This window comes from Pseudomonas sp. SDO524_S393, from assembly GCF_054071875.1.
In genome coordinates this window covers 1-57,543 of record NZ_JBSVVZ010000040.1, presented here as the reverse complement: position 1 = coordinate 57,543, position 57,543 = coordinate 1, and the positions used below count along the sequence as shown (strand labels likewise).

General features: G+C 61.3%; 48 protein-coding genes and 1 tRNA gene. 28 read left to right on the top strand and 21 right to left on the bottom strand.

What is annotated here, in order from left to right; all coding sequences use genetic code 11:
• Positions 1-107: 107 nt before the first annotated feature.
• The 4 genes from ACW9IB_RS18290 to ACW9IB_RS18275 form a co-directional block, all read right to left on the bottom strand.
• Complete coding sequence (locus ACW9IB_RS18290; protein ID WP_457366742.1) at positions 108-1,148, bottom strand: ABC transporter substrate-binding protein; 1,041 nt, start codon at positions 1,146-1,148, stop codon at positions 108-110.
• Between the two features lie 44 nt (positions 1,149-1,192).
• Entirely contained in the window at positions 1,193-2,305 is a 1,113-nt protein-coding gene (locus ACW9IB_RS18285) for an ABC transporter ATP-binding protein (RefSeq protein ID WP_457414800.1), read from the bottom strand.
• Positions 2,306-2,530: 225 nt separating this feature from the next.
• Positions 2,531-3,160, bottom strand: a complete 630-nt coding sequence (locus ACW9IB_RS18280; protein WP_457366740.1) for a response regulator — start codon at positions 3,158-3,160, stop codon at positions 2,531-2,533.
• 18 nt (positions 3,161-3,178) lie between these two features.
• On the bottom strand, positions 3,179-5,173 hold the full coding sequence (locus ACW9IB_RS18275) for a histidine kinase (protein WP_457366739.1): 1,995 nt from the start codon (positions 5,171-5,173) through the stop codon (positions 3,179-3,181).
• Between the two features lie 77 nt (positions 5,174-5,250).
• On the opposite strand from ACW9IB_RS18275, the gene ACW9IB_RS18270 reads away from it, so the two are divergent.
• Positions 5,251-6,225, top strand: a complete 975-nt coding sequence (locus ACW9IB_RS18270; RefSeq protein WP_457414799.1) for an alpha/beta hydrolase family protein — start codon at positions 5,251-5,253, stop codon at positions 6,223-6,225.
• Between the two features lie 7 nt (positions 6,226-6,232).
• Here ACW9IB_RS18270 and ACW9IB_RS18265 read toward each other — a convergent pair whose 3' ends face one another.
• From ACW9IB_RS18265 to ACW9IB_RS18255, 3 genes are read right to left on the bottom strand one after another with little or no spacing between them, the layout of a single operon-like run.
• Positions 6,233-7,000 (bottom strand): TerB family tellurite resistance protein, encoded by a 768-nt coding sequence (locus tag ACW9IB_RS18265; RefSeq protein WP_457414797.1) that lies wholly within the window; start codon positions 6,998-7,000, stop codon positions 6,233-6,235.
• Position 7,001: 1 nt separating this feature from the next.
• Positions 7,002-7,676 (bottom strand): N-acetylmuramate alpha-1-phosphate uridylyltransferase MurU, encoded by a 675-nt coding sequence (gene murU, locus ACW9IB_RS18260; protein ID WP_457414795.1) that lies wholly within the window; start codon positions 7,674-7,676, stop codon positions 7,002-7,004.
• Positions 7,673-8,698, bottom strand: coding sequence for an aminoglycoside phosphotransferase family protein (locus ACW9IB_RS18255; protein WP_457414794.1), 1,026 nt, complete (start codon positions 8,696-8,698; stop codon positions 7,673-7,675). Before ACW9IB_RS18255 ends, murU begins: the two co-directional genes overlap by 4 nt.
• Before the next feature lie 130 nt (positions 8,699-8,828).
• Between ACW9IB_RS18255 and ACW9IB_RS18250 the strand changes: the two genes are divergently transcribed.
• From ACW9IB_RS18250 to ACW9IB_RS18200, 11 genes are all read left to right on the top strand, one after another.
• Positions 8,829-11,639, top strand: a complete 2,811-nt coding sequence (locus ACW9IB_RS18250; RefSeq protein WP_457414792.1) for an LPS-assembly protein LptD — start codon at positions 8,829-8,831, stop codon at positions 11,637-11,639.
• Positions 11,614-12,954 (top strand): peptidylprolyl isomerase, encoded by a 1,341-nt coding sequence (locus tag ACW9IB_RS18245; RefSeq protein WP_457366733.1) that lies wholly within the window; start codon positions 11,614-11,616, stop codon positions 12,952-12,954. Before ACW9IB_RS18250 ends, ACW9IB_RS18245 begins: the two co-directional genes overlap by 26 nt.
• A complete protein-coding gene (gene pdxA / locus ACW9IB_RS18240; RefSeq protein WP_457366732.1) occupies positions 12,951-13,940 on the top strand; it encodes a 4-hydroxythreonine-4-phosphate dehydrogenase PdxA in 990 nt (329 codons plus the stop codon). The genes ACW9IB_RS18245 and pdxA overlap by 4 nt, the downstream gene beginning before the upstream one ends.
• Complete coding sequence (gene rsmA / locus ACW9IB_RS18235) at positions 13,937-14,749, top strand: 16S rRNA (adenine(1518)-N(6)/adenine(1519)-N(6))-dimethyltransferase RsmA (protein ID WP_457366731.1); 813 nt, start codon at positions 13,937-13,939, stop codon at positions 14,747-14,749. Before pdxA ends, rsmA begins: the two co-directional genes overlap by 4 nt.
• A 169-nt stretch (positions 14,750-14,918) precedes the next feature.
• Entirely contained in the window at positions 14,919-15,299 is a 381-nt protein-coding gene (apaG, locus tag ACW9IB_RS18230) for a Co2+/Mg2+ efflux protein ApaG (RefSeq protein WP_061434361.1), read from the top strand.
• Complete coding sequence (locus ACW9IB_RS18225) at positions 15,299-16,150, top strand: symmetrical bis(5'-nucleosyl)-tetraphosphatase (RefSeq protein ID WP_457414790.1); 852 nt, start codon at positions 15,299-15,301, stop codon at positions 16,148-16,150. Before apaG ends, ACW9IB_RS18225 begins: the two co-directional genes overlap by 1 nt.
• 9 nt (positions 16,151-16,159) lie before the next feature.
• Positions 16,160-16,489, top strand: a complete 330-nt coding sequence (glpE, locus tag ACW9IB_RS18220; RefSeq protein ID WP_457366729.1) for a thiosulfate sulfurtransferase GlpE — start codon at positions 16,160-16,162, stop codon at positions 16,487-16,489.
• A gap of 285 nt (positions 16,490-16,774) precedes the next feature.
• Positions 16,775-18,697, top strand: a complete 1,923-nt coding sequence (locus ACW9IB_RS18215) for a PrkA family serine protein kinase (protein ID WP_457366728.1) — start codon at positions 16,775-16,777, stop codon at positions 18,695-18,697.
• Positions 18,698-18,810: 113 nt separating this feature from the next.
• Complete coding sequence (locus ACW9IB_RS18210) at positions 18,811-20,082, top strand: YeaH/YhbH family protein (protein ID WP_016977872.1); 1,272 nt, start codon at positions 18,811-18,813, stop codon at positions 20,080-20,082.
• Positions 20,079-21,644, top strand: a complete 1,566-nt coding sequence (locus tag ACW9IB_RS18205; protein ID WP_457366727.1) for a SpoVR family protein — start codon at positions 20,079-20,081, stop codon at positions 21,642-21,644. Before ACW9IB_RS18210 ends, ACW9IB_RS18205 begins: the two co-directional genes overlap by 4 nt.
• A gap of 63 nt (positions 21,645-21,707) precedes the next feature.
• On the top strand, positions 21,708-22,937 hold the full coding sequence (locus ACW9IB_RS18200) for a multifunctional CCA addition/repair protein (RefSeq protein WP_457414788.1): 1,230 nt from the start codon (positions 21,708-21,710) through the stop codon (positions 22,935-22,937).
• Between the two features lie 58 nt (positions 22,938-22,995).
• On the opposite strand, the gene folK is transcribed toward ACW9IB_RS18200, so the two are convergent.
• A complete protein-coding gene (gene folK / locus ACW9IB_RS18195) occupies positions 22,996-23,514 on the bottom strand; it encodes a 2-amino-4-hydroxy-6-hydroxymethyldihydropteridine diphosphokinase (RefSeq protein WP_457414786.1) in 519 nt (172 codons plus the stop codon).
• Positions 23,505-23,858: a dihydroneopterin aldolase gene (folB, locus tag ACW9IB_RS18190; RefSeq protein ID WP_457414784.1), complete on the bottom strand. Its 354-nt coding sequence runs from the start codon at positions 23,856-23,858 to the stop codon at positions 23,505-23,507. Before folB ends, folK begins: the two co-directional genes overlap by 10 nt.
• A 74-nt stretch (positions 23,859-23,932) precedes the next feature.
• On the opposite strand from folB, the gene plsY reads away from it, so the two are divergent.
• Complete coding sequence (plsY, locus tag ACW9IB_RS18185; protein ID WP_457414782.1) at positions 23,933-24,502, top strand: glycerol-3-phosphate 1-O-acyltransferase PlsY; 570 nt, start codon at positions 23,933-23,935, stop codon at positions 24,500-24,502.
• A gap of 32 nt (positions 24,503-24,534) precedes the next feature.
• On the opposite strand, the gene tsaD is transcribed toward plsY, so the two are convergent.
• Complete coding sequence (gene tsaD, locus ACW9IB_RS18180; RefSeq protein ID WP_457366722.1) at positions 24,535-25,560, bottom strand: tRNA (adenosine(37)-N6)-threonylcarbamoyltransferase complex transferase subunit TsaD; 1,026 nt, start codon at positions 25,558-25,560, stop codon at positions 24,535-24,537.
• A gap of 202 nt (positions 25,561-25,762) precedes the next feature.
• Between tsaD and rpsU the strand changes: the two genes are divergently transcribed.
• From rpsU to pqqE, 14 genes are all read left to right on the top strand, one after another.
• A complete protein-coding gene (gene rpsU, locus ACW9IB_RS18175; protein WP_002551877.1) occupies positions 25,763-25,978 on the top strand; it encodes a 30S ribosomal protein S21 in 216 nt (71 codons plus the stop codon).
• 445 nt (positions 25,979-26,423) lie between these two features.
• Positions 26,424-28,394, top strand: coding sequence for a DNA primase (dnaG, locus tag ACW9IB_RS18170; RefSeq protein WP_457414801.1), 1,971 nt, complete (start codon positions 26,424-26,426; stop codon positions 28,392-28,394).
• A 67-nt stretch (positions 28,395-28,461) separates the two neighbouring features.
• Positions 28,462-30,312 carry an RNA polymerase sigma factor RpoD gene (rpoD, locus tag ACW9IB_RS18165; RefSeq protein ID WP_457366721.1) on the top strand — a complete coding sequence of 617 codons (1,851 nt, stop codon included), beginning with the start codon at positions 28,462-28,464 and terminating at the stop codon, positions 30,310-30,312.
• A 134-nt stretch (positions 30,313-30,446) separates the two neighbouring features.
• Complete coding sequence (locus tag ACW9IB_RS18160; RefSeq protein ID WP_457414781.1) at positions 30,447-34,190, top strand: EAL domain-containing protein; 3,744 nt, start codon at positions 30,447-30,449, stop codon at positions 34,188-34,190.
• A 16-nt stretch (positions 34,191-34,206) separates the two neighbouring features.
• A tRNA-Ile gene (locus tag ACW9IB_RS18155) sits at positions 34,207-34,283 on the top strand.
• An 88-nt stretch (positions 34,284-34,371) separates the two neighbouring features.
• Entirely contained in the window at positions 34,372-34,818 is a 447-nt protein-coding gene (locus ACW9IB_RS18150; protein WP_457414779.1) for an Lrp/AsnC family transcriptional regulator, read from the top strand.
• A gap of 146 nt (positions 34,819-34,964) precedes the next feature.
• Positions 34,965-36,656 carry a flavin monoamine oxidase family protein gene (locus ACW9IB_RS18145; protein WP_457414778.1) on the top strand — a complete coding sequence of 564 codons (1,692 nt, stop codon included), beginning with the start codon at positions 34,965-34,967 and terminating at the stop codon, positions 36,654-36,656.
• 10 nt (positions 36,657-36,666) lie between these two features.
• On the top strand, positions 36,667-37,461 hold the full coding sequence (locus ACW9IB_RS18140) for a carbon-nitrogen hydrolase family protein (protein ID WP_457414776.1): 795 nt from the start codon (positions 36,667-36,669) through the stop codon (positions 37,459-37,461).
• A gap of 48 nt (positions 37,462-37,509) precedes the next feature.
• Positions 37,510-39,858, top strand: coding sequence for a pyrroloquinoline quinone biosynthesis protein PqqF (gene pqqF, locus ACW9IB_RS18135; RefSeq protein ID WP_457414775.1), 2,349 nt, complete (start codon positions 37,510-37,512; stop codon positions 39,856-39,858).
• A 159-nt stretch (positions 39,859-40,017) separates the two neighbouring features.
• Complete coding sequence (pqqA, locus tag ACW9IB_RS18130) at positions 40,018-40,092, top strand: pyrroloquinoline quinone precursor peptide PqqA (protein WP_003194766.1); 75 nt, start codon at positions 40,018-40,020, stop codon at positions 40,090-40,092.
• 66 nt (positions 40,093-40,158) lie between these two features.
• The gene (gene pqqB, locus ACW9IB_RS18125; RefSeq protein ID WP_457414774.1) at positions 40,159-41,070 is read left to right on the top strand and encodes a pyrroloquinoline quinone biosynthesis protein PqqB; all 912 of its coding nucleotides are present in this window, start codon (positions 40,159-40,161) and stop codon (positions 41,068-41,070) included.
• 11 nt (positions 41,071-41,081) lie between these two features.
• On the top strand, positions 41,082-41,834 hold the full coding sequence (pqqC, locus tag ACW9IB_RS18120; protein WP_457414772.1) for a pyrroloquinoline-quinone synthase PqqC: 753 nt from the start codon (positions 41,082-41,084) through the stop codon (positions 41,832-41,834).
• A complete protein-coding gene (gene pqqD, locus ACW9IB_RS18115; protein WP_457366707.1) occupies positions 41,831-42,106 on the top strand; it encodes a pyrroloquinoline quinone biosynthesis peptide chaperone PqqD in 276 nt (91 codons plus the stop codon). The genes pqqC and pqqD overlap by 4 nt, the downstream gene beginning before the upstream one ends.
• Entirely contained in the window at positions 42,099-43,229 is a 1,131-nt protein-coding gene (gene pqqE, locus ACW9IB_RS18110) for a pyrroloquinoline quinone biosynthesis protein PqqE (RefSeq protein ID WP_457366706.1), read from the top strand. The genes pqqD and pqqE overlap by 8 nt, the downstream gene beginning before the upstream one ends.
• 5 nt (positions 43,230-43,234) lie before the next feature.
• On the opposite strand, the gene ACW9IB_RS18105 is transcribed toward pqqE, so the two are convergent.
• Positions 43,235-43,393 (bottom strand): YqaE/Pmp3 family membrane protein, encoded by a 159-nt coding sequence (locus tag ACW9IB_RS18105; protein WP_003228885.1) that lies wholly within the window; start codon positions 43,391-43,393, stop codon positions 43,235-43,237.
• 183 nt (positions 43,394-43,576) lie between these two features.
• Positions 43,577-44,845 carry an aspartate aminotransferase family protein gene (locus tag ACW9IB_RS18100; protein ID WP_457414770.1) on the bottom strand — a complete coding sequence of 423 codons (1,269 nt, stop codon included), beginning with the start codon at positions 44,843-44,845 and terminating at the stop codon, positions 43,577-43,579.
• 209 nt (positions 44,846-45,054) lie between these two features.
• Here ACW9IB_RS18100 and ACW9IB_RS18095 point away from each other — a divergent pair, with 209 nt between their 5' ends.
• Entirely contained in the window at positions 45,055-45,954 is a 900-nt protein-coding gene (locus ACW9IB_RS18095; RefSeq protein WP_457414768.1) for a LysR family transcriptional regulator, read from the top strand.
• A 238-nt stretch (positions 45,955-46,192) separates the two neighbouring features.
• Here the strand turns inward: ACW9IB_RS18095 and ACW9IB_RS18090 are convergent, their stop codons facing one another.
• From ACW9IB_RS18090 to bioF, 9 genes are all read right to left on the bottom strand, one after another.
• Positions 46,193-47,971, bottom strand: coding sequence for an acyl-CoA dehydrogenase C-terminal domain-containing protein (locus ACW9IB_RS18090; RefSeq protein ID WP_457414767.1), 1,779 nt, complete (start codon positions 47,969-47,971; stop codon positions 46,193-46,195).
• 119 nt (positions 47,972-48,090) lie between these two features.
• Positions 48,091-49,863 carry an acyl-CoA dehydrogenase C-terminal domain-containing protein gene (locus ACW9IB_RS18085; protein ID WP_457414765.1) on the bottom strand — a complete coding sequence of 591 codons (1,773 nt, stop codon included), beginning with the start codon at positions 49,861-49,863 and terminating at the stop codon, positions 48,091-48,093.
• A 90-nt stretch (positions 49,864-49,953) separates the two neighbouring features.
• On the bottom strand, positions 49,954-51,246 hold the full coding sequence (locus ACW9IB_RS18080) for a diguanylate cyclase (protein ID WP_457366701.1): 1,293 nt from the start codon (positions 51,244-51,246) through the stop codon (positions 49,954-49,956).
• A gap of 271 nt (positions 51,247-51,517) precedes the next feature.
• On the bottom strand, positions 51,518-53,323 hold the full coding sequence (locus tag ACW9IB_RS18075) for a phenylacyl-CoA dehydrogenase (RefSeq protein ID WP_457414764.1): 1,806 nt from the start codon (positions 53,321-53,323) through the stop codon (positions 51,518-51,520).
• A 316-nt stretch (positions 53,324-53,639) separates the two neighbouring features.
• The gene (locus ACW9IB_RS18070; RefSeq protein ID WP_457366699.1) at positions 53,640-53,921 is read right to left on the bottom strand and encodes a pyrroloquinoline quinone biosynthesis protein PqqE; all 282 of its coding nucleotides are present in this window, start codon (positions 53,919-53,921) and stop codon (positions 53,640-53,642) included.
• 120 nt (positions 53,922-54,041) lie between these two features.
• Positions 54,042-54,722, bottom strand: a complete 681-nt coding sequence (gene bioD, locus ACW9IB_RS18065) for a dethiobiotin synthase (protein ID WP_457366698.1) — start codon at positions 54,720-54,722, stop codon at positions 54,042-54,044.
• On the bottom strand, positions 54,719-55,531 hold the full coding sequence (bioC, locus tag ACW9IB_RS18060; protein ID WP_457414762.1) for a malonyl-ACP O-methyltransferase BioC: 813 nt from the start codon (positions 55,529-55,531) through the stop codon (positions 54,719-54,721). Before bioC ends, bioD begins: the two co-directional genes overlap by 4 nt.
• Positions 55,524-56,255: an alpha/beta fold hydrolase gene (locus ACW9IB_RS18055; protein WP_457414760.1), complete on the bottom strand. Its 732-nt coding sequence runs from the start codon at positions 56,253-56,255 to the stop codon at positions 55,524-55,526. The genes bioC and ACW9IB_RS18055 overlap by 8 nt, the downstream gene beginning before the upstream one ends.
• On the bottom strand, positions 56,248-57,429 hold the full coding sequence (gene bioF, locus ACW9IB_RS18050; RefSeq protein ID WP_457414758.1) for an 8-amino-7-oxononanoate synthase: 1,182 nt from the start codon (positions 57,427-57,429) through the stop codon (positions 56,248-56,250). The genes ACW9IB_RS18055 and bioF overlap by 8 nt, the downstream gene beginning before the upstream one ends.
• Between the last annotated feature and the right edge of the window lie 114 nt (positions 57,430-57,543).

Genomic DNA, 57,543 nt, shown 5'->3' with positions numbered 1-57,543 from the left:
GGGGGTGGTGGGTCGTTCCCCAAGTTTTTGGACTGACACACGGCATTCGCGAGCAAGCCCGCTCCCACACTGACCGGTTCCCACAAAAGGGTTGGCGGTGTTGTTGCTTACTTGGCTGCCCAGGCGTTGAAGCGCTGCTCCAGTTGCTCGCCGTTATCCGCCCAGAAGCTCACGTCGATCTGCACCTGGTCGGCGATGTTTTCCGGCGTGGTCGGCATATCTTTCAGGATGCCTTTATCCAGCAACGGTACGGCTTGGCTATTGGCCGGGCCGTAGGCGATGTTTTCCGAATAGGTCTTCTGCTGCTGCGGTTGCACCGAGAAAGCGATGAATTTTTTCGCCGCATCCGCACGGTCCTTGGCCAGGCCTTTGGGAATGGCCCATGCATCGAAGTCGTAGATGCCGCCGTTCCACACCACCTTCAGATTGCTTTCTTTCTGCACGGCGGCGATACGGCCGTTGTAGGCCGAACTCATCACCACGTCACCCGAGGCGAGGTATTGCGGCGGCTGGGCGCCCGCTTCCCACCATTGGATGTAAGGCTTGAGTTCATCGAGCTTCTTGAACGCGCGGTCCTGGCCATCTTTGCCGGCCAGCACTTTGTAGACGTCCTTCGGTGCCACGCCGTCGGCCATCAAGGCAAATTCCAGGGTGTACTTGGCGCCTTTGCGCAAGCCGCGCTTGCCCGGGAATTGCTTCACGTCCCAGAAATCTTTCCAGCCGCCTGGCGGTGCCTTCAGCTTGTCGGCGTTGTACGCCAGCACGGTCGACCATACAAAGAAGCCCACGCCGCACGGCTGGATAGCGCCTTTCACGTAGTCCGCGCCATTGCCGAACAGTTTCGGGTCCAGCTGTTCGAACATGTCTTCGTCACAGCCACGGGACAATTCCGGCGACTCGACTTCCACCAGGTCCCAGGACACGCTCTTGGTGTCAACCATGGCTTTCACCTTGGCCATTTCGCCGTTGTACTCGCCGGCGACGATCTTGCCGTTGCCCGCGCTTTCCCACGGTGCATAGAACGCCTTGACCTGGGCCGCCTTGTTCGCGCCACCGAAGGACACGACTGTCAGGTCCGGGCCTGCCATGGCCTGGGTCGCGCCGATCAGGCCCATGGCCAGGGCGGAATACTTAAGGGATCTCAACATTGTTGTTCTCTCCACGTGCAGGGTTGGTGAAGCCAGGAGGGCGATCAATTCGCCTCTAGAAGTGGATCGAGCGCGCGAACGTGCTCGACTTGCCAGCCAATCGGTACCACGTCGCCAACGGCCAGGGCTGGGTCCAGCTCGGCAATGGGTTGTTTCACAAAAAAATCGGTCTTGCCGCAGACCTCCAGACGCACCCGAACGTGGTCGCCCAGGTAGATGAACTCCGCCACCCGTCCCGAAAAACGGTTGACGCAGCTTTCGCTGGAACCGTTGAGACTCACGCGCTCCGGCCGCACCGACAAGGTCACCGGGCCGCCGACCTGGCCCACGTTCACCGCCAGTGCCTCGACCTTCTCGCCCCGCGCCAGCTCCACCACGCAACGCTCGCCGGCGTGGCTGTGCAGACGACCATTGAGGCGGTTGTTCTCGCCGATGAAGTTGGCGACAAAGGTATTTTTCGGCTCTTCATACAACGTGCGCGGTGCGGCGATCTGCTGGATCTCGCCCTGGTGGAACACCGCCACGCGGTCAGACATGGTCAGCGCTTCGCCCTGGTCGTGGGTCACGTACACCACGGTCACGCCAAGGCGCTGGTGCAGGTGCTTGATCTCCATCTGCATGTGTTCACGCAGTTGCTTGTCGAGAGCGCCGAGGGGTTCGTCCATCAGTACCAGCTGGGGTTCGAATACCAGCGCCCGGGCCAGGGCCACGCGCTGTTGCTGGCCACCGGAGAGTTGGGCCGGGTAGCGCTGGGCGAAGGCGTCAAGCTGGACCATGCTCAGCACGCGCTTGACCCGCTCGCTGATGTCGGTCTTGCTCAAACCCCGCACCGACAGCGGAAACGCCAGGTTCTCGGCGACTGTCATGTGCGGGAACAATGCGTAGTTCTGGAACACCATGCCGATATCGCGCTTGTGCGGTGGCACGTTGTTGATGGAGCGCCCGGCCAGCAGGATCTCACCCGCGGTCGGCGTCTCGAAACCGGCAAGCATCATCAGGCTGGTGGTCTTGCCTGAACCCGAAGGCCCGAGCAAGGTGAGGAACTCGCCCTTGCGAATCTCCAGGTTGAGGTCTTTGACGATCAGGTTCTCGCCGTCGTAGCTCTTCTGCACGCCACGAAAGCTGACCAGCACATCATTTGAATCCACCTCGCTCATACCCGCACCTTTTTGTTTTGGACTGCTGTGGAACAAGCGTAGTCCAGGCGCAAGGCCCCGGAAATCGGGGGCCGGGAGAGAATCGCATCAGTCGGATGGAAGGTTGGGGGTAGGGATCGCCCTACACAGATGACGCGCACGGAACGGTGCAGCGACAAGTGGCGAGCTGCAAGCGGCAGGAGTGGGCTCGGCGGGGTTTTCGCGGTGTCGTTATCAGGTATGTGGCTATAGCAGCTTGTGCTCCATGGCGTACTTCACCAGTTCGGCCAGCGAGGTGATATTGAGTTTTTGCATCAGCCGCGCCTTGTGAGTACTGATGGTCTTGCTGCTCAGCGCCAGTTGCTGGGCGATGTCATTGACGTTGGCGCCCTGGGCCAGGCGCTCGAACACCGAAAACTCCCGCTCCGACAACAACGAATGCAAGGGCCGCGTATCGGTGAGGCCGACTTCGAACACCATGCGGTCGGCCAGGTCCGGGTCGATGTAACGCCCGCCAGCCGCCACTTTGCGGATCGCCGTGAGCAGCAGCGCCGGGTCGCTGTCCTTGGTCGCATACCCCGCCGCCCCCACCTTCAAGGCCCGGGCCGCCATCTGCGCTTCATCATGCATGGACAGCACCAGGATCGCCGGCGGGTGGTTCAGCGCCCGAATCCGCGCGATGGCTTCAAGACCATTGACGCCGGGCATCGAGATATCCAGCAACACCACCTCACAAGGGGTGTGGCGCAGGGTCTCCAGTAACTGCTCACCATTGCTCGCCTCCCCGACAACCTGAAGGTCTTTGGCCAGGCCGATCAATTGCTTGATGCCTTCCCGAACGATGGTGTGGTCTTCGGCTACCAGTACACGAATCACAGAAACTTCCTCTTGGTCCTAGGCATCCAGCGGCACCGTCACACTTAGCGTGGTGCCCTCCCCCAACGCGCTTTCCAGGTGCAGTTGCCCGCCCATGATAAGCACCCTCTCGCGCATGCCCACCAAGCCGAACGACAACGGACGGCCTTGCGCCTGGACGAACCCCACACCGTCGTCGCTGATGGTCAGCCGCAGCGCGGCACCTTCACGGGCAAGCGTCAGCTCGACAGTATGCGCCTGGGCATGGCGCATCACATTGGTCAGCGCTTCTTGCAGGATCCTAAACAGGCCGATGGCCTTGGCATCGCTGAGGATCGGCAGATTGTCCGGCACCTGAACCAGGCAAGGGATTTGTGTGCGCGCTTCAAAACGCCGTGCCTGCCATTCGATGGCCGAGGCAATGCCTGCATCGAGAATCGGCGGACGCAACGCAGTGGCCACGTCACGCACCAGCTGGAACAACTGGGCGATCAGACGTTTCATGCTGTTCAAGCGCTCGTGCAGGCCCGGGTCGAGTTGCGCATAGGCCAATTCGCACATGGAGGTTTCCAGCTTGAGCACCGTGAGCATCTGCCCGAGTTCATCGTGCACTTCCCGGGCGATACGCGCCTTTTCTTCTTCGCGTACGGTTTCCAGGTGGGCGGACAGCTCGCGCAATTGCGCTTCGCTTTGCTGCAGCGCCGCCAGCGTGCGGCGCAGCTCGGTGACGTCATTGAGGTAAACCACCAGGTACTCGGCATCGGCAAAGCGTAGAAAACTCAAGGACACCGTAGCGGGCAAGCGACTGCCATCGGCGCGCAGGCAGTCGGCGGAAAAGTTCTGCGGCCCCTCCTCATGGGCCCGGGCGCGCTTCCACAGGTTCAGCCAGCGGTCCATGTCCAGAGTGGGGTCAAAATCGCTCAACGGTCGCTCGATCAACGCCCCTGGGCCATAACCCAGCATGGTTTCAGCGGCGCGGTTGGCGTAGCGCACATGGCTGTCCCAATTGACCCACAGGATGCCGACGGTGCTTTGGTCGATGGAAAATTGCGTCAACCGCAACGCTTCGGCACCGGCGGCCCGGGCCGCGCTTTCTTCACGCGCGGCCAGCAGGCTGTGCTCCAGCAACCGTTGCTGGCGACGCAGCCAGAACACTACCGTGAGGCTGGCGAGCAGGAACAGGCCCAACAACAGGGTCAGGTTCTGCCACAGCCCCGGCGACTCCGACAGCCGTGGGTATTTGGGCTGCAACCAGCGGCTGTGCAACTGGTCCAGGTCGCGGGCCGGTATTGCGCGCAACGCGCTTTCCATGATGCCGGCCAGTTCCGGCCACTCGCGGCGCGTCGCCACCCGCAGCAGTTGCGGCAGTCCGATATCCCCCACCACCGCCAGCCCGGCGAACTCCGGTTCGGCCGACAGCCGGCTCAGTTGCGCTTCATCCACCACCGCATAACGTGCCTGCTGGCTCACCAGCAACTGCAAGGCCTGACGCTCCATGGGCACGCCTTGCAGGTTCAAGCCGGGGTAAGTACTGCGCAAGTAATCGGCCACTGCGCTGGGCATGCGCACGGCGACACGGGACTGTTCGTCGAGCTTTTCCAGCTCCACCGCGCCACCGCCTTCGCGCACGCCGACAATATGTTGAGGCACCCGCATGTAGGGGTCGGTGAACAGCCAGAGACGCAGGCCGGCCGGGGTCTGTTGCAGGCCGGGCGCGATATCGACCTCGCCCTCGCGCACCGCGTCCTCCAGTTGCTCCTGGGTGGGAAAGTTACGCCAGGTCAGTTCGATGTTCAGCGCCTTGGCCAACCACTGCATCACCTCGACATTGGCCCCCGACAAACGCTGCAAGCGACGATCGTATTGCGCATAGGGTGCCTGCAAGACCACGCCGACCCGCAGTTCCGGGTGCTGGGCCAGCCATTCACGCTGCTGGGCATTGAGGGGCGCCTGCGCGATGACAGGCGCGGGCGCAGCCGTTGCCATCAAGGCAACACACAAGCCGCCGATAACCAGCAGATAGCGAAAACCCATGATCCACGCCTCACATCACTGACAAATACTGACCAACCCTTTAGGCTGCTGGAATCACTTCTGGCCGGGAATCCACGATGCCCCATCGAAACCGTACAGCACTGCCGGCATTGTGCCTGTCTCTGCTACTGACCAGCGCGTTTTCTGCCCAGGCCGCCGACGCCCCTGCGCCTGCCGCCGAAAAACCGGTCGAGCGCCAACCCCTCCCCGAGCGCAGCCAGGAAGAAGCCAGCGCGCTGCAACGCAACATTCCGCAACAAGAGCAGCAGCAATTGCAGGCCGGCAGCGACTCATTCCTGGCCTTGTGGAAACCGGCAAACAGCGCCGAACCCGAAGGTGTGGCCATTATCGTGCCCGGCGCCGGTGAAAATGCTGACTGGCCGCAAGCAATCGGCCCGTTGCGCCGCAAATTGCCGAACGCCAACTGGGGCACCCTCAGTCTGTCGCTGCCGGATGTGAGCGTGGACACCTTGCCACCCCGCGTGATGGAGGCGCCCAAGGCCACCGTCGATACCAGCAGCAAAGAGGCGAGCACCACCGACAAACCCATCGAACAAGCCGCCAGCGCCGAAGCCGAAGGCACCGACCCGTCCGTGGTGCCGGGCACCGACGAGCAGGACAAGACCGACGCCTCGCGCATCTTCGCCCGCATCGATGCCGCCGTGGCCTTCGCCCAGACCCAGGGTGCGCGCAGCGTAGTGCTGATGGGACATGGCACCGGTGCCTGGTGGGCCGCGCGTTACTTGAGCGAAAAACAACCGTCCCAGGTGCAGAAGCTGGTCATGGTCGCGGCGAAGACGCCCGCTGGCCGTCAGCCGGATGTGCAACAACTGGCCCCCGTCCTGAAGCTACCCACGGCCGACCTGTTCTACCAGGACAGCCCCGCGTCACGCAAAGCGGCGCAGGAGCGTGCCCAGGCGGCCAAACGTGCAAAAAACGAGGGCTATAAACAGGTCACGCTCAAGGCCCTGCCCGGCAACACCGCCGCCGAGCAAGAGCAGTTGTATCGGCGGATTCGCGGCTGGTTGAGCCCCCAGGCCAGCGCCGACTGACCGTCGCTCAGCGAAAGTCGCGCCGCTCGCGAATCAATGCATAAGCATTGTGCAATTCGCGGGTGCGCTCAGTCGCCTCGCGCACTTGCGCAGGGCTGGCGCCACTGCCGGCGATCTTGTCCGGGTGATGGCGACTGAGCAACCGGCGATAAGCGCGCTTGATCACCGAAGGTTCGGTGGTGGCCGTCACCCCGAGGATGCGCAGCGCTTCCTGATAAGCCCCGCCCCGATTGGCCAATGGCTTGCGTTCCGGCGTGTAGTCGGCGGCCAGCGCCTGCAATTGCAGCGGCGTCCAACCCAGCCACTTGCCCCACAGCCCGATCAGGTCGCGCTCGGCATGGTCGACCTTGCCGTCGGCCCACGCCATCCGCCAGCACGCACGCAGCACGCCTTCCGCCGCATGGGGCTGGGCCTTGAGCACACGCAGATAGCGCCGAACCCGATCAGTGCCGGTTTTGCCACGGTTGAACGCCGCGATCGCGCGGCGCTGCGCCGACTCATTCATGTCCAATGAGCGCATTTCCTGACGGGCTTGCTGGATATGTCCGTCTGCGACCCGGCCATTGCTTTTGGCCAGGCGTCCGAGCAACACAAACAGCAATTCGTCGTTGCGCAACGCTGGACGCCCGCCCAGGCGCTCACGCAACTGCGCCCAGCTGTGCAGCTGCAAGCGGCGGTCGAGCGCCTGCCCCAGCAATGCACCCAGCATGGCCCCGGGGATACTGGCAATGGCAAACCCAGCTCCCGCGCCGATCAGCGTCCCTGGCCACAACATCCTAGTGCCCCGCTGTCAGCAGGGTTTCGACTTGCGCCAGACGCTCCAGCGTACCGACATCGATCCAGCGTCCCGTCATGTGTTCCCCCGTTACCAGACCTTTGGCCATGGCCGCCCGCAACAGCGGTGCCAGCTTGAAGGCACCTGCGCTGCAACCCGCGAACAGCTTGGGGTCGAGCACGGAAATGCCACTGAAGGTCAGGTTATCGGCACCGACGACGGCATCCTGAAGCAAACCTTGCGCAAGATAGAAATCGCCTCCCGAGGGGTGATGCGCCGGGTTATCAACCATCACCAGGTGCGCCAGTCCCTCGATAGGTTGTCGCAGACGGGCGAAGTCATAGTCGGTCCAGATATCGCCATTGACCACCAGGAAGGGCTCATCTCCCAATAGTGGCAGTGCCTGGAAAATCCCGCCGCCGGTCTCCAGCGGCTCGCCTTCCGGCGAGTAACGGATACGCAGGCCAAACTGTGCACCGTCACCCAGGTAGCTTTCAATCTGGTGGCCGAGCCACGCATGGTTGATCACGATCTCGGTAAAACCCGCCTTGGCCAGCGCCTCCAGGTGATACTCGATCAAGCGCTTGCCGCCGGCCTGCACCAACGGCTTGGGCGTGTGCAAGGTGAGCGGACGCATCCGCTCACCTTTACCAGCGGCCAGAATCATCGCCTTCATAGGCTCGCCTCGGCGGGCAGGCGCAGGCTGGCCAGCAACTCACCCAGCTCGCTCAACTCCGGACGGTCTTCCAGCACCGCTTCTATATAAGCAAAGAAGCGCGGTACGTCGGCCAGGTAACGCGGCTTGCCGTCGCGATGGCAGATACGCGCAAAAATGCCGATGACCTTGAGGTGACGCTGCACGCCCATCAGATCGCTGGCGCGCAGAAAGTCTTCGAAGTCCGCCTGCACCGGGATTCCCGCTTGCCCCGCACGCGCCCAGTAGCCGCGTTGCCATTCCCGCACACGGGCCTTCGGCCAACTGAGGAACGCATCCTTGAACAGGCAGGTGATGTCGTAGGTCACCGGGCCGTAGACTGCGTCCTGGAAATCCAGCACGCCCGGGTTCGGCTCGCTGATCATCAGGTTGCGTGGCATATAGTCGCGGTGCACCAGAACTTTCGGCTGGGCCAGGGCGCTGTCGATCAGTTGCGTGCTCACGCGTTGCCAGAGCGCCTGTTGCCGGGTATCGAACTCGATGCCCAGGTGCCGGCGCACGTACCACTCGGGAAACAATTCCAGCTCACGGCGCAACAGCGCAACGTCGTAACTGGGCAGCGGCGCGTCCATCGGCAACTGCTGGAACGCCAGCAACGCATCGATGGCATCGGCAAACAATGGATCGGCGTTTTGCTCGTCAATCACGTCCAGGTAGGTTTTCGTGCCCAGATCGTTGAGCAAAAGAAAGCCTCGCGGCAAATCTTCTGCATAAATTTGTGGAACATTTATTCCTGACTTCGCCAGCAAATGAGCGATATCGACGAAAGGTTTGCAGTTTTCCTGGGGCGGTGGCGCGTCCATCACGACGAAAGTCCGATCGCCGCCCTCCCAGCGGAAGTAACGCCTGAAACTCGCGTCACTGCTGGCCGCGGTCAATGTGGCCGGGGGTACCGCACCCCAGCCTTGAGCGTTGAAAAGGATCGGAAGTTGCTCATCCAGCCAGACTTTCAGCTGTTGTAAACGCAGATCTTGCTCGGGCATTACAAGGGTCTCCGACGGCGCTAGCCGTCAAGCGGGTCATGCTTTATTATCACGCATCTTTTTCAGACCATCGAGAGGCGTGCGGCCCACACCGCGGGCAGATGGCACGCAGGAAGCCCGGACTAATAAGATGGCATTGAAATCCCCCGCGTTTCGTAGAAAATTTCCGTTGCTGGTAACCGGCAGTCTGCTGGCCATGCAACCCTTCGCCACCTCATTCGTGGTCGCCGCGGAACAGTATGACTGCTCAGTCTCTGCTTCGGGTGCCTGGGATTGCGCGCCGAAAACCGCGGCTGCCCCGTTGCCACCGCGTCCGGTGCATGACGGTGCAGCCGTCAGCTCGACCTCCGGCACGCCATCCGGCGAGACCGGCGGCAAAGCCGAGGCCGTGCCGCAGAACACGCTGGTCACCGAATCCAAGGGCCGCGGCCTGCGTTCGCGCAGCGCCGACTACAGCCACCTGGACTGGGTACCGCGCGAGAAGCTGACCGCGGCCCAACTGGCTGAAACCGGTCCGTACTGCGGCGGTGCGTATATCGAGCCGACTCGTCCCGGCATGAACGACAAGACGAGCAAGAGCGATGCACCGACCTTTATCGGCGCCAAGGCTTCGCGCTACGAGCAGGAGCAACAGGTTGCAACCCTGGCCGGTGACGTCGTCATGCGCCAGGGCAGCATGCAGCTCGAAGCCCAGGAAGCCAGCCTGTATCAGGCCGAGAGCCGTGGCGAACTGGACGGCAACGTCCGTCTGCGCGACAACGGCGCCCTGATCGTCGGCGACCACGCCCAGGTCCAGCTGGACACCGGTGCGGCACAGATCGACAACGCCGAATACGTGCTGCACAAATCGCGCATTCGCGGTAACGCGCTGTACGCCAAGCGCGCCGAAAACGCCATCATCCGTCTCAAGGACGGTACGTACACCACGTGCGAGCCAGACAGCAACGCCTGGCAGCTCAAGGGCAACAACATCACGTTGAACCCGGCCACCGGCTTCGGTACGGCGACCAACGCGACGTTGCGGGTCAAGAACATCCCGATCCTCTACACCCCTTACATCTACTTCCCGATCGACGATCGTCGTCAATCCGGCTTCCTGCCGCCTAGCTTCAGCACCGGCGGCGAGACCGGCTTTACCTTGGTGACGCCGTACTACTTCAACCTGGCGCCGAACTACGACGCCACGTTGTACCCGCAATACATGACCAAGCGCGGCCTGTTGATGGAAGGCGAATTCCGCTACCTCACCAAGTCCAGCGAAGGCCAGGTCGGCGGCGCTTACCTGAACGACGACAACGACGAGCGCAAGCGTCAGACCGATTACGAAAAAACCCGCTACATGCTCAACTGGCAACACAAGGGCGGGCTGGATTCGCGTGTACTGACCGAGGTCGACTACACCAACATCAGCGATCCTTACTACTTCCAGGACCTCAAGTCTTTCCAGGAAGGCGTGAAGAGCAACGACTTCGTCAACCAGCAGGGTTCCGTCACCTATCGTGGCGACTCCTACCAGGCGCGACTGAACCTGCAGGCGTACCAGCTGGCGACGATTTCCCAGATCACCCCGTATGACCGGCTGCCGCAGATCACCTTCAATGGCACCCTGCCGTACCATCCGGGTGGGTTCAACTTCTCGTACGAAACCGAAGCCGTACGCTTCGAGCGCGATCTGGAGAACGGCACCTTCACCGACGAAAACGGCCTGGTATCGCCGCGCCTGGACACCTACGTGACCGGCCTGACCCGTGCCAACGGTACGCGCCTGAACGTTGCCCCGGCTGTTGAATATCCGATGAACTGGACCTACGGCTTCGTGACGCCGAAGCTCAAGTACGTCTACACCAAGTACGACCTGGACCTGGACAGCATCGGCAAGAACCAGATCATCGCGGCGCAGGCGGCTTCGACCGCCGCCAACCCGTATGCCGGTGGCAGCTTCAGCAGCTCCCAGGACCGTGCAGTTCCCGTCGCCAGCATCGACAGCGGCCTGTATTTCGACCGCGATACCAACTGGTTCGGCACCAACTATCGCCAGACCCTCGAGCCTCGCGCGTTCTACCTGTACGTGCCGAACAAGGACCAGAGCGACATTCCGGTGTTCGACACCAGCGAATACTCGTTCAGCTACGCGTCGCTGTTCCGCGACAACCGCTTCAGCGGCAACGACCGTATCGGTGACGAGAACAAGCTGTCCCTGGGCTTGACCAGCCGCTGGATCGAAGACAACGGCTTCGAACGTCAGCGGGCGTCGATAGGCCAGGCGTTGTACTTCAAGGACCGCCAGGTGCAGTTGCCGGGCATCCTCGCCGCCGACCGCGCCGACGCCAACACCGACGTTTCGCCGGTGGCCCTGGACTACGAGTTCCGTTTCAACCGCGACTGGCGCGCCACCGCCGACTACAACTGGGACACCGAGAACCACAGTCCTCGTTCCGGCAGCGCGATGCTTCACTATCAGCCGGAAGACAACCCGAACAAGATCATCAACGTCGGTTACCGCTATCGTAACGACCAGGTGGTCTACAACCAGCTGACCGGCAAATGGCAGTTCGGTGGTGACTACGGCAAGCCAGGCGACGAGAACTTCGTGAAGGATTACTACAAAATCCAGCAACACGACTTCTCGATGATGTGGCCGATCATTCCACAATGGAACCTGATCACCCGCTGGCAGTATGACTACGCACGCAACCGTACACTGGAGGCCTTCGGTGGCTTCGAGTACGACAACTGCTGCTGGAAACTTCGCGTGATCAACCGTTATTGGGTTTCCAACGACGAATACACTCAGATCGCCCCGTTGAACGAAAAGGGTGACCACGGGCTCTTCTTCCAGATCGTCCTCAAAGGACTCGGCGGCCTGACCGGCGCCAAGGTAGAGAGCTTCCTCGACAAAGGCATTGAAGGTTATCGTGAACGTGAAGACCAAGCTTTCTGATTGTCTGCGCCCGCTCGTACTGGGCGCGCTGTTCCTGGGGACCGCATCGGCACACGCTGCGGTTCAACAGCTGGATAAAGTAGTGGCCATCGTCGACAACGACGTGATCATGCAAAGCCAGCTGGACCAACGGGTCAAGGAAGTTCAGCAAACCATCGCCAAACGTGGCGGCGGCGTACCTCCGACCAGCGTCCTGGACCAACAGGTGCTGGAGCGTCTGATCGTCGAGAACCTGCAACTGCAGATCGGTGATCGCTCCGGTATCCGTATCTCGGATGAAGAGCTCAACCAGGCGGTCGGCACCATCGCCCAGCGCAACAACATGAGCATCGACCAGTTCCGTGCGGCCTTGGCCCATGACGGTTTGTCCTATGAGGACGCCCGTGACCAGATCCGCCGTGAAATGATCATCAGCCGTGTGCGTCAGCGCCGCGTGGCAGAGCGGGTTCAGGTTTCAGAGCAGGAAGTGAAGAACTTCCTGGCGTCGGACCTGGGCAAGATGCAGCTTTCCGAAGAACTGCACCTGGCCAATATCCTGATCCCGACCCCGGACAGCGCCAACTCCGAGCAGCTCAACGCAGCCGCCGCCAAAACCCAGGCTGTCTATGACCGCCTGAAGGCGGGTGCCGACTTTGCCCAGACGGCCATTGCCGTGTCCGGCAGTGACAACGCCCTCGAAGGCGGTGACATGGGCTGGCGTAAAGCCGCTCAACTGCCACCTCCGTTCGACCGTGAACTGAGCGCGATGGAAGTCGGCGGCATCACTCAACCAGCGCGTACGCCAGGCGGCTTCATCATTCTGAAGTTGCTGGAGCGTCGTGGCGGCGAGACCTCGCTGAAAGACGAAGTGCACGTCCGTCATATCCTGGTCAAACCGAGCGAAATCCGCACTGAAGCGCAAACCAAGGAACTGGCCCAGAAGATCTACGACCGCATCGAAAGCGGTGAAGACTTCGCCACCCTGGCCAAGAGTTTCTCGGAAGACCCGGGTTCGGCGCTCAATGGCGGCGACCTGAACTGGATCGATCCGAAAGCCTTGGTGCCAGAATTCCAACAAGTGATGGCCTCCACGCCACAGGGCGTGCTGTCCAAGCCGTTCAAGACCCAATATGGCTGGCACGTGCTGGAAGTCCTTGGCCGTCGCGCCACCGACAACACCGCTCAGGCTCGTGAGCAGCAAGCCCTGAACGTACTGCGTAACCGCAAGTACGATGAAGAGCTGCAAACCTGGTTGCGTCAGATCCGTGACGAAGCCTATGTAGAGAACAAGCTGCCAGGCGCCGAGCAAACAGGCACCGACCAGGCAGCCCAGTGAAACCCCAGCGTTTCGCGGTGACACCCGGCGAGCCGGCCGGCATTGGTCCAGACCTGTGCCTGCTGCTCGCCTCACAGCCCCAGCCACACCCCCTGATTGCCATTACCAGCCGCGACCTGCTCATCGAGCGGGCCGCGCAGTTGGGTGTGGTCGTCGATCTACTGGAGGTGGCGCCTGGCAACTGGCCCGACCTGCCGGCACCGGCGGGCAGCCTGTATGTGTGGGATACCCCGCTCGCGACCCACGTGGTTGCCGGGCAACTGGACAAGGCCAACGCCGCATTTGTGCTGGAAACCCTGACCCGTGCCGGTCAAGGCTGCATCGACGGCGACTTCGCCGGGATGATCACCGCCCCGGTGCACAAGGGCGTGATCAACGAATCCGGCATCGCCTTCTCCGGCCACACCGAATTCCTCGCCGAGCTGACCCACACCGCCCAAGTGGTGATGATGCTGGCGACGCGCGGCTTGCGCGTCGCGCTGGTCACTACGCACCTGCCATTACGCGATATTGCAGATGCGATCACCGTCGAGCGCCTGGAGCGCGTAACGCGCATCCTGCACGCGGATCTGCAACAGAAGTTCGGCATCGCCCACCCGCGCATCCTGGTTTGTGGGCTCAACCCCCATGCCGGCGAAGGCGGCCACCTGGGCCATGAAGAAATCGACATCATCGAACCTACCCTGGAGCGTCTGCGCCAGGAGGGCATGGACCTGCGCGGCCCATTGCCTGCAGACACTCTGTTTACCCCCAAATATCTGGAGCACTGCGACGCAGTGCTGGCTATGTACCATGACCAGGGGCTGCCGGTGCTTAAATACAAAGGCTTTGGCGCCGCCGTCAACGTGACACTGGGCCTGCCGATCATCCGCACCTCCGTCGACCATGGCACCGCCCTGGATCTGGCGGGCAGCGGCAAGATCGATACCGGCAGCCTGCACGTGGCCCTGGAAACCGCCTATCAGATGGCCGAGACCCGTATATGACCGAGCATTACCAACACCGGGCGCGCAAGCGCTTCGGACAGAATTTCCTGCACGACGCTGGCGTGATCGACCGCATCCTGCGCTCCATCCATGCCAAACCCGAAGACCGTCTGCTGGAAATCGGTCCAGGCCAGGGCGCGCTGACCCAGGGCCTGCTGGCCAGCGGTGCCCAGCTGGACGTGGTTGAGCTGGACAAGGACCTGGTCCCGATCCTCAATCAGCAGTTCGCCGGCCAATCCAATTTCAACCTGCACCAGGGCGACGCGCTGAAGTTCGACTTCAACACGCTCAATGCCGCGCCCAACAGCCTGCGGGTCGTCGGCAACCTGCCGTACAACATCTCCACACCGTTGATCTTCCACCTGCTGAACAACGCCGGGATCATCCGCGACATGCACTTCATGCTGCAAAAAGAAGTGGTGGAGCGCTTGGCGGCTGGGCCTGGCGGTGGCGATTGGGGCCGTCTGTCGATCATGGTTCAGTACCATTGCCGCGTCGAACACCTGTTCAACGTTGGCCCCGGTGCTTTCAACCCGCCGCCGAAAGTCGATTCGGCCATCGTGCGCCTGGTGCCTCACGCCGTGCTGCCACACCCGGCCAAGGACCATCGCCTGCTGGAGCGAGTGGTGCGTGAAGCCTTCAACCAACGCCGCAAGACCCTGCGCAATACGCTCAAGGCCTTGCTGACCAATGCCGAAATCGAAGCCGCCGGCGTGGATGGCAGCCTGCGCCCCGAGCAATTGGACCTGGCCGCGTTCGTGCGCCTGGCTGACCAGCTTGCCATCAAGCCTGCGCCAGCCGCCGAGTGAATGTGTCGGAGCCGGCTGGCCGGCGATGCATGCGCCGCGGAACATCCGTCAGCGCGCGTTGATGCAATCGCAGGCAAGCCAGCTCCCACATGTCTGGCCTAGTGCCCGGCTGATGGCCTAGACTGACTCGCATCTGCTGTCCTTCGCTTTTGCTTTTAAGGCCCCTTGCATGTCCGATCCTCGCTACCAGATCGACGTCAGCGTCGTCACCCGCTTCCTGGCGGACCAGTCCCAACCCGAACACAACCGTTTCGCCTTTGCCTACACCATCACGGTGAAAAACAACGGGCTGGTGCCGGCCAAGCTGCTGTCGCGCCACTGGGTGATCACCGATGGTGACGGTCAGGTCGAAGAAGTCCGTGGCGCAGGCGTCGTCGGCCAACAGCCGTTGATAGACAGCGGCGCCAGCCACACCTACAGCAGCGGCACGGTCATGACCTCCAAGGTCGGCACCATGCAGGGCTCCTACCAGATGAAAGCCACCGACGGCCAACTGTTCGACGCGATCATCGCGCCCTTCCGCCTCGCCGTGCCGGGAGCCCTGCACTGATGGCGACCTATGCGGTCGGCGACCTGCAAGGCTGCCTGGCGCCACTCAAGTGCCTGCTCGAGCGTGTCGCCTTCGACCCGGCAAAGGATCGCTTGTGGTTAGTGGGCGACCTGGTCAACCGCGGCCCCGAATCCCTCGAGACCTTGCGCTACTTATATAGCCTGCGTGATTCCCTGGTGTGCGTTCTGGGCAACCATGATCTGCACCTGCTGGCCACCGGCAACAAGATCGAGCGCCTGAAAAAGGGTGACACCCTGCGGGAAATCCTCGAGGCGCCAGACCGTGCCGAGCTGCTCGACTGGTTGCGCCGTCAAAAACTCATGCACTACGACGAAGCTCGCAATATGGCACTGGTCCACGCCGGCATCCCGCCGCAGTGGACGCTGAAGAAAGCCCTCAAGTGCGCCGCCGAAGTCGAAAGTGCCCTGGCCGATGACAATCTGTACACCGCTTACCTCGACGGCATGTACGGTAACGAACCGGTGAAGTGGGACAACGACCTCAGCGGCGTCGCGCGCCTGCGTGTGATCACCAACTATTTCACGCGCATGCGTTTCTGCACGGCCGAAGGCAAGCTGGACCTCAAGAGCAAGGAAGGCGCCGAAACCGCGCTGCCCGGCTACAAACCCTGGTTTGCCCACAAGGAACGCAAGACCCGCGACACGAAGATCGTCTTCGGCCACTGGGCAGCGCTTGAAGGCAAATGCGACGAGCCCGGGGTGTTCGCCCTCGACACAGGCTGCGTGTGGGGCGGCGCCATGACCCTGATGAACATCGACACCGGCGAGCGTCACAGCTGCCAGTGTGAATCGACCCTTCCCGTTACACTGCCGGCCACTGCCAAGTCCTAGGAGCCCGCCATGAGCGAATTCAAACGTATCCCCCCCGAACAAGCCCAGGCCCTGCGCGAGCAAGGCGCGGTGGTGGTTGATATCCGCGACCAGCCGACCTATGCCGCTGCGCACATCACCGGCGCCAAGCACCTGGATAACGTCAACATCGCCGATTTCATCCGTGCCGCCGACCTTGACGCGCCGCTGATCGTGGCCTGCTACCACGGCAACTCCAGCCAGAACGCGGCAGCCTATCTGGTCAGCCAGGGTTTCTCCGACGTCTATAGCCTGGACGGTGGCTTCGAACTGTGGCGTACGACCTATCCGACAGAAATTGCCTCCGGCGATTCGCAATAATTTTTTTCACACCCCGCTATCCCGCATGACGCTTGGCCTAGCGCCGTTTCTGACGAACGGCGCAGCCAAACTAATTGCGTATCGCGCCTTGACCTCCCGGATTCCGAACTATCCTTAAGTGCAGGCCATCCGAATCAGGGGAGAGCCGGTACACCGGCGTACGGGTCATCGGTAGCGTTTCAGGATGTTCTGGGGGGAAAACGGCCATTGGCGATCGTCAATGACTGCCAGCATCGACTGATTGATCCGGCGTCGGCTCCACGTATCGAGCGAGGTGACGACGTCATGAGCATTTTTAGCCACTTCCAACAACGCTTCGAGTCCACACGGCAGGAAGAACTCACACTTCAAGAGTATCTCGAGCTGTGCAAACAGGACCGCAGCGCCTACGCGTCCGCCGCCGAACGCCTGCTGCTGGCCATCGGTGAACCGGAACTGGTGGACACCTCCAACAATTCGCGCCTGTCGCGAATCTTCTCCAACAAGGTGATCCGCCGCTACCCGGCCTTTGAAGACTTCCACGGCATGGAAGAGTGCATCGACCAGATCGTGTCCTACTTCCGGCATGCCGCCCAGGGCCTGGAAGAGAAGAAACAGATCCTCTACCTGCTCGGCCCCGTCGGCGGCGGTAAATCGTCCCTGGCCGAAAAGCTCAAACAACTGATCGAGAAGGTGCCCTTTTACGCCATCAAGGGCTCTCCGGTCTTCGAATCACCTTTGGGGCTGTTCAACGCCACGGAAGATGGCGCGATCCTCGAGGAAGACTTCGGCATCCCGCGGCGTTACCTCAACACCATCATGTCGCCCTGGGCCACCAAGCGCCTGGCCGAGTTCGGTGGGGACATCAGCCAGTTCCGCGTGGTGAAGCTCTACCCATCGATCCTCAACCAGATCGGTGTGGCCAAGACCGAACCGGGCGACGAGAACAACCAGGACATTTCGGCACTGGTGGGCAAGGTCGATATCCGCAAGCTCGAGGAGTTCCCACAGAACGACGCCGACGCCTACAGCTACTCGGGCGCGCTGTGCCGCGCCAACCAGGGCCTGATGGAATTCGTGGAGATGTTCAAGGCCCCGATCAAGGTACTGCACCCACTGCTCACGGCCACCCAGGAAGGTAACTACAACAGCACCGAAGGCCTGGGCGCGATTCCGTTCACGGGGATCCTGCTGGCCCACTCCAACGAATCGGAATGGCACACCTTCCGCAACAACAAGAACAACGAGGCCTTCATCGACCGCATCTACATCGTCAAGGTGCCGTACTGCCTGCGGGTCAGCGACGAAATCAAGATTTACGACAAACTGCTGTTCAACAGCTCGCTGGCCAAGGCCCACTGCGCCCCCGACACCCTGAAGATGCTGGCCCAGTTCACCGTGCTGTCGCGACTCAAGGAACCGGAAAACTCGAATATCTATTCGAAAATGCGTGTGTATGACGGCGAAAACCTCAAGGACACCGACCCCAAGGCCAAGTCGATCCAGGAATACCGCGACACCGCCGGTGTGGATGAGGGTATGAACGGCCTGTCGACACGCTTTGCGTTCAAGATCCTGTCCAAGGTTTTCAACTTCGACCCCCACGAGGTCGCCGCCAACCCCGTGCACCTGCTCTACGTGCTGGAACAGCAGATCGAGCAGGAACAATTCCAGGCCGAAACCCGTGAGCGCTACCTGCGCTTCCTCAAGGAGTACCTGGCGCCGCGCTACATCGAGTTCATCGGCAAGGAAATCCAGACCGCGTACCTGGAGTCCTACAGCGAGTACGGCCAGAACATCTTCGACCGCTACGTGCTGTATGCGGACTTCTGGATTCAGGACCAGGAGTACCGCGACCCGGAAACCGGCGAAATCCTCAACCGCGTCGCCCTCAACGAGGAACTGGAAAAGATCGAAAAACCCGCCGGCATCAGCAATCCGAAGGATTTCCGCAACGAAATCGTCAACTTCGTACTGCGCGCCCGCGCCAACAACAACGGCAAGAACCCTACCTGGCTCAGCTACGAGAAGCTGCGGGTGGTCATCGAGAAGAAAATGTTCTCCAACACCGAGGATCTGCTGCCCGTCATCAGCTTCAATGCCAAGGCCAGCAAGGAGGACCAGCAAAAACACAACGATTTCGTTACACGGATGGTCGAGCGCGGCTACACCGACAAACAGGTACGACTGCTTTCCGAGTGGTACCTACGGGTGCGCAAATCGCAGTAAGGCAGCGACGGGCGTGAACTGCCAGGCCACTGGCCTGGCAGCTGACCGCTTGTCTCTAAGCTTCCAGCTCGCGGCTTGAAGCTTGTAACGTGAAGCTGCCCGGAGGGCTCCCCATGAGCTATGTGATCGACCGACGCCTCAATGGCAAGAACAAGAGCACGGTGAACCGCCAGCGGTTCCTGCGGCGTTACCGTGACCACATCAAAAAGGCCGTCGAAGAGGCCGTCAGCCGCCGGTCCATCACCGACATGGAACACGGCGAACAAATCAGCATTCCCGGACGGGACATCGACGAACCGGTGCTGCACCACGGGCGCGGCGGCAAGCAAACCGTCGTGCATCCGGGCAACAAGGAATTCACCACCGGCGAACATATCCAGCGCCCACAGGGCGGTGGCGGCGGCAAAGGCCCGGGCAAGGCCGGCAATTCCGGCGAGGGTATGGACGAATTCGTGTTCCAGATCACCCAGGAGGAATTCCTGGAGTTCATGTTCGAAGACCTGGAACTGCCCAACCTGGTCAAGCGCAACCTGACCGGAACCGACACCTTCAAGACGGTGCGCGCGGGGATCAGCAACGAGGGCAACCCCTCCCGCATCAACATCATCCGCACCCTGCGTTCGGCTCACGCTCGGCGTATCGCCCTGTCGGGCAGCAGCCGCGCCAAACTGAAGGAGGCCAAGGAAGAACTTGCTCGCCTGAAGCGCGAAGAACCGGACAACTTCGGCGATATTCAGGAAATCGAAGCTGAAATCGAGAAGCTCAGCGCGCGCATACATCGCGTACCGTTCCTCGACACCTTCGACTTGAAGTACAACCTGCTGGTCAAGCAACCCAACCCCAGCTCCAAGGCCGTAATGTTCTGCCTGATGGACGTGTCCGGTTCGATGACCCAGGCCACCAAGGACATAGCCAAGCGCTTCTTTATCCTGTTGTATCTGTTCCTGAAGCGAAACTACGACAAGATCGACGTGGTGTTCATCCGCCATCACACCAGCGCCCGGGAAGTGGACGAAGAAGAGTTCTTCTATTCAAGGGAAACCGGCGGCACCATCGTATCCAGCGCCCTGAAGCTGATGCAGGAGATCATGGCCGAGCGCTACCCGGCCAACGAGTGGAACATCTACGCCGCCCAGGCTTCGGACGGTGACAACTGGAACGACGATTCGCCGATTTGCCGCGACATCCTGATCAACCAGATCATGCCGTTCGTGCAGTACTACACTTACGTCGAAATCACCCCCCGTGAGCATCAGGCCCTGTGGTTCGAATACGAACGCATCGGCGAAGCCTTTGCCGACACATTCGCCCAGCAGCAACTGGTCTCGGCCGGCGATATCTACCCGGTCTTCCGTGAACTCTTCCAGCGCAGGTTAGTGACATGACCGCCAAAAAAGAGAACAAGCGCCAACCCATTTCAACGGGTTCCGAGTGGACCTTTGAATTGATCCAGGCCTATGACCGCGAAATCAGCCGCATTGCGGCGGGTTATGCCCTGGACACCTACCCCAACCAGATCGAAGTGATCACCGCCGAACAGATGATGGACGCCTATGCCTCGGTGGGCATGCCCCTGGGCTACCACCACTGGTCCTACGGCAAACACTTTCTCAGCACCGAGAAATCCTACACCCGGGGCCAAATGGGCCTGGCCTACGAAATCGTCATCAACTCCGACCCGTGCATCGCCTACCTGATGGAAGAAAACACCATCTGCATGCAGGCCCTGGTAGTGGCCCATGCCTGCTATGGGCATAACAGCTTCTTCAAGGGCAACTACCTGTTTCGCACCTGGACCGATGCCAGTTCGATCATCGATTACCTGGTATTCGCCAAGCAGTACATCATGCAGTGCGAGGAGCGCCACGGCATCGACGCGGTGGAGGACCTGCTCGACTCCTGCCATGCCCTGATGAACTACGGCGTCGACCGCTACAAGCGCCCTTATCCGATTTCCGCCGAGGAAGAACGCCTGCGCCAGAAGGAGCGTGAGGAACACCTGCAAAAGCAGATCAACGACCTGTGGCGCACCATTCCCAAACGCGCCGGCAAAAACAACGACAAGGACAATGCACGCTTCCCCGCCGAACCCCAGGAAAACATCCTGTACTTCCTGGAAAAGCACGCCCCTCTGCTGGAGCCATGGCAACGGGAAATCGTGCGCATCGTGCGCAAGATCGCGCAGTACTTTTATCCACAGCGCCAGACCCAGGTCATGAACGAAGGCTGGGCGACGTTCTGGCACTACACGCTGATGAACGACCTGTATGACGAAGGGCTGGTCACCGACGGCTTCATGATGGAGTTCCTGACCTCCCACACCAGCGTGGTGTTCCAGCCCGGCTTCGACAGCCCGTACTACAACGGCATCAATCCCTACGCACTGGGTTTTGCCATGTACCGCGACATCCGGCGCATGTGCGAACACCCCACCGAAGAGGATCGCCGCTGGTTTCCGGAAATCGCCGGCAGCGACTGGCTGTCCACCATCAAATTCGCCATGAGCAGCTTCAAGGACGAGAGTTTTATCCTGCAGTACCTGTCGCCGCAGGTCATCCGCGACCTCAAGTTGTTCAGCATTCTGGATGACGACTTGAAAGATGACCTGGTGGTACCGGCCATCCATGATGAACCGGGCTATCGCACCATCCGCGAAACCCTGGCAGCCCAATACAACCTGGGCAACCGCGAACCCAACATCCAGATCTACAGCATCGATGTGCGTGGGGACCGCTCACTGACCCTGCGTCACCAGCAGCACGATCGCAAACCGTTGGGCGAATCCACCGAAGAAGTACTCAAACACCTGCATCGGCTATGGGGCTTCGACATCCATCTGGAAACCCTGCAGGGCGAACAGGTGATGAAAACCCATCACGTACCGCCGCGCAGCGATCACAACGACAACGACTACGGCCGCCTGGACCTGGCCGTCGTTCATCTCTGAAACAGCAAAGCCTCCATTGGCCAGGCTCAGGCGGTATCCTGTGCCGCTAATGGAGGCTTTTTCATGAAAATCTACAAAGTCGGCGGTGCGGTACGGGATCGTCTTTTGGGCATTCCGGTCACCGATATCGACCGCGTGGTGGTCGGCGCGACGGCTGACGAGATGCTGACCAAGGGTTACAAACCGGTTGGCGCTGACTTCCCGGTGTTTCTGGACCCCAAAAACGGCGATGAATATGCCCTCGCCCGCACTGAACGCAAGAGTGGCCGGGGTTATGGCGGCTTTGTGTTCCATGCCAGTCCCGAGGTCACGCTGGAGGAAGACCTGATTCGCCGTGATCTGACCATCAATGCGATGGCGGAGGACGATGACGGCAACCTGACCGATCCTTATCAAGGTCAGCATGATCTTGAAGCTCGTATTTTGCGCCACGTTTCACCGGCATTTGCCGAAGATCCGCTGCGAGTACTGCGCGTTGCACGTTTCGCTGCGCGTTACGCTTCCCTGGGTTTCAGGGTCGCGCCGGAAACGCTGGCGTTGATGCGCCAGCTCAGTGAGTCCGGCGAACTTGAAGCCCTGACACCTGAACGCAGTTGGAAGGAAATTTCCCGCGCTCTGATGGAAGATCAGCCACAGGTATTCATCCAGGTACTGCGCGACTGCGGCGCACTGAAAACCTTGATGCCGGAAGTGGACGCCCTGTTCGGTGTACCGCAGCCCGAGGCCCATCACCCTGAAATCGACACCGGCATACACACCTTGAGCGTGCTGGAACAGGCGGCCTTGTACCAACAACCACTGAGCGTACGCTGGGCCTGCCTGTTGCACGACTTGGGCAAAGGCCTGACGCCTGTGGATAAGTTGCCCCGGCACATTGCCCACGAGTTCAAGGGCCTCAAACTGATCAAGGCGGTCAACGAACGTTTCAAGGTGCCGAAAGACTGCCAGGAATTAGCGTTGCTGGTGGGCGAATATCACACTCACGGCCATCGTGCCCTGGAGCTGAAAGCCTCGACATTGCTGGAGTTGTTGCAGAGTTTCGATGTGTACCGTCGCCCGCAGCGCTTTGAAGAATTTGTGGTGGCGTGCGAGATGGACGCCCGGGGCCGCAAAGGTCTGGAGCAAAGAAGTTATCCACAAGCGGATTACTTGCGCGGCGCGGCGAAGGCGGCGCGCGAAGTCGCCGTAGCACCGCTGCTGGAGAAAGGCTTCAAAGGCCCGGAGCTAGGCGAGGCGCTCAAGCGCGAACGGCTCAAGGCACTGAAAACCTACAAAGAACACCACGCACTGTAGGAGCCCGGCTTGCCTGCGATAGCAACCTCAGGTACGCCATCGCTGGCAAGCCGAGCGTCTAAAGGAACGTGTTCGGCGTGAGCGGCTGCCCCTGCCATTCAAATGCGACAGGCGCCAGCACCTGGTCAATCTGCGCATCGCGCCACAGTTCGGCCAGCGTCTTACCGACTTCAGGATGCACGCGCTCGGGCGCCATCAGCGACAGCGGCCAGAGCACAAACGCGTTCTTGAGGATTTCTGCACGGGGCAGAATCAGTCCGTCGAAATTACCCACCAGATCGCCATACAGCAGCACATCGATATCCAGCGGCAACCCTTTACGGTCCGGCGCGTAGCGGCCATTGTCGGCCTCGATGAATTTCAGCCGACGATCCAGCTCCCTCAGTGGCAAGTCGGTGTAGGCCGACACCACCAGATTGAAGAACGGGCCACTCTTGATGCCAACCGGCTGGCTTTCGAACACCGCCGAACAGCGCATATCCGTCAAGAAACCGGCCAGCGCATCCAGGCCGGCACGCAGATGCGCCTCGCGCTCGATGTTGCTGCCAAGGCCGAGGTAAACCTGAGTTAGCGGCATCCGCGCTCGATCTCCACGCCCACGCCCTTGGCAGCCGGCACGGCTCCAGGCTTGGTCAATTTGAGGTGCAGCCAGGGGATCTGGAACTCGCTCATCAGCACTTCGGCCAAACGCTCGGCGAAGGTTTCCACCAACTGGAACCGGGACTGCTCGGCAAAGGCCTGGATGCGCGCGGATACGCTGGCGTAATCCAGCGCCAGGCTCAGGTCATCGCCGGCCGCCGCCGGACGGTTATCCCAGGCGAAGCTCAGGTCCAGACGCAAGCATTGCCGGATCCCGCGCTCCCAGTCGTAGGCTCCGATCACGGTGTCGACTTCCAGGCCCTCGATAAACACTCTGTCCAAGCACTCTTCTCCGCTGCACGACAAGGGCGCGATGCCCCGTTAGAATCAGGGCACCCTCGCCCGGAATAGTTAGCATGTTTTGGTCACTGGCGATTTTCGCCTACCTGCTTGGCTCGCTCTCCTTCGCCATCGTGCTCAGCCGCCTCACGGGAAATCCCGACCCGCGAATGAGTGGCTCAGGCAATGCCGGCGCCACCAATATGTTGCGCCTGGCGGGCAAAAAGCTCGCCGTACTGACGTTGCTCGGCGATGTTTGCAAAGGCCTTTTGCCCGTGCTGATCGCCAGCCTCGCCGGTCTGCCCCTGCAACAACAGGCCTGGGTGGGCGTGTGCGCCGTCCTGGGCCATCTGTTTCCGCTGTATTTCCGCTTTCGCGGCGGTAAAGGTGTCGCCACGGCAGCTGGCATGCTGCTGGGAATCTACCCACCGGCAGCGTTGCTGGCCGTGCTTGCCTGGCTGCTGACGTTCTACCTGACCCGCACCAGCTCACTGGCTGCACTGATCGCCACGCCGCTGACCCTGCCGCTGCTCGCCTGGCAGGAACCGGCAGCACTGTTGCCGATGAGCGTACTGACACTGCTGATCGTGTGGCGCCACCGCGGCAATTTACGCGACCTGTTTGCCGGGCGCGAACGGCATTTTTAAATACCGTCGATGAGCCCGGCTCACCCTGAAACCTACAGCGGCGACAACTGTTCCATCGGCCAACGTGCCTGAACGCTGATCGCCAGGCTTTCGTGCTGGCCGGCCTGCAAGCGCTGGCAGCCCGCATAGGCGATCATCGCGCCGTTATCGGTGCAAAATTCTGGCCGCGCGTAGAACACATCGCCCTTCATGTCGCCGAGCATTTTTTCCAGCGAACTGCGCAAGGCTTTGTTGGCGCTGACGCCACCGGCAATCACCAGGCGCTTCATGCCGGCCTGTTTCAGGGCGCGCTTGCACTTGATGGTCAAAGTCTCCACCACGGCCTGCTGGAACGCCAGCGCGATGTCGCAACGGGCTTGATCACTGTCGTCTCCGGCGCTGACGCTCTGTTGCCAGGTGTTGAGCGCAGAGGTCTTCAGGCCGCTGAAACTGAACATCAGGCCCGGGCGATCGCACATCGGACGCGGGAATGTGTAGCGGCCCGGCACACCTTTTTCGGCAAGACGGGCGATTTCCGGGCCGCCGGGGTAATTGAGCCCCATCATCTTGGCGGTTTTGTCGAACGCTTCACCGGCAGCATCGTCCAGGGACTCGCCCAACAGGGTGTATTGGCCAATGCCATCCACCTGAACCAGCTGCGTATGACCGCCCGAAACCAACAAAGCGACGAACGGGAACTGCGGCGGAGTTTTTTCCAGCATCGGAGCCAGCAGATGCCCCTCCATGTGGTGCACACCCAACGCCGGAATATCCCAGGCAAACGCCAGGGCCTGGGCGCAGGAAGCCCCGACCAGCAGGGCACCGACCAGTCCCGGGCCAGCGGTATACGCAACCGCGTCGATCTCGGTCGGCGCGCAGCCGGCCTGGTCCAGCACCTGGCGAATCAACGGCAGCATGCGCTTGACGTGATCCCGGCTGGCCAGCTCGGGCACCACGCCGCCGTAGGCGCGGTGCAAATCGATCTGACTGAACAGCGCATCGCCCAACAGCCCGCGTTCACTGTCGTAAAGTGCGACGCCGGTTTCGTCGCAGGAAGTTTCAAGTCCCAGTACTAGCATGGGTTTGCGCCTTGTAGAGGCTGAATTCGAAGGCGCGCATAATAGTCGCCGCTCCCCCTTCCGACCAGCGGTTTTCGATCAGAGGCTTTGCATTCCGGGCAATGAGGGGTTAACATCCGCAACCCTTAAAAACCGACGACCTCAGCCGCGAGTTTTTCGCGACGAGAACGTTGATCCCGGTAATGAAAGAAGGTAGCTCTGGATGCCAGCCGTCAAAGTTAAAGAGAACGAACCCTTCGACGTAGCTCTGCGTCGTTTCAAGCGCTCCTGCGAAAAAGCCGGTGTACTGGCCGAAGTTCGTAGCCGCGAATTTTACGAGAAGCCAACTTCTGAGCGTAAGCGCAAAGCAGCAGCCGCTGTTAAGCGTCACGCCAAGAAAGTTCAGCGCGAACAGCGCCGCGCCGTTCGTCTGTACTAATACACAGACGTTCGTAGCAAGCTTCTGCCAAGCCCGGCCCTCAGCCGGGCTATTGGCATTTGCGGATATCGCTTGATGCTTCACTGTTGACGCCGCACATGCGACCGATACAACCGCTTCACACGTCAGGACTGGCTCTTTTGCCAGCGGTGCACGTCTCTTCTGACGAGCCTAACAAGGCTACTGACGAGCACACCCCCTTTTTACAAACAGCCGACCACGTGGTCGACTGCGCCCATCGAATGAGCTTCCGAGGCCCGCCATTGGCCACGACCGGACGCCAGGGCAACCTTTCTGCACCGAAGGCTGATAGAGACTAACGTCAGTGAATGTTCGGCAGATACACTTCCTGACAGCCCAAGCAGACGATTGATGATCGAGCACTCGACCTGTGCGCTTGAGCACTTCACGAGCCTCATTGACACGCAGTGATGACGAGAACGCCATGGCCGGGCTGATTCCCCAGAGCTTTATTGACGACCTTCTGAACCGCACCGACATCGTCGATGTGGTCAGCTCGCGCCTGCAAATGAAGAAGGCGGGCAAGAACTACACGGCCTGCTGCCCGTTTCACAAGGAAAAGACCCCGTCTTTCAGCGTCAGCCCTGACAAGCAGTTCTACTATTGCTTTGGCTGTGGCGCTGGCGGTAATGCCCTTGGCTTCATCATGGACCACGACAACCTGGACTTCCCCCAGGCGGTCGAGGAACTGGCCAAAGCCGCCGGCATGGAAATCCCCCGCGAAGAAAGCGGCCGTTCGCACAAACCGCGACAGCCCACCGACTCGCCGCTGTACCCGCTACTGACGGCCGCCGCCGAATTTTATCGTCAGGCACTCAAAAGCCACCCGCAGCGCAGGGCCGCCGTCGACTACCTGAAAGGTCGCGGCCTCACCGGCGAAATCGCCCGTGACTTCGGCCTCGGCTTCGCCCCGCCGGGCTGGGACAACCTGTACAAACACCTGAGCAGCGACACCCTGCAACAAAAAGCCATGATTGACGCCGGACTGCTGGTGGAAAACGCTGAGACCGGCAAACGCTATGACCGTTTTCGCGACCGGGTGATGTTCCCGATTCGTGACACGCGTGGCCGCATCATCGCCTTTGGCGGCCGGGTGCTGGGCGACGATAAGCCCAAGTACCTGAACTCGCCGGAAACCGCCGTGTTTCACAAAGGCCAGGAACTCTACGGGCTGTTCGAAGCCCGCAAGAACAACCGCAACCTCGATGAAATCATCGTGGTTGAAGGCTATATGGACGTGATCGCTCTCGCCCAGCAGGGCTTGCGCAACGCCGTGGCCACGCTGGGCACCGCCACCAGCGAAGAGCATATGAAACGCCTGTTTCGCGTCGTGCCCAGCGTGCTGTTCTGCTTTGACGGGGACCAGGCCGGCCGCAATGCCGCCTGGCGCGCACTCGAAGCCACGCTGTCGAGCCTGCAGGATGGGCGCCGGGCGCGCTTCCTGTTCCTGCCCGAAGGCGAAGACCCGGACACCCTGGTGCGCGCCGAAGGCACCGATGCGTTCCGCGCCCGTATCAACCAGCATGCGCAGCCGCTGGCGGATTATTTCTTTCAGCAACTGACCGAAGAAGCCGATCCGCGCTCCCTCGAAGGCAAGGCCCATATGGCTACTCTCGCCGCCCCGCTGATCGACAAGGTACCCGGCGCCAACCTGCGCACCCTGATGCGCCAGCGCTTGCTGGAAATCACCGGGTTGAGTGGCGAAGCCGTCAGCCAACTGGTACACAACGCGCCGCAAGAGGCGCCACCGGCCTACGACCCCGGCATGGACTACGACGCCATGCCGGACTATTCGGATTTCCATCAACCGCAGGAGGCCTACGTGCCCCAGCAGGAATGGACACCGAAAAAACCCGGCGCCGGCGGCAAGAAGTGGGACAAGAAGCCCTGGAGCAAGAACGGCAAGCGCGGCGATCGTGACGAGGCCTACGCCCCGCGCACACCGGTTGCCGTGGAGGCGCCGATGCTGATCGCCCTGCGCACGCTCATCCATCACCCGCAGCTGGCGGGCAAGGTCGAGAGCGCCGACCACTTTGCCAACGAGAGCAATACCTATGCCCAGGTGCTGATCGCCCTGATCGAGGCCGTGCAGAAAAATCCTGGGCTAAACTCAATTCAGCTGATGGCCCGCTGGCACGGCACGGAGCAAGGTCGCTTGCTGAAAGCGCTCGCGGAAAAGGAGTGGCTAATTGACGGCGACAACCTTGAACAACAGTTTTTAGACACCATTACTAGGTTATCCGAGGGCCAGCATACGCAGACTCTCGAAGAACTCATCAAGAGAGCCAGGCAGCCGGGATTGACGGCTGAAGAGCAAATTCAGATAGCAAAGCAGATGCGGGACCTCTTAAAACAGAATGTTTCCGCATCAAACCCGACCTCAGCTGGCGTGTGAGGTCATAGCTCGGGTATAATCCTCGGCTTGTTTTTTGCCCGCCAAGACCTTCAGTGGATAGGGTGTTATGTCCGGAAAAGCGCAACAGCAGTCTCGTATCAAAGAGTTGATCACCCTGGGCCGTGAGCAGAAGTATCTGACTTACGCCGAGGTCAACGATCACCTGCCTGAGGATATTTCAGATCCAGAGCAGGTGGAAGACATCATCCGCATGATTAACGACATGGGGATCCCCGTACACGAGAGTGCTCCGGATGCGGACGCCCTTATGTTGGCCGACGCCGATACCGACGAGGCAGCCGCTGAAGAAGCCGCTGCAGCGCTGGCCGCGGTGGAGACCGACATCGGTCGCACGACTGACCCTGTGCGCATGTATATGCGTGAAATGGGTACCGTCGAGCTGCTGACACGTGAAGGCGAAATCGAAATCGCCAAGCGTATCGAAGAGGGTATCCGTGAAGTGATGGGCGCAATCGCGCACTTCCCTGGCACGGTTGACCACATTCTCTCCGAGTACAACCGCGTAACCACCGAAGGTGGCCGCCTGTCCGACGTCCTGAGCGGTTACATCGACCCGGACGACGGCATTGCACCGCCTGCTGCGGAAGTACCGCCGCCGGTCGATGCCAAGGTCGCGAAAGCAGACGACGATTCCGACGACGACGACGCTGAAAGCAGCGGCGATGACGAGGAAGAAGTTGAAAGCGGTCCGGACCCGATCATTGCAGCCCAGCGTTTCGGTGCGGTTTCCGATCAGATGGAAATCACCCGCAAGGCTCTGAAGAAGCACGGTCGCACCAACAAGCAGGCGATTGCCGAGCTGTTGGCCCTGGCCGAGTTGTTCATGCCGATCAAGCTGGTACCGAAGCAGTTCGAAGGCCTGGTTGAACGTGTTCGCAGCGCCCTTGATCGCCTGCGCGCACAAGAGCGTGCGATCATGCAGCTCTGCGTTCGTGATGCACGCATGCCGCGTGCCGACTTCCTGCGCCAGTTCCCGGGCAACGAAGTGGACGAAAGCTGGACCGACGCACTGGCCAAAGGCAAGGCGAAATACGCCGAAGCCATTGGTCGCCTGCAGCCGGACATCATCCGTTGCCAGCAGAAGCTGACCGCACTCGAGGCCGAAACCGGCCTGACGATCATCGAGATCAAGGACATCAACCGTCGCATGTCGATCGGTGAGGCCAAGGCCCGCCGTGCGAAGAAAGAGATGGTCGAAGCGAACTTGCGTCTGGTGATCTCCATCGCCAAGAAGTACACCAACCGTGGCCTGCAATTCCTTGACCTGATCCAGGAAGGCAACATCGGCTTGATGAAAGCGGTGGACAAGTTCGAATACCGTCGCGGCTACAAGTTCTCGACCTATGCCACCTGGTGGATCCGTCAGGCGATCACTCGCTCGATCGCCGACCAGGCCCGCACCATCCGTATTCCGGTGCACATGATCGAGACCATCAACAAGCTCAACCGTATTTCCCGGCAGATGCTGCAGGAAATGGGCCGTGAACCGACCCCGGAAGAGCTGGGCGAACGCATGGAAATGCCTGAGGACAAGATCCGCAAGGTACTGAAGATCGCCAAAGAGCCGATCTCCATGGAAACCCCGATCGGTGATGACGAAGACTCCCATCTGGGTGACTTCATCGAAGACTCGACCATGCAGTCGCCAATCGATGTCGCCACCGTTGAGAGCCTGAAAGAAGCGACTCGCGACGTACTGTCCGGCCTCACCGCCCGTGAAGCCAAGGTACTGCGCATGCGTTTCGGCATCGACATGAATACCGACCACACTCTCGAGGAAGTCGGTAAGCAGTTTGACGTGACCCGCGAGCGGATCCGTCAGATCGAAGCCAAGGCGCTGCGCAAGTTGCGCCACCCGACGCGAAGCGAGCACCTGCGCTCCTTCCTCGACGAGTGATACCAGAACCCCCGGCCCAGGCCGGGGGTTTTGCTTTGTGCAATCAGTTATCACAGATTAACTGCCTTGCATCCCTCCTCCCCGACAATGCCCGTCTACACTCGAAACATTCCCCGTGCCATAACGAGACCGTTATGCCCAGATTGCCGACTGTGTTACTGCTGTCGCTGCTGACCTGGACCGCAACGGCTGGCGCGTTGACTCTTACTGATGATGAGCGTGGCTGGCTGGCGGACCATCAGGAGCTGCGCCTGGGGGTGGACGCCTCATGGCCACCCTTCGAATACCGCGACGAGAATGGCCGCTATCAGGGTCTGGCCGCCGACTATGTGCGCCTGATCCAGGACCGCCTGGGCGTGCGGATCAAACTGATCGAGCCGGCGAACTGGAGCGCCGTGCTGGAGCAGGCCCACAACAACCAGCTCGACCTGTTGCCCGGCATCATGTCGACGCCGGAGCGTCAAAGTTTCCTGGCCTTCACGCGTCCTTACCTCGACTTCCCTATTGTGATCCTCGCCCATGAAGGCGGTGCACAACCGCGCAACCTCAAGGATCTGTACGGGCTGAAAATCGCGGTGGTGGAAAATTACGCGCCCCACGAATTGCTGCGCACCCACCACCCCGACCTCAACCTGGTCGCCATGCCCAATGTCAGCTCGACCCTGCAAGCCTTGGCCACCGATGAGGTGGACGCCGTGGTCGGCGATCTCGCGTCCAGCGTGTGGAGCCTGCGCCAACTCAAGCTCGATGGGCTCTACGTCAGCGGCGAAACGCCTTACCGCTATCAACTGGCGATGGGCGTACCCCGCGACGACAAAATGCTGGTGGGCATTCTGGACAAAGTGCTCGCCGACCTTACTCCGGACGAAACCGAGGCCATCCAGCAACACTGGGTCGGCAGCTTCACCGATCACCGCACCTTCTGGACCGATCTGCTGCTTTACGGCCTACCAGCGGTTTTGCTATTGAGCACCGTGTTGGCCATCGTGATTCGGATCAATCGTCGCCTCAGCTCGGAAATTTCCCGCAGGGTCGCCCTGGAGCAGGAGCTGCGCAGCAGCGAATACCACTATCGCGGCCTGGTGGAGAGCCTGTCCGCCATTGCCTGGGAAGCGAGCGTTGTCGATTTCACCTACAGCTATGTGTCGCCCCATGCCGAGGAACTGCTGGGTTATCCCCGCGCGCACTGGCTGATCCCTGGCTTCTGGCGCAACATTATTCACCCCGCCGACCTGACCCGCGCCGAAGCCTATTGCTACCGCGAAACCCGCGCCAACCGCGACCACAGCCTCGATTACCGAGTGATCACCGCCGATGGGCGCTGCCTGTGGGTGCGGGACATCGTCAGCCTGATCGAGCACGGCCATGAGCCCGTGCTGCGCGGCCTGATGATCGACATCAGCGAGGCCAAGCGCACCGAGGAAGCCCTGCAACTGTCCGAGCAGAAGTTCGCCTCGGTGTTCCAGCAATGCCCGGACATTCTGGTGATCGCACGCTTGTCCGACGGCTGCCTGCTGGAGGTCAACAAAGCCTTCGAAGATCAGATCGGCCTGAGGGCAGTGGACGTGGTGGGCAAAACCGCCACCGAACTGAATATCTGGGGCATCCAGGGCGTCGGTCCGGGCCTGTTGCAACGGCTCCAGACCACCAGCATTCGCAATCTGGAAATGCCCTTCCTGCGCAGCAACGGCCAGGCGTTCACCGGCCTGATCTCCGCCGAACCGTTCCAGCTCGATACCGTCGAAGCCATTGTCGTGGTGGTGCGCGACATCACCCAACTGAAGGAAACCCAGCAGTTGCTGCAAACGTCGGAAGAGAAATTCGCCAAAGCCTTCCACGCTTCGCCCGACGGCTTGCTGCTGAGCCGCCAGCGCGATGGTTTGCTGATTGAGGTGAACGAAGGGTTCAGTCGCCTGACCGGCTTCACCAGCGCCACCTCTCTCGACCAGTCGACCCTCGACCTGGGCATCTGGGTCGACCTCAACGAACGCAAGCACATGCTGGAATTGCTGCAACGCGACGGTTTCGTGCGTGACTTCACCTGCCATATTCGCCGCGCCGACGGCCTGATTCGCCTGTGCGAGCTGTCCAGCCGCCCATTACCCATCGGTGATGACGACTGCATGCTGACCATCGCTCGGGACATTACCGATCGCCAGCTGATGCAGGAAAAGCTGCAACAGGCCGCCACCGTGTTCGAGAGCACCGCCGAAGGTGTATTGATCACCGACACGCGCCAGAAGATCAGCGCCGTCAACCGTGCGTTCACCGAGATCACCGGCTACAGCGAGCTCGAAGCGCTCGGCCAGACCCCGCGCCTGCTCGCCTCCGGCCTGCATGACAGCGCCTTCTACGCGGCGATGTGGCACCAGCTGACCGCCCAGGGCCACTGGCAGGGCGAGATTTCCAACCGTCGCAAGAACGGCGAGCTGTACCCCAGTTGGCTGACCATCAGTGCCGTGCGCAACCGCGAGCAGTCGATCACGCACTTCGTTGCGGTGTTCGCCGACATCTCCAGCCTCAAGCTGGCCCAGGCGCGTCTCGACTACCAGGCGCACCACGACCCACTGACCGGCCTGCCCAACCGCACCTTGTTCGAAAGCCGGCTGCAGGCGGCGCTCAACGGTCATCAGGAAACCGGCAAGCAGGGCGCGGTGCTGTTTCTCGACCTGGACCGTTTCAAACACATCAACGACAGCCTCGGCCACCCCATCGGCGACCTGCTGCTCAAGGACATCGCCGTTCGCCTCAAGGAGCAACTGCGCGACATCGACACCGTGGCCCGCCTGGGCGGCGACGAATTCATCATCCTGCTGCCCGGCCTGCAACACGCCAGCGATGCGGAACACCTGGCCAACAAGCTGCTGGCTTGCTTCACCCCGCCGTTCCAGGCCGGTGAGCATGAGTTTTTCATCAGCGCCAGCATCGGCACCAGCCTGTATCCCCAGGACGGTACCGACGTGGCGACCCTGGTCAAGAACGCCGACGCAGCGATGTACCGCTCCAAGGCCAAGGGCCGCAACCGCGTCGAAAGCTACACCTGCGACCTCACCGCCCAGGCCAACGAACGCGTGGCCCTGGAGCACGAACTGCGCCGCGCCATCGAGCGTGACGAACTGTCCCTGTACTACCAGCCCAAACGCAGCCTGAAGACCCAGGAACTGATCGGCGCCGAAGCACTGATCCGCTGGCGGCACCCCACCTTCGGTGACGTGCCGCCCGAGCATTTCATTGCCCTGGCCGAAGAGAACGGCATGATCCTGCAAATTGGCGACTGGGTCCTGGAGCAGGCCTGCCGACAAATGCACATCTGGCAACGTACCTTCGACGACTTCGGCCCCCTGTCGGTCAACCTCGCCGGCGCCCAGCTGCGGCATCCCAACCTGCTGTCACGCATCAAACAGCTGCTGCACGACTACCGCCTGGCCCCCGGGTGCCTGCAACTGGAAATCACCGAAAACTTCATCATGAGCCAAGCCGAAGAAGCACTGGAGGTCCTGCACCAGCTCAAACGCCTGGGCGTGCAACTGGCAATCGATGACTTCGGTACGGGTTATTCGTCCCTCAGCTACCTCAAGCGCCTGCCGCTGGACTACCTGAAAATCGATCAATCCTTCGTCCGCGGCCTGCCCGACGATCCCCACGACGCCGCGATCGTCCGCGCCATCATCGCCCTGGGCCACAGCATGCAATTCACCATTATCGCCGAAGGCGTGGAAACCCCCGCCCAGCAAGCCTTCCTTGCCGCCGAGGGCTGCGAACAGATGCAAGGCTTCATCGTCAGCCTGCCCCTGCCGCCCGAGCGCTTTGCCGCCACCTTCCTTCGCACGCACCTCGAGGATTTTTCGGATAGCACAGCAGAGAAACCATCGCTATAATCCGCGACCTGTTACAGGGCCTATAGCTCAGTTGGTCAGAGCAGAGGACTCATAATCCTTTGGTCCACGGTTCAAGTCCGTGTGGGCCCACCAAACAAGAAAGCCGCGCAATGCGCGGCTTTTGTGTGTCTGGAAGCCTGTAACATAGCCCACCATTGCCGCCCGCACTGGAGCTCTTCCCTTGCCCATCCTCGACGAAATCGACCGCCAACTGATCGCCGCCTTGCAGATCAACGCCCGCGAGAGCGTGGCCATGCTTGCTCGGCAGTTGGGTATCGCGCGCACTACGGTGACCTCACGCCTGGCGCGCCTGGAGAAAACCCAGGTGATCACCGGTTATGGCGTGCGGCTGGGCCAGCGGGTGGTGGATGGGGGATTGCAGGCTTACGTGGGCATTACCGTGCAGCCACGCTCGGGCAAGGAAGTGCTGCGCCGATTGAGCGCCATGGCCCAAGTGCAGCAGTTGTGTGCGGTGAGTGGCGAGTTCGATTACGTGGCGTGGCTGCGCACGGATTCGCCGGAGCAACTCGACCAATTGCTGGACCAGATTGGCAGCGTCGACGGCGTGGAAAAAACCACCACGTCGATCATCCTCAGCAGCAAACTGGACCGTGGCCAGCCAATTTGATCAACTTTATCGTCACTATGACTAAAAACAGTTCAATTCGACGACACTTTGCGTCTTATTAACGAGCGCAACGCTCCCTAAACTGGCTGCCATCTTTTCCTATACTCAGCGGGTCGTGCCCCGCCGAGTGACCAGCCAGGTTTGCCATGAACGCATTCAACAAAAAAAATCGCCACCCAGCAGACGGTAAAAAACCCATCACCATCTTTGGCCCGGATTTCCCGTTCGCCTTTGATGACTGGATCGAACACCCCGCCGGACTGGGCAGTATTCCTGCCGCCCAGCATGGCGCGGAAGTGGCGATTGTCGGTGCCGGCATCGCGGGCCTGGTGGCCGCCTATGAATTGATGAAACTCGGCCTGAAGCCGGTGGTGTACGAAGCGTCGAAGATGGGCGGGCGCTTGCGCTCTCAAGCGTTTGAAGGTGCCGAAGGCATCATCGCCGAACTGGGCGGCATGCGCTTTCCGGTGTCGTCCACTGCGTTCTATCACTACGTGGACAAACTCGGGCTGGAGACCAAACCCTTCCCCAACCCGCTGACCCCAGCCTCCGGCAGCACGGTGATCGACCTCGAAGGCCAGACCCACTACGCGCAGAAACTCTCCGACCTGCCGGTGTTGTTCCAGGAAGTGGCCGATGCCTGGGCCGATGCCCTGGAAGCCGGCTCGCAGTTCGGCGATATCCAGCAAGCCATCCGCGACCGTGACGTACCGCGCCTCAAGGCGCTGTGGAACAAACTCGTGCCGCTGTGGGATGACCGCACCTTCTACGATTTTGTCGCCACGTCCAAAGCGTTCGCCAAGCTCTCGTTTGCGCACCGCGAAGTGTTCGGCCAGGTGGGCTTCGGTACCGGCGGCTGGGACTCGGACTTTCCCAACTCCATGCTGGAAATCTTCCGCGTGGTGATGACCAACTGCGACGACCACCAGCACTTGGTCGTCGGCGGCGTGGCCCAGGTCCCCATGGGCATCTGGCGCCATGTGCCGGAGCGCTGCGCCCACTGGCCGGCCGGTACCAACCTCAGCTCACTGCATCGTGGCGCGCCCCGGGCCGGGGTGAAGCGCATCGCCCACGCCGCCGACGGACGTTTTGCGGTGACTGACAACTACGGCGACACCCGTGAATACGCGGCCGTGCTCACCACCTGCCAAAGCTGGCTGCTGACCACCCAGATCGAATGCGACGAAACCCTGTTCTCGCAAAAGATGTGGATGGCCCTCGACCGCACCCGCTACATGCAATCGTCGAAAACCTTCGTGATGGTCGACCGCCCATTCTGGAAGGACAAAGACCCGGAGACTGGCCGCGACCTGATGAGCATGACCCTCACCGATCGCCTGACCCGTGGCACTTACCTGTTCGACAACGGCGACGACAAGCCGGGGGTGATCTGCCTGTCCTATTCATGGATGAGCGATGCATTGAAGATGCTGCCGCAACCCATCGACAAGCGCGTGAAACTGGCCCTGGATGCGCTGAAGAAGATCTACCCGAAAGTCGATATCAAGGCGCGCATCATCGGCGACCCGATAACCGTGTCCTGGGAAGCCGACCCGCACTTCCTCGGCGCCTTCAAGGGGGCGCTGCCGGGCCACTATCGCTACAACCAGCGCATGTACGCGCACTTCATGCAGAAGGACATGCCTGCCGAACAGCGCGGGATTTTCATCGCAGGTGACGACGTATCCTGGACCCCGGCATGGGTAGAAGGCGCTGTGCAAACCTCTCTCAATGCGGTGTGGGGCATCATGACTCACTTCGGCGGCAGCACTCACCCGGAGAACCCGGGCCCGGGTGATGTCTTTGACGAAATCGGCCCGATTGCCCTGACCGATTAAGGAGTTGAGTATGCGCGTCGCTCTGTACCAATGCCCTCCACTACCGCTGGATGTGGCCGGCAATCTCAAGCGCTTGCACTCGTTGGCGCATGAAGCGTCCGGCGCCGACGTATTGGTGCTGCCAGAGATGTTCCTCAGCGGCTACAACATCGGCGCCGAAGCCGTCGGCGCGTTGGCCGAAGCGCAGGATGGACCATCCGCACAGGCGATTGCCGAGCTGGCCAAAAGCGCCGGGCTGGCGATTCTGTACGGTTACCCGGAGCGGGCCGACGACGGGCAGATCTACAACGCTGTGCAACTGATCGATGCCCACGGCCAGCGCCTGTGCAACTACCGCAAGACCCACTTGTTCGGCGATCTGGATCACGCGATGTTCAGCGCTGGCGATGATGATTTCCCGGTGGTGGAACTCAACGGCTGGAAACTGGGCTGCCTGATCTGCTACGACCTGGAGTTCCCCGAAAACACTCGACGACTGGCGCTGGCCGGTGCGGAACTGATCCTGGTACCCACCGCCAATATGGTGCCGTTCGACTTTGTCGCCGACGTGACCGTGCGGGCGCGGGCCTTTGAAAACCAGTGCTATGTGGCCTATGCCAATTATTGCGGGGACGAAGGCGAGATTCAGTACTGCGGGCAAAGCAGCATCGCTGCACCCAATGGCCAGCGCATTGCCCAGGCAGGACTGGATGAAGCCCTGATCGTCGGGCAATTGGATCGCCAGTCGATCCTCGACGCCCGTGCGGCCAACCACTACCTGCAAGACCGCCGCCCCGAGTTGTACGGCGCGCTGCACAAGCCCTGATTCAACGGGTTTGCTAGCATAGGCGCTTCCTACGTTTTGGAAGTGCCCATGCCTGCGCCGGTCCACCCTCACCCTATCCATCTGACGCTTGCCAACGGCCTGCGCGTTTCCTTGCAGCATGCGCCGCGTTTGAAGCGTTGCGCGGCCGTACTGAGAGTGGCCGCCGGCAGCCATGACGTGCCGCTGGCATGGCCGGGCCTGGCACACTTCCTTGAGCATTTGCTGTTCTTGGGCACAGCGCGTTTTCCCACAAGCGAAGGATTGATGGCCTACGTGCAAAGGCACGGCGGCCAGGTCAACGCCAGCACCCGTGAACGCACGACGGACTTCTTCTTCGAGCTGCCGATTGCGACGTTTGCCGATGGACTGGAGCGGCTGGCCGATATGCTGACCCACCCGCGCCTGGCGCTGGAAGATCAACTGCGCGAGCGCGAAGTGCTGCACGCCGAGTTCGTCGCCTGGTCCCAGGATGCCCAGGCGCAGCAACAGGTCGCGCTGCTGGAAGGACTTGCAGCTGACCACCCGCTGCGGGGCTTTCACGCGGGCAATCGCGACAGTTTGCCGGTGGAGCGTGAGGCCTTTCAGCAGGCGTTGCGGGAATTTCACACGCATTTCTATCAGAGCGGGCAGATGACCCTGAGCCTGGCCAGCCCACTGCCGTTGGAAGAGCTGGAAAGCCTGGCGCAACGCTTCAGCGAACAGCTGACCTCCGGGCCGCTGCACCCACAATCCGCACCACCGTCATTGATGCACGGTCAAGCCACTCGCTATCAGCATCAGGCCAACCAGCACCTGCATCAGGTCATCACTTGCGACGCCCCCCGAGAAGCCCTGGATTTCCTTTGCACCTGGCTCAACGCCTCGACGCCGGGCGGGTTGCTGGCCGCACTGCAAACACAGCAACTGGCCAGCGCCCTGCATGCCTCGGTGCCCTATCACTTCGCCGGGCAAGCTGTATTGGATATCGACTTTACGCTCAGCAGCCAGGACGCTTCGGCGACGCAAATCGAGGCGCTGCTGTACGACTGGCTGAGCTTTTTCGCACAGAGCGATTGGACTTCATTGCGCGAAGAGTTCGCGCTGCTGATCACTCGTCAACAACAGACCCAAGGTGCGCTCGCCTTGGCCCGCAACGACTGCGGGGATCTGTCGGACCAAAGCCTCGCTGCGTTGAAAGCCATGCTCGACGGCCTGCACCTGCAACCCTCTGCGCACGCCTGGCAACTGCCACCGTGCAATCCCTTCCTGCGCCCACAAGCCAAAGAAGAACGCGCCGGCCTGATTCGCGGCCAGACCAGCGCCCATCGAGGCTTGCGCACCTTCGCCCAGGACCGCACCCGCGGACGTCGCGAAACCTCGGCGCTGGCCTTCAGCCCGGCGCTGGCGAACGACAGTGATGAAGCGGCGCTGTACCTGCAATGGCAGTCGGCGCCTTCGGGCCTGGAAAGCGCATTGCAATCGCTGCGCGAGAATGCCCGCCAGGCCGGTGTCGAGCTTTCATGCGAAAACCTGGGTAATGACTGGCTGGTAAAGATGACCGGACTGTGCGAACCCATGCCGGCCATACTGGACGCCTTGGCACTCAGCCTGAAACAGGCGCCACCGGTCCACGCCGCTTTGCCTCCCATGATTGCCATCCGGGAATTGCTCAAGGCGCTACCGACTTGTTGCGTTCACCTGGAACCTCAGCCGGTATCGTGGAGCGCCGCGCGCTGGCAAGGCCTGGGGCTGGGGTTCCCTTCCGCGCACGAAGCCGCCATCAAGGTCGCAGCCGCGCGTCTGCCCGGGCAACCCGCGAGCCTGGACACTGCGGCACCGTCTCTCGGTGGCCGGCGAATCTGGCATGAAGTGAACACCGACTCCCGTGAAGCCGCGCTGTTGCTGTTTTGCCCCGTTCCGAGCCAGGCATTGGCAGATGAAGCCGTATGGCGCCTGCTCGCCCATGTACTTCAGGGGCCCTTCTATCAACGCCTGCGAGTGGAGCTGCAAATCGGCTACGCGGTGTTCAGCGCAATCCGACAGATCAACGGGCAAACTGGCCTGCTGCTGGGCGTGCAGTCACCTGACGTAGCGCTGGAAGGCATCGTTGAGCACGTGCAAACCTTTGTGGCGCAGCTGCCGAGCCTGATCGACAGCTGCGAAGACCTGGGCAATCAAGCCCTGGCAGAGCAATTCTCGGCACACAGCCTGCCGGTAGCCCAAGGCGCGGAGCTGCTTTGGCACGCCCGGCTGGCTGGCCATCCGTCGGGTTATCTGGAACAGCTGCAGTCGTTGATCTCCGGCTGCACCCGTGAAGATCTGCACCACGCAGCCCGGCAATTGAATGACGCTGCAGGCGGCTGGCGCTGCGTGGCCAACGGCCCGCGCATCACAGAGGACTGGCGCCTGGAAGGCTGATCATTGCCAACCCTGCAACAGGCTTTTTCCACCAAGACAGCGCTAACTTGAAAAGAATTGCGTAACATTCCTACGCACACATCTGAACATCTCCGACTGGAGGTGGACTATATGTATTACTCAGTAGTAAACGTCCCATCCCTTCGTAGGAGTAAGAATATGACCTGGTCCAAACCTGCTTACACTGATCTGCGTATTGGTTTCGAAGTCACCATGTACTTCGCCAGCCGTTAATCGGCTGGGTAATACAACGCCTCGGTTCGCCCGGGGCGTTTTTGTTTTGAGCTTGATGGAGCGACCATGTTTGTCCAGATTCTAGGTTCCGCCGCCGGCGGTGGTTTCCCGCAATGGAACTGCAATTGCGCGAACTGCGCGGGTTTTCGTGATGGCAGCCTGCGAGCCCAGGCGCGTACGCAGTCGTCCATCGCGATCTCGGATGACGGCGTCAATTGGGTGCTGTGCAACGCCTCGCCGGACATTCGCGCGCAATTGCAGGGCTTCACACCGATGCAACCCGGCCGTGCCCTGCGCGACACCGGCATCAGCGCGATCATCCTGATGGACAGCCAGATCGACCACACCACCGGCCTGCTCAGCCTGCGTGAAGGTTGCCCCCACCAAGTGTGGTGCACCGACATGGTCCATGAAGACCTGAGCACCGGCTTCCCGCTGTTCACCATGCTCACCCACTGGAACGGTGGCCTGGCCTGGAACCGTATCGAGCTGGATGCCAGCTTCACCGTACCGGCCTGCCCCAACCTGCGCTTCACCCCACTGCCGCTGCGCAGCGCGGCGCCACCCTACTCGCCGCATCGCTTCGATCCGCACCCGGGCGATAACATCGGCCTGATCGTCGAAGACCTGCGCAGCGGCGGCAAATTGTTCTATGCCCCAGGGCTGGGCAAGGTCGACGCACCGTTGCTGGAGATCATGGCCGGCAGCGATTGCCTGCTGGTGGACGGCACGCTGTGGGACGACGACGAGATGCAGCGCCGCGGCGTCGGCACGCGGACCGGACGCGAGATGGGCCACCTGGCGCAGAACGGCCCCGGCGGCATGCTCGAAGTGCTGGAGCAGTTGCCCGAACAGCGCAAAGTGCTTATCCACATCAACAACACCAACCCGATCCTCGATGAAGACTCCCCCGAGCGGGCGGAATTGGTGCGGCGTAATGTCGAAGTGGCTTACGACGGCATGAGCATTGAACTGTAGGAACAGACGACATGACTGACACGCCATTGAGCACCGCCGAATTCGAGGCAGCCCTGCGCGCCAAGGGCGCCTTCTACCATATTCATCACCCCTACCACGTGGCGATGTACGAAGGCCGCGCGAGCCGCGAGCAGATTCAGGGCTGGGTCGCCAACCGCTTCTACTACCAGGTGAATATTCCGCTGAAAGACGCCGCGATCCTGGCCAACTGCCCGGACCGTGAAATCCGCCGCGAATGGATCCAGCGCCTGCTTGATCACGACGGAGCCCCGGGTGAAGACGGTGGCATCGAAGCCTGGCTACGCCTGGGCCAGGCGGTCGGCCTTGACCCCGACCAGTTGCGCTCCCAGGAACTGGTGCTGCCCGGTGTGCGGTTTGCGGTGGACGCCTACGTCAACTTCGCCCGTCGCGCCAGTTGGCAGGAAGCCGCCAGCAGTTCACTGACCGAACTGTTCGCGCCGCAGATCCACCAGTCGCGCCTCGACAGCTGGCCGCAGCATTACCCCTGGATCAACCCGGCCGGCTACGAATACTTCCGCACCCGCCTGGGCCAGGCACGTCGCGATGTGGAACACGGCCTGGCGATCACCCTGCAGCACTACACCACCCGGGAAGGCCAGGAGCGCATGCTGGAAATTCTGCAGTTCAAACTGGACATCCTGTGGAGCATGCTGGACGCCATGAGCATGGCCTACGAACTCAAACGCCCGCCGTATCACAGCGTGACCGAGCAACGGGTATGGCATAAAGGGATCACCCTATGAGCTTTGATCGCAGCAAAAAACCCGCCTGGCGCCAGGGCTATCGCTACCAATACGAGCCCGCGCAAAAAGGCCATGTGCTGCTCTACCCGGAGGGCATGATCAAGCTCAACGAAAGCGCAGCGTTGATCGGTGGCTTGATCGATGGCGAGCGCGATGTGGCAGCCATCATCGCTGCGCTGGAACAGCAATTCCCCGGTGTGCCTGAGTTGGGCGATGACATCGAGCAATTCATGGAGGTCGCCCGTGCCGAGCACTGGATCACCCTTGCCTGAAAAGCCGCCCGTCGGCCTGCCGCTGTGGCTGCTCGCCGAGCTGACCTATCGCTGCCCGCTTCAGTGCCCGTATTGCTCGAACCCGCTGGATTTCGCCGAGCAAGGCAAGGAACTGAGCACCGAGCAGTGGTTCAAGGTATTTCGCGAAGCCCGCGAAATGGGCGCCGCGCAACTGGGTTTTTCCGGTGGTGAGCCGCTGGTGCGCCAGGACCTCGCCGAGTTGATCGGCGAGGCACGCAAGCTGGGTTTTTACACCAACCTGATCACCTCAGGGATAGGCCTTACCGAGCAGAAAATCAGCGACTTCAAGAAGGCCGGTCTGGACCATATCCAGATCAGTTTCCAGGCCAGTGATGAGCAGGTGAACAACCTGCTGGCCGGTTCCAAAAAAGCGTTCGCGCAAAAGCTGGAGATGGCCCGCGCGGTGAAGGCCCACGGCTACCCGATGGTGCTGAACTTCGTCACTCATCGGCACAACATCGACAAGATCGACCGCATTATCGAGCTGTGCATCGCCCTGGAGGCGGACTTCGTCGAACTCGCCACCTGCCAGTTCTATGGCTGGGCGCAGCTCAATCGCGTGGGACTGTTGCCGACCCGGGAGCAACTGGTGCGCGCTGAACGCATCACCAACGAATACCGCGCCCGGCTTGAAGCCGAAGGTCACCCGTGCAAACTCATCTTCGTGACGCCGGACTATTACGAAGAGCGCCCGAAAGCCTGCATGAACGGCTGGGGCAGTATCTTTCTGACAGTGACGCCGGACGGTACAGCCTTGCCCTGTCACGGCGCCCGACAGATGCCGGTGCAATTTCCCAACGTGCGCGACCACAGCATGCAACACATCTGGTACGACTCGTTCGGTTTCAACCGCTTTCGTGGCTACGACTGGATGCCCGAGCCATGCCGCTCATGCGATGAAAAGGAAAAGGACTTCGGCGGTTGCCGCTGCCAGGCCTTCATGCTCACGGGCGACGCCAGCAATGCCGACCCGGTGTGCAGCAAGTCCGAACAGCACGGCATCATCCTTCAAGCACGGGAAGATGCCGAACAGGCCACCCAGACCATCGCGCAACTGGCCTTTCGCAATGAGCGCAACTCACGGCTCATTGCAAAAGGCTGACGGCCTCAGCGCTTGGCGATGATGTACACCGCATGCACGATGCCCGGGATATAGCCGCACAGGGTCAGCAGAATATTCAGCCAGAACGCGCCGCCAAAGCCCACTTGCAGGAATACACCCAGTGGCGGCAACAGAATGGCGATGATGATACGGATGAAATCCATGGGATCAGCTCCTGAAAGTCGGCTCGTGCGAGCCGTGTAGCTAATCGACCCTGGAGGTTCGTGAGGGTTCAGTGGGATCTGGCACAGAGCCACTGCCCTGGTGCGGGGCAAAAAAATGCCCCCAGCCAAAAGAGTCAGGCTGGAGGCACCGCGTATGCCGCGAGACGGTTCTGGATCAAGGAATCAGACGGCGATGCCCTTGCGGCAGTGCAGTTGCGCGGAGCGCACACGGGAGAAAGCCCGTGCCAGACGCAGGAGCATTTCGTCGATGTTGCTTTTGCTGACTGTCAGGGCAGGAGTGAAACGCAGGCAGTCGGGTTGTGGGGCATTCAGGATCAGGCCTTCATGCAACGCCGCTTTTACGACCGCCTCTGCGGAGTCATCCGACAGCGTGAGGCCCCACATCAGACCTTGCCCGCGCAGTTGGCCATGCTCATAGCGATACGCCAGGCGGGCCAGTCCTTCGCCCAGGTAAAGGCCCGACGCGCGAACCTGTTCGAGAAAACCGTGCGCCAACACGGTATCGAGCACAGCGAGCCCGGCCGACGCCAGCAGTGCATTACCGTGGTGCGTACCGTCGAGCTCGCCGGGCTCGAAACAACAGGCTTTACCCCGCGCCAGTAACGCCGACAGGGGGACGCCGCCGCCCAGGCCTTTACCGAGGGTGATGATATCCGCGCGGACGCCGTAGGCTTGTTCGGCGAGCAAGCTGCCGCAGCGACCCATGCCCGTCTGCACTTCATCGAGGATCAGCAGGATGCCCAGTTCGCGGCACAGCCGCTCGACCCCCTTGAGGTAATGCTCAGTCGCCGGAATCACGCCGGCCTCGCCCTGAATGGGTTCAAGCAGGATGGCGACCGTCTGCGCATCCACCGCTGCGTGCAAAGCCGGCAGATCGTTGAAAGGCACGTGGCTGAAGCCCGGCAATGACGGTTCGAAGCGGTTCGCACCTGCGCCCGCCGAGGCCGCCATCGCGGCGAAACTGCGGCCATGGCACGCATGGCTCGCACTGATGATGCGGTAGGCGCCGCCGCGATGCAGTTGCCCCCATTTGCGCGCTAGCTTGATGGCCGCCTCGCACGCTTCCGAGCCGCTGTTGAGCAAGTAGGCCTGGTCGCTGCCGGTGCGGTGACACAGACGCTCGACAAGGTTGAGTTGCGCAGGCGTGTGCAGACCGTGACCGGGGTGAATCAGCATCTGGCTCTGGTCGGCCATGGCCTTGATCAGCACCTGGGGGCTGTGGCCCAGGCTGTTGGCCGCGTTGCCCTGGCTGAAGTCGAGGTAGGCGCGCTCGTCGCTGTCCCACAGCCATGAGCCCTGGCCGCGTGTGAACACCTGCGGGGGCCGCACGGCAGTCGGCATCAGACGCTCAGCGGACGGGTTGTCACGCACCGGGTCGAGCATCAGGTCATCCAGGCTCGGCGCGGGACGACGAAGGTTGAACAGGTTCACAGGTCACACTCGATGGCAACCGGACCTTGGTCGATGCGCCCCCTATACGCCGTCTTTGGATTTTTTGACTTGCCTATGTAAACGCTACCAACATAAACGCTGTTCATTGCCCGATCTGGCCCTGTAAGCCTTGTGGATAGGCGCTAGACTAGGCGTCTCGGGGGGCTGCGGCCATTTCGATTTTCCAGCTTTTTCGATAAGTAAGTCTTATGGATTTCAAGCAACTGCGTTATTTCGTCGCGGTGTATGAAGAAGGCCACGTCGGTCGAGCCGCCGAGCGCCTGTCAATCTCACAGCCGGCCCTGTCGCAACAGATTCGCCAACTGGAACAGAACCTGGATGTCAGCCTGTTCGAGCGCAGCAGCAAGCGCCTTTTGCCGACACTGGCCGCACACACGCTGTACAACCACGCATTGCCGTTGATCGACGGCATGCAGCAAGCCGTCGAAGCCTTGCGAAACTTCAAGGGCCAGGCGATGCGCACCCTGGCCATCGGCGTGCTGCAAACCGTGCACACCAGCCTGGTACCGCAGATGCTGGAACGCGTGCGCAAGGCGCAGCCGCATCTTGTTGTGCAGATCTACGAACTGACCGGGCTTGAGATCGAGCGGCGCTTGCTCAATGGCTCGCTGGATATCGGCATCAGCTATCTGCCACCGCGCCAGCCAGGGCTGCACGGTGTGTTGTTGTATGACGATGAGCTGAAGGTGGTGATCCCCGAGGATCATCCCTTGCGTGAATTCAAGAAGGTCTCGCTGAAACAGGCGGCCGAGTTGCCGATGCTGTTGCTCGGGGAAGAATTCCAGATCCGGCAAATCTGGCAGGGGCAGTTGTCCAACCTCGGGCGTCGCCCGCAAGTACAGGCCGAACTGAATACCATGGTGGGGATTCTCGACAGCCTGCCCCATACCCAACTGGCGACCGTGTTGCCCGGGCGCTCCCAAGACGAACACAACAGCCAGTCGCTGCTCTGGAAGCCGTTGAGCGAACCGCGAGTGCCGCTGAAAGTCGGCCTGGTGTGTCGCGATGTGCAGCGCCAGCAAGCGACGGTGGCATTGCTGCGCACCTTGCTGGAGGACGTGATGAATGCCCCGCAGACACAGACTTGAACGGCGGCCTGACTTTTTCGCGGACAAAAGAAAACCCCGCCGAAGCGGGGCTTTGCAGACTGTTTCCCTGACATCCATTTCACTCCGCCACCCTGGCAGAATCCTACGTGTCCGTGTTTTTGCTTTGCGCTTCCTGCGCGACGTCCATGGCAAGTAGATTATCCGTGGATCCAATCTGGCGATAGAGGACGATTAGCAGCACGTCATGTAAGAGAATGCTTACACGCTCTCCCCGTCCTCAGAACTGCGCTTCATCCAGTAAAAACAGCGATTCGCTGCCCGCCTTGACCGACGCGCTCAGCGAATGAATACGCGGCAGCAAGCGGGCAAAGTAGAAGCGCGCCGTCCCCAGTTTGCTGGCGTAGAAGTCGTCCTCGGCCTCTTTGCCCAGCGCGGCCTTGGCCATCCTTGCCCACATGTAGGCGTAGGCCATGTACCCGAACGCGTGCAGGTACTCCACCGAAGCGGCACCGATCTCATTGGGATTGGTTTTCGCGCGGTCCAGCACCCACGCCGTCAGCTCGTCCAGATTGTCCAGCGCGGCGCTCAGTGGCTTGGTGAATTCGGCCAGTTCGGCCCCGGCAGAAGCGATGAACTGGCGAATTTCGTCGGCGAACAGCTTATAGAACGCGCCATTGCTGCCAACGATCTTGCGCCCCATCAAATCCAGAGCCTGAATGCCGTTGGTGCCTTCGTAGATCTGGGTGATGCGCACGTCGCGCACCAGTTGCTCCTGGCCCCACTCGCGGATGTAGCCGTGGCCGCCAAACACCTGCTGGCCCAGCACGGTGGTTTCCAGGCCCAGGTCGCTCAGAAACGCTTTGGCCACCGGGGTCAACAACGCCACCAGGCTATCTGCACGTTCGCGGGCAGCGGCATCGTCGCTGAACTTGGCGATGTCCAGTTGCGTGGCCACGTAAGTGGAGAACGCACGACCGCCCTCGTTCGCCGCCTTCATGGTCAGCAGCATGCGGCGTACGTCCGGGTGGACGATGATCGGATCAGCCATCTTGTCCCGGGACTTGACACCGGTCGGCGAACGGCTCTGCAGCCGGTCACGCGCATACTCGATGGCGTTCTGATAGGAACGCTCACCAGACGCCAACCCCTGGATACCCACCCCCAGGCGCTCGTAGTTCATCATGGTGAACATCGCCGCCAGTCCACGGTTGGGCTCGCCTACCAGGAAGCCCACCGCGGCGTCGAAGTTCATCACACAGGTGGCAGACGCCTGGATCCCCATCTTGTGCTCGATGGAACCACAGCTCACGGTATTGCGCGCGCCAAGGCTGCCGTCAGCGTTCACCATGAACTTGGGCACCAGAAACAGCGAAATCCCCTTGGGACCGGCCGGCGCATCGGGCAACTTGGCCAGCACCAGGTGGATGATGTTTTCGGTCAGGTCGTGTTCACCGCCGGTGATAAAGATCTTGGTTCCGCTGATCGTGTAGGAACCGTCCGCCTGCGGCTCGGCCTTGGTGCGAATGATGCCCAGGTCGGTACCGGCATGGGCTTCGGTCAGACACATGGAGCCCGACCACGCGCCCGAGTACATATTCGGCAGGTAAGTGGCCTTGAGCGCTTCACTGGCGTGGGTGTTGATCGACACACAGGCACCCGAGGTCAGCATCGGATACAGGCCGAACGCCAGGCTCGACGAGTTGATCATCTCTTCGACCTGGGCCGATACCGCCTTGGGCATGCCCATGCCGCCAAAGAGCGGGTCACCGCCTACACCCACCCAGCCGCCTTCGGCGTAGGTTTTGTAGGCCTGTGGGAAACCCTCCGGGGTAAACACCGCCGTGTTGTCCCAGCGGCAACCTTGCTCATCGCCACTACGGCTGAGCGGGGCGATGGACTTGGCAGTGACTTTGCCGGCTTCTTCGAGGATTGCCTCAACGGTTTCGGCATCGACGGTGTCTGCCAATGCCGGCAACCGGGCCCAAGTAGTGGCGACCTCAAAGACTTCATTGAGGACGAAGCGCATATCCCGCAGCGGCGCTTTGTAATCAGCCATGGCAAACCTCGTGAGAACATGAAAAGTGGTTCGATAGGATCGGTTTTACAGGCTCCGAGTGTACCCGAACAACTTTTCAGACACATAGGGTCCCTTTGTGACTGATCGGTATTTTTAAGTCACCGAAGCGCAAAAGCCTCCGCAGGCAGACTCATCAGACAGTCGCTGCCTGCCTCCACAGCCGCCCGATGGGTCGCGGTACGCGGCAACAGGCGCTTGAAGTAGAAGTCGCAGGTGGCAAGCTTGGCCTGGGCAAACTCGGCATCGCCTTGCGCCTGCGCCGCCATGGCCATGCGCAACCACAGGTAGGCGAGGATGATGTAACCGCTGTACATCAAGTAATCCACTGCCGCCGCGCCCACTTCATCCGGTTTTTTCATCGCGGCCATACCGACCTGGGTGGTCAACGTGCCCCATTCCTGATTCAACTGATTGAGTTGTGCCACAGCCCCCTTGAACTGCGGATGCTCGGCGTTCGCTGCGCAGAACTTATGCACGATCTTCGTGAACCCGCGCAGCAACTTGCCCTGGCTGCCCAACACCTTGCGCCCCAGCAGGTCGAGCGCCTGGATGCCATTGGTTCCTTCGTAGATCGGCGCGATCCGCGCATCGCGCGCCAGTTGCTCCATGCCCCACTCACGAATGTAACCATGGCCGCCGAACACCTGCATGCCGTGGTTGGTCACCTCCAGCCCGGTCTCGGTCATGAACGCCTTGCAGATGGGCGTGAGAAACGCCAGCAGGTCTTCGGCCTCCTGCCGCTGGTTGGCGTCGCTGCTCAGGTGCGCCGTGTCGAGCAATTGCGCGGTGAAGTAGGTGAGTGCGCGGTTGCCTTCGTTGAACGCCTTCATGGTCAGCAGCATGCGGCGGACATCGGCGTGCACGATGATCGGGTCGGCGGCCTTTTCCGGGGCCTTGGCGCCCGTCAATGAGCGCATCTGCAAGCGATCATTGGCGTACTGGATCGCGCCCTGGAAGCTCGCCTCGCCATTGCACAACCCCTGCATGCCGGTGCCCAGGCGCGCATGGTTCATCATGGTGAACATGCAGTTGAGGCCTTTGTTCGCCTCGCCGATCAAAAAGCCTTTGGCGCCGTCGAAGTTCAGTACACACGTCGCCGACGCCTTGATGCCCATCTTGTGCTCGATGGAGCCGCAGTGCACCGCGTTGCGCGCGCCGGAATCGGCATGGAACTTGGGCACGATAAACAGCGAAATACCCTTGGTGCCCGCCGGCGCATCCGGCAACTTGGCCAATACCAGGTGGATGATGTTGGCGCTCATGTCATGCTCGCCGGCCGAGATGAAGATCTTGCTGCCGGTAATCGCGTAACTGCCATCCGCCTGGGGTACGGCACGGGTCTTGATCAGCCCCAGGTCCGTACCGCAATGGGCCTCGGTGAGGCACATGGTGCCGGTCCACTCGCCGGCGGTGAGTTTGCTCAGGAAGGTCTCTTTCTGCTCGGCGGTGCCGTGGGCATGAATGGCCGACATCGCACCGTGGGTGAGGCCCGGGTACATGCCCCACGACGTGTTGCTCGAACCGATCATCTCACTCAGCACCAGGCCCAGCGATTGCGGCAAGCCTTGGCCGCCGTAGGCCGGGTCCGCCGCCACGCCGTGCCAGCCGCCTTCCACGTATTGGGCAAAGGCTTCCTTGAAGCCCTTGGGCGTGGTCACCACGCCGTTGTCGAAATGGCAGCCCTCTTCATCGCCGCTGCGGTTGAGCGGCGCGAGCACGTTCTCACAGAATTTCGCACCTTCTTCGAGAATCGCATTGACCATGTCCGGGCTGGCGTCTGTCGCCCCCAGGGCAGCGTAATGGCCATGGAAATCAAACACGTGGTCGATCAGAAAGCGCATATCGCGCAGGGGAGCTTTGTACTCAGGCATGGCAATGTCTCCGGCAGCAGATGGTTTCAACCTACTGCCGGCCACCCCACCGAACAATCACTGTCGAGTCGCTGAATACACCGCCATCACTCAACCGGCAGCGCCTTCCATGCGTACCGCGCCCCGCCGGGTCTGCCCGGAAGCGACCACACAGTTACGCCCGGCGCCCTTGGCGGCATACAACGCCTGGTCGGCTGACTTGAGCACTTCTTCGGGCGTACGCTGCTCGGCCTGGCGTTCGGCCACACCGATGCTGATGGTCACCGACACACTCGACGCGCCACTGCCTGCCCTGCGCTGACGACCCTGCTGATCGTCCTGGGGGCGGCTGTCCTGGTTGCGCAGCTTGATGTCGTAGTCGGCGATGATCTCGCGGATTTCCTCCAGGTGCGGCAAGCATTCCTCCAGGCTCTTGCCGGCGAACACCACCGCGAACTCTTCACCGCCATAGCGGTAGGCACGCCCACCGCCGTTGACCTTGGACAGTTTGCTCGCGACCAGGCGCAGCACCTGGTCCCCCACATCGTGACCATGGGTGTCGTTGAAGCGCTTGAAATGATCGACGTCAGTCATGGCCAACACGTAGTTGCGCCCCAGCCGCTGCATGCGCTCATTGAGCGCGCGACGCCCCGGCAAACCGGTCAATTCGTCGCGGAACGCCATTTGATACGCCTCATGGGCCACGCCGGCGGCAATCATCAACATCACTTGGCTGCACATGATGTTCAGGGTGAACGGCAGGATGAAGGTTTGCGGCAACATCCAGAACATGCCCAGCAACCCCACCAGTTGCGCCGCATGCAGCGGGCGCGGCTGGTACCAGTACTGCGCCGCGAGGGTAAGGAAGCCAATCAGGAACATCGGGTACGACAACTGGATCAAGCTCATCCAGCTACCGTGCAACGCCGGCCAGCGGATTTCCGCCAACCAGTTCAGCACCGCCTGGGGATAACTTTGCTCGAGCGCCAGCGCCACACTGCCCACCGCCAACAAAACCGCACCACGGGCCACAAAGTCACGGAACAGGTGAGTCTTTTCCTGCCACAGCGCATAGATGCTGAACAGCAGCGGCAACAGCAGGCAGCACAGGTGAAACACCACCGCAGCGTCTTCGCGCACGCGACCGTGGTCGCGGTAGAAGTCGGTCTGGGTGTCGAGCAGGAAATAGGCGATATACACCGTGATCATCAAGAACAGTTCGCGCTGGCGGCGATACACCGCGCAATACGATCCGCCCAGCAGGAGCACCAGAGTCGGCAATACGTTGAACAGCGAGGTGAAGAAGACGTTGAGATCCTTGACGTAAGCAGCCGAGAGCCCGGCCAGCAAGAGCAGCAACGAAGGAAGGAAATGACTGAAACGTAAAGCGGACACGCGTGACAAGGGTAAAACTCCGACCCGCAAAAAAGATGGCACATTGCCTTCACGCAGACAGTTAAGCACAACCTGCGTGACATGTATCACATTGCCATCACTTTAACGGCAGCCGGTCGCAATCCCTGAGTGCTGCGCTGCGGTTTTTTGCAGGAGCGGGGCTTGCTCGCGAAGGTCGTCAACAATGACGCGGGCAGACGGAACGAACGCGCGTCCCGAATACAAAAAAACCGCCGCTCCCGTGAAGGAGCGGCGGCTATTGAAGCGAACCCGGTAAGGCTTAGTAAGCCAGGCCGAAGTCTTCTTCTTTCATGTCCATCAGGTTGGTGGCGCCCGACAGCATAGTGGCCACGTGGGTACGGGTACGCGGCAGGATACGCTGGAAGTAGAAGCGCGCGGTCTGCAGCTTGGCCGTGTAGAACGCCTCTTCAGTGGTGCCGGCAGCCAGCTTCTCGGCGGCCAGGCGCGCCATGTCGGCCCAGAAGTAAGCCAGGCACGCGTAACCGGAGTACATCAGGTAATCCACCGAGGCGGCACCGACTTCTTCGCGGTCCTTCATCGCGGCCATGCCGACCTTCATGGTCAACTCGCCCCACTCTTTGTTCAGTGCCGCCAGCGGTGCGATGAATTCCTTGACCGCTTCATTGCCTTCGTTGGCCTGGCAGAACTTGTGCACGATCTTGGTGAAGCCCTTGAGCGCTTCGCCTTGGGTCATCAGCACTTTACGGCCCAACAGGTCCAGCGCCTGGATGCCGGTGGTGCCTTCGTACAGCATGGAGATGCGGCTGTCGCGAACGTTCTGTTCCATGCCCCACTCGGCGATGAAGCCGTGACCGCCGTAGATCTGCACGCCGTGGTTGGCAGACTCAAAACCGACTTCAGTCATGAACGCCTTGGCGATCGGGGTCATGAAGGCCAGCAGGCCATCGGCTTGCTTCTTGGCTTCGTCGTCGGTGCCGTATTTGACGATGTCCACTTGCTTGGCGGTGAAGTACACCATTGCACGGTTGCCTTCGGCGAAGGCTTTCATGGTCAGCAGCATACGGCGCACATCAGGGTGCACGATGATCGGGTCAGCGGCCTTGTCCGGTGCTTTGGGGCCGGTCAGCGAGCGCATTTGCAGGCGGTCGCGGGCATATTTCAGGCCGCCCTGGAAGCCGATTTCGGCGTGGGACAAACCTTGCAGTGCAGTACCCAGACGCGCGGTGTTCATGAAGGTGAACATGCAGTTCAGGCCTTTGTTCGCCGGGCCGATCAGGAAACCGGTGGCCGCGTCGAAGTTCATCACGCAGGTGGCGTTGCCGTGGATGCCCATCTTGTGCTCCAGCGAGCCACAGCTCACGGCGTTGCGCGCGCCAATCGACCCGTCGGCGTTCGGCAGGAACTTCGGCACGATGAACAGCGAAATGCCTTTGGTGCCGGCCGGTGCGTCCGGCAGGCGGGCCAGTACGATATGGACGATGTTGTCGGCCATGTCGTGCTCACCGGCCGAGATGAAGATCTTGGTGCCGGAAACCTTGTAAGAACCATCAGCCTGAGGTTCAGCCTTGGTGCGCAGCATGCCCAGGTCGGTGCCGCAGTGCGGTTCGGTCAGGCACATGGTACCGGTCCACTCGCCCGACACCAGCTTGGTCAGGTAGGCCGACTGCTGCTCGGGGGTGCCGTGCTCGGAAATAGTGTTCATCGCACCGTGGGACAGGCCCGGGTACATGCCCCACGACCAGTTCGCGGCGCCGACCATTTCACTCACCGCCAGGCCCAGGGACTCCGGCAGGCCCTGGCCGCCGTGCTCCACGTCGTGGGCCAGGCTTGGCCAGCCGCCTTCGACGAATTGTTTGTAGGCTTCTTTGAAACCAGTAGGGGTCTTAACGCCTGACTCACTCCAGGTGCACCCTTCGATGTCACCCACGCGGTTCAACGGGGCCAGCACTTGCTCGCAAAACTTGGCGCCTTCTTCAAGGATGGCGTCAACCATGTCCGGGGTAGCGTCCTGGCAAGCCGGCAGGCTCTGATAGTGCGCTTCATAGCCGAGCAGTTCGTCACGAACGAAGCGAATATCACGCAAGGGGGCCTTGTAGTCAGGCATAGCGATAAACCTCTGCTGATGTATCTGGAATGAACAACCGCGTGGAAGTGTTGTGGCGGTCAAACAGGTGTTTGAAACATACGTTTACGACCTGGGGATGTCAAGCGTCGTCCGGATGCCGTTTGTCATGGCGTGGATTAAAGGCGTGCACGGCAACGTCTGCGGCGGGTTGCCACATAAGAGGATAGAAGTTCAGGGGGAATGTGGGAGCTGGCTTGCCTGCGATGCAGACGCCGCGGCGTATCAGGAAAATAGGGTAGAAACTATCGCAGGCAAGCCAGCTCCCACAGGAGAGCCGGCCTACCCGAAGGGAAAGTTAAGCGTAGGTATCGATCAACGTACCGAGCATTTCATCCGAAGCCTTGGCGACTTTGGCGCCCAGCTCCACTTGAAACTTGCCCTCGGCCATTTCGACCATGTCACTGGCCGAGTTCGCCGGTTGGGCGCGGTCAGTAGCGCGCAAACGGTCGTTTTGCGCATCCGAAGGCTGGGTCGTTGCGGCGCTGGCGATCTTGCCCGCAGCCTGGTCGACACGGTTCTGCCCGGCCTGAATGCTGCTCAGGCCCGAATAAAACGCGCTGCTTCCAGAGATTTCCATGGCGTAAGCCTGCCTTGAGAGAATCATGAACGCTGATTGAAGCAAAGATTGCGATGAAACGCCCGTCAAAAACACTAATGGCATAATGCCTTGGCGATAGCCAAAATCAGTCAGATCGCGTCAATCCAGCAGATCCAGTTGCAAGTAAGCCGCTACCGCTTCGGCCCCGGCCTGCTTGAGTTTCGGTACGCGGCCCAGGCACGGCGCGGGCAAGCGCTCAGCCAGGGTGGCAAGGTTTTCCTCCAGGCGAGAGGTCTTGGGGTCGATGATATTGGCCACCCAGCCCGCCAGCGGCAGACCGTCCCGCGCAATGGCTTCGGCGGTAAGCAAGGCATGGCTGATACAGCCCAGCCGCACCCCCACCACCAGGATCACCGGCAGTTTGAGCGCCATGGCCAGGTCCGACAGGTTGGCCTGATCAGCCAACGGCACTCGCCAGCCACCCGCACCTTCGATCAGCGTGAAGTCCGCCTGCCGCGCCAGAATCTGTTGCATCGGCTTCAGCAACGATTGCACCGTCAGCGCGACACCGGCTTCCCGCGCCGCCAGATGCGGGGCGATAGCCGGTTCGAACGCCACCGGGTTGACCTCGGCATAACTCAACGGCAGCGAACACTCGGCCTGCAGCGCCAGGGCATCGGCATTGCGCAGACCTTTGGCAGTCACCTGGCAACCCGAGGCCACCGGCTTGCCCGCCGCCGTGCTCTTGCCGGCCAGGCGAGCCGCATGCAGCAGGCCGGCGGCGATGGTGGTTTTACCGACATCGGTATCGGTGCCCGTCACAAAGTAAGCGGCGCTCATTGAGGTTTCTCCAGTACGGCGTACACCACTTGATAGGTCGCCGGCAGGCCCTCGGCCTGGCGGAACCGCTCATAAGCCTGCACCAGTGCAGCAATCCGCGCGCGCCCCGTCAACCCTCCCGGGCGACCCGGGTTGAGGTTGTGAGCACCCAATGCCTTCAATTCATGGGTCAGGCTGCGCACGTCCGGGTAATGCAGCACATGGGGCTGACGCTCCAGGTTTACCACTCGCAGTCCGCTGACCGCGCACAGTTGCTGATAGGCCTCGAAGGTGCGAAAGCGGTTGACGTGAACCAACCCGTCCACCGCACGCCAGCTGTCGCGCAGCTCTCCCAGAGTGCCCACGCACAGGCTGGCGAAGGCCATCACCCCGCCTGGTTGCAGCACGCGAAACGCTTCACTGAGCACCGCGTCAAAATGGGCACACCACTGCACCGCCAGACTGGAAAAAATCAAATCCACGCTGCGTGCCTGAAGCGGCAGGCGTTCCGCGTCGCCTGCAATAAAGTGCTGCGCACCGCCCAGCGGTCGCGCATGGTTGAGCATGCCTTCGGCGATATCCAGCGCAACGCCTTGGCTGGCAGGCCAACGCTCGCCCAGCACGCGACTGAAATACCCCGTGCCACAGCCCATATCCAGCCAGCGTTGCGGCAGGGTGGCGGGCGGCACAAGCGCCAGCAACTGCGCCCCCACCGCACGCTGCAACTCGGCGACGCTGTCATAACTGGCCGCCGCGCGGGAAAACGATGCCGCCACCTGGCGTTTGTCCGGCAGGCCGCCGGGCAGTGGAGGATGGGTGAGATCAGTCATCAACGCACTCATGCAAAAAAGCCTGGATCGCCCCCGCCACTCCATGGGGGTCTTCCAGAAGAAACGCGTGACCGGCCCGTTCAATCAGGCCGATTTCCACATCGGGCAGCAGGTTCAACAGCGCGCCGGCCGCTTCGGCGGGCACCAGTTCATCCAGGCCGGCAAACAGGTGAAACTGCGGTCCGCGATACACCTGCAAAGCTTCGCGGGTGTCCAGTTGAGCGAGCAGTTCAAGGCCTGGCATCAACTCACTGGCAGGCGCATTCGGCGCGCCGCTGACCAGCAATCGCGACAAGCCACGCGGGTCCTCGGTGCCCTTGGCGCACAACAGGCCGAAGCGCTTGAGCGTGACTTGGGAGTCGGCATGGCAACCGGCGAGGAATGCGTCGAACGTCTCGGCAGGCATCGCATTCGGCCAGCCTTCATGGGCGACAAAACACGGGTTGCTCGCCAGGGTCAGCAGGCCGCAACAACGCTCGCCGCGACGGGCCGCCAACTCGGAAGCGAGCATGCCGCCGAGGGACCACCCCCCCAGCCAGGCATTGTCCGGCAGCGTGGCGTCGAGTTCGTCGAGCCATTCCTCCAGGTCGCTGGAAGCCAGCGCAGGCAAGGGTTCGATCTGCACCTGAAGGTGCTCGTCGAGCCCCTGCAAGGCCGCGGCCAAAGGCTCCAGCGGCGAAACGCCGAGGCCCCAACCGGGCAGCAATATCAATCGGTCACGCATGGTCGGGCTCCGAACGGCTTAACACGCGGAAACACGTTTCCAATGCGTCTAACAATAGCTGCACCTGTGCCGCGCTGTGGGCCGCCGTCAATGTCACCCGCAGGCGCGCACTGCCCGCCGGCACGGTGGGGGGGCGAATGGCCGTCACCATCAGGCCGCGCTCGCGCAGCATCTGCGACAGGCGCACAGCCTTGGCGCTGTCACCCACCAGGATCGGCTGGATCGGCGTGAAGCTGTCCATCAAGGCCAGGCCGATCTGCTCGGCGCCCTGGCGGAACTGGCGGATCAGCCCGTTGAGGTGTTCACGGCGCCAATGTTCGGTGCGCAACAACTCCAGACTTTTGAGGGTGGCGCAGGCCAGTGCCGGCGGTTGGCTGGTGGTGTAGATGTAAGGGCGAGCGAACTGGATCAGACTTTCGACCAGTTCTTCACTGCCCGCCACAAACGCCCCGGCGGTACCGAACGCCTTGCCAAGGGTACCCACCAATACCGGCACGTCTTCCTGGCTCAAGCCAAAATGTTCGACGATCCCACCACCGTTGACGCCCAACGGGCCGAAACCGTGGGCGTCATCCACCATCAGCCAGGCGCCTTTGGCCCGCGTCTCACGGGCCAATGCCGGCAAGTCGGCCAAATCGCCGTCCATGCTGAACACGCCATCGGTGACCACCAGCGTATTGCCGGTGGCTTTCTCCAGGCGCTTGGTCAGGCTCTCGGCATCGTTATGCAGGTAGCGGCTGAAACGCGCGCCGGACAGCAGGCCCGCATCCAACAGCGAGGCGTGGTTCAGTCGGTCTTCCAGCACCGTATCGCCCTGCCCCACCAGTGCCGTGACGGCGCCGAGGTTGGCCATGTAGCCGGTGGTGAACAGCAACGCACGCGGCCGGCCCGTCAGGTCGGCCAGGGCCTCTTCCAGCTCATGGTGCGGCGTGGCATGGCCGACCACCAGGTGCGACGCGCCGCCGCCCACGCCCCAACGGGACGCGCCGGCGCGCCAGGCTTCGATCACCTGCGGGTGATTGGCCAGGCCCAGGTAATCGTTGTTGCAGAACGCCAGCAACGGCTGGCCGTCCACCACCACCTCCGGGCCTTGGGGGCTGTCCAGTAGCGGGCGTTGTCGATAAAGGTGTTCGGCACGGAGGGCAGCGAGGCGCGCGGAGAGATCGAAAGACATGCAGGCCTCGGGAGATCAAAGAACTAGAGACTGAATGCGATCAAATGTGGGAGCGGGCTTGCTCGCGAATACGGTGTGTCAGTCAGCACATCGACCACTGATCCACCGCCTTCG

What these genes read in the sequence shown, in the direction of transcription:
- rpoD (WP_457366721.1), top strand. Translation starts at nt 28,462, where the DNA reads ATGTCCGGAAAAGCGCAACAGCAGTCTCGTATCAAAGAGTTGATCACC.
- ACW9IB_RS18200 (WP_457414788.1), top strand. Translation starts at nt 21,708, where the DNA reads ATGAAAATCTACAAAGTCGGCGGTGCGGTACGGGATCGTCTTTTGGGC.
- ACW9IB_RS18275 (WP_457366739.1), bottom strand. Translation starts at nt 5,173, where the DNA reads ATGGGTTTTCGCTATCTGCTGGTTATCGGCGGCTTGTGTGTTGCCTTG.
- ACW9IB_RS18160 (WP_457414781.1), top strand. Translation starts at nt 30,447, where the DNA reads ATGCCCAGATTGCCGACTGTGTTACTGCTGTCGCTGCTGACCTGGACC.
- ACW9IB_RS18210 (WP_016977872.1), top strand. Translation starts at nt 18,811, where the DNA reads ATGAGCTATGTGATCGACCGACGCCTCAATGGCAAGAACAAGAGCACG.
- ACW9IB_RS18250 (WP_457414792.1), top strand. Translation starts at nt 8,829, where the DNA reads ATGGCATTGAAATCCCCCGCGTTTCGTAGAAAATTTCCGTTGCTGGTA.
- plsY (WP_457414782.1), top strand. Translation starts at nt 23,933, where the DNA reads ATGTTTTGGTCACTGGCGATTTTCGCCTACCTGCTTGGCTCGCTCTCC.
- murU (WP_457414795.1), bottom strand. Translation starts at nt 7,676, where the DNA reads ATGAAGGCGATGATTCTGGCCGCTGGTAAAGGTGAGCGGATGCGTCCG.
- ACW9IB_RS18095 (WP_457414768.1), top strand. Translation starts at nt 45,055, where the DNA reads ATGGATTTCAAGCAACTGCGTTATTTCGTCGCGGTGTATGAAGAAGGC.
- ACW9IB_RS18090 (WP_457414767.1), bottom strand. Translation starts at nt 47,971, where the DNA reads ATGGCTGATTACAAAGCGCCGCTGCGGGATATGCGCTTCGTCCTCAAT.
- pqqB (WP_457414774.1), top strand. Translation starts at nt 40,159, where the DNA reads ATGTTTGTCCAGATTCTAGGTTCCGCCGCCGGCGGTGGTTTCCCGCAA.
- ACW9IB_RS18255 (WP_457414794.1), bottom strand. Translation starts at nt 8,698, where the DNA reads ATGCCCGAGCAAGATCTGCGTTTACAACAGCTGAAAGTCTGGCTGGAT.
- ACW9IB_RS18075 (WP_457414764.1), bottom strand. Translation starts at nt 53,323, where the DNA reads ATGCCTGACTACAAGGCCCCCTTGCGTGATATTCGCTTCGTTCGTGAC.
- ACW9IB_RS18055 (WP_457414760.1), bottom strand. Translation starts at nt 56,255, where the DNA reads ATGCGTGACCGATTGATATTGCTGCCCGGTTGGGGCCTCGGCGTTTCG.
- ACW9IB_RS18070 (WP_457366699.1), bottom strand. Translation starts at nt 53,921, where the DNA reads ATGGAAATCTCTGGAAGCAGCGCGTTTTATTCGGGCCTGAGCAGCATT.
- rsmA (WP_457366731.1), top strand. Translation starts at nt 13,937, where the DNA reads ATGACCGAGCATTACCAACACCGGGCGCGCAAGCGCTTCGGACAGAAT.
- ACW9IB_RS18105 (WP_003228885.1), bottom strand. Translation starts at nt 43,393, where the DNA reads ATGGATTTCATCCGTATCATCATCGCCATTCTGTTGCCGCCACTGGGT.
- tsaD (WP_457366722.1), bottom strand. Translation starts at nt 25,560, where the DNA reads ATGCTAGTACTGGGACTTGAAACTTCCTGCGACGAAACCGGCGTCGCA.
- ACW9IB_RS18215 (WP_457366728.1), top strand. Translation starts at nt 16,775, where the DNA reads ATGAGCATTTTTAGCCACTTCCAACAACGCTTCGAGTCCACACGGCAG.
- ACW9IB_RS18265 (WP_457414797.1), bottom strand. Translation starts at nt 7,000, where the DNA reads ATGTTGTGGCCAGGGACGCTGATCGGCGCGGGAGCTGGGTTTGCCATT.
- folK (WP_457414786.1), bottom strand. Translation starts at nt 23,514, where the DNA reads ATGCCGCTAACTCAGGTTTACCTCGGCCTTGGCAGCAACATCGAGCGC.
- ACW9IB_RS18285 (WP_457414800.1), bottom strand. Translation starts at nt 2,305, where the DNA reads ATGAGCGAGGTGGATTCAAATGATGTGCTGGTCAGCTTTCGTGGCGTG.
- pqqC (WP_457414772.1), top strand. Translation starts at nt 41,082, where the DNA reads ATGACTGACACGCCATTGAGCACCGCCGAATTCGAGGCAGCCCTGCGC.
- bioF (WP_457414758.1), bottom strand. Translation starts at nt 57,429, where the DNA reads ATGTCTTTCGATCTCTCCGCGCGCCTCGCTGCCCTCCGTGCCGAACAC.
- ACW9IB_RS18145 (WP_457414778.1), top strand. Translation starts at nt 34,965, where the DNA reads ATGAACGCATTCAACAAAAAAAATCGCCACCCAGCAGACGGTAAAAAA.
- ACW9IB_RS18290 (WP_457366742.1), bottom strand. Translation starts at nt 1,148, where the DNA reads ATGTTGAGATCCCTTAAGTATTCCGCCCTGGCCATGGGCCTGATCGGC.
- bioC (WP_457414762.1), bottom strand. Translation starts at nt 55,531, where the DNA reads ATGACTGATCTCACCCATCCTCCACTGCCCGGCGGCCTGCCGGACAAA.
- pqqD (WP_457366707.1), top strand. Translation starts at nt 41,831, where the DNA reads ATGAGCTTTGATCGCAGCAAAAAACCCGCCTGGCGCCAGGGCTATCGC.
- ACW9IB_RS18270 (WP_457414799.1), top strand. Translation starts at nt 5,251, where the DNA reads ATGCCCCATCGAAACCGTACAGCACTGCCGGCATTGTGCCTGTCTCTG.
- pqqF (WP_457414775.1), top strand. Translation starts at nt 37,510, where the DNA reads ATGCCTGCGCCGGTCCACCCTCACCCTATCCATCTGACGCTTGCCAAC.
- ACW9IB_RS18085 (WP_457414765.1), bottom strand. Translation starts at nt 49,863, where the DNA reads ATGCCTGAGTACAAAGCTCCCCTGCGCGATATGCGCTTTCTGATCGAC.
- glpE (WP_457366729.1), top strand. Translation starts at nt 16,160, where the DNA reads ATGAGCGAATTCAAACGTATCCCCCCCGAACAAGCCCAGGCCCTGCGC.
- bioD (WP_457366698.1), bottom strand. Translation starts at nt 54,722, where the DNA reads ATGAGCGCCGCTTACTTTGTGACGGGCACCGATACCGATGTCGGTAAA.
- ACW9IB_RS18205 (WP_457366727.1), top strand. Translation starts at nt 20,079, where the DNA reads ATGACCGCCAAAAAAGAGAACAAGCGCCAACCCATTTCAACGGGTTCC.
- dnaG (WP_457414801.1), top strand. Translation starts at nt 26,424, where the DNA reads ATGGCCGGGCTGATTCCCCAGAGCTTTATTGACGACCTTCTGAACCGC.
- rpsU (WP_002551877.1), top strand. Translation starts at nt 25,763, where the DNA reads ATGCCAGCCGTCAAAGTTAAAGAGAACGAACCCTTCGACGTAGCTCTG.
- apaG (WP_061434361.1), top strand. Translation starts at nt 14,919, where the DNA reads ATGTCCGATCCTCGCTACCAGATCGACGTCAGCGTCGTCACCCGCTTC.
- ACW9IB_RS18140 (WP_457414776.1), top strand. Translation starts at nt 36,667, where the DNA reads ATGCGCGTCGCTCTGTACCAATGCCCTCCACTACCGCTGGATGTGGCC.
- ACW9IB_RS18225 (WP_457414790.1), top strand. Translation starts at nt 15,299, where the DNA reads ATGGCGACCTATGCGGTCGGCGACCTGCAAGGCTGCCTGGCGCCACTC.